At 42.7% G+C, this 57,671-nt stretch carries 47 protein-coding genes (1 of these 47 only partly in view); 20 read left to right on the top strand and 27 right to left on the bottom strand.

Annotation, left to right across the window (positions count from 1 at the left end):
* The 7 genes from Q9G97_RS01995 to Q9G97_RS01965 all read right to left on the bottom strand — a co-directional run.
* On the bottom strand, positions 1 to 1,549 hold the 5' portion of the coding sequence (locus tag Q9G97_RS01995; RefSeq protein WP_305899523.1) for a carboxyl transferase domain-containing protein. It extends 62 nt beyond the left edge of the window; the window shows 1,549 of its 1,611 coding nt (coding positions 1-1,549); it begins with the start codon at positions 1,547 to 1,549; its stop codon lies off the left edge, out of view.
* A gap of 117 nt (positions 1,550 to 1,666) precedes the next feature.
* On the bottom strand, positions 1,667 to 3,448 hold the full coding sequence (locus Q9G97_RS01990; RefSeq protein ID WP_305899522.1) for an AMP-binding protein: 1,782 nt from the start codon (positions 3,446 to 3,448) through the stop codon (positions 1,667 to 1,669).
* Between the two features lie 330 nt (positions 3,449 to 3,778).
* Complete coding sequence (locus tag Q9G97_RS01985) at positions 3,779 to 4,984, bottom strand: FAD-dependent oxidoreductase (protein WP_305899521.1); 1,206 nt, start codon at positions 4,982 to 4,984, stop codon at positions 3,779 to 3,781.
* A 215-nt stretch (positions 4,985 to 5,199) separates the two neighbouring features.
* A complete protein-coding gene (locus Q9G97_RS01980) occupies positions 5,200 to 6,003 on the bottom strand; it encodes an amino acid ABC transporter ATP-binding protein (protein ID WP_227680334.1) in 804 nt (267 codons plus the stop codon).
* A gap of 124 nt (positions 6,004 to 6,127) precedes the next feature.
* Positions 6,128 to 6,799 (bottom strand): ABC transporter permease subunit, encoded by a 672-nt coding sequence (locus tag Q9G97_RS01975; protein ID WP_305899520.1) that lies wholly within the window; start codon positions 6,797 to 6,799, stop codon positions 6,128 to 6,130.
* Complete coding sequence (locus Q9G97_RS01970) at positions 6,796 to 7,542, bottom strand: amino acid ABC transporter permease (RefSeq protein ID WP_305899519.1); 747 nt, start codon at positions 7,540 to 7,542, stop codon at positions 6,796 to 6,798. Before Q9G97_RS01970 ends, Q9G97_RS01975 begins: the two co-directional genes overlap by 4 nt.
* 109 nt (positions 7,543 to 7,651) lie before the next feature.
* Positions 7,652 to 8,629 (bottom strand): glutamate/aspartate ABC transporter substrate-binding protein, encoded by a 978-nt coding sequence (locus Q9G97_RS01965; RefSeq protein ID WP_305899518.1) that lies wholly within the window; start codon positions 8,627 to 8,629, stop codon positions 7,652 to 7,654.
* Between the two features lie 360 nt (positions 8,630 to 8,989).
* On the opposite strand from Q9G97_RS01965, the gene Q9G97_RS01960 reads away from it, so the two are divergent.
* Both Q9G97_RS01960 and Q9G97_RS01955 read left to right on the top strand, forming a co-directional pair.
* A complete protein-coding gene (locus Q9G97_RS01960; protein WP_305899517.1) occupies positions 8,990 to 9,958 on the top strand; it encodes an Hsp33 family molecular chaperone HslO in 969 nt (322 codons plus the stop codon).
* Between the two features lie 165 nt (positions 9,959 to 10,123).
* Complete coding sequence (locus Q9G97_RS01955) at positions 10,124 to 10,699, top strand: hypothetical protein (protein ID WP_305899516.1); 576 nt, start codon at positions 10,124 to 10,126, stop codon at positions 10,697 to 10,699.
* A 78-nt stretch (positions 10,700 to 10,777) separates the two neighbouring features.
* On the opposite strand, the gene Q9G97_RS01950 is transcribed toward Q9G97_RS01955, so the two are convergent.
* The 9 genes from Q9G97_RS01950 to Q9G97_RS01910 form a co-directional block, all read right to left on the bottom strand.
* Positions 10,778 to 12,262 (bottom strand): hypothetical protein, encoded by a 1,485-nt coding sequence (locus tag Q9G97_RS01950; RefSeq protein WP_305899515.1) that lies wholly within the window; start codon positions 12,260 to 12,262, stop codon positions 10,778 to 10,780.
* Between the two features lie 245 nt (positions 12,263 to 12,507).
* On the bottom strand, positions 12,508 to 13,164 hold the full coding sequence (locus tag Q9G97_RS01945) for a fumarylacetoacetate hydrolase family protein (RefSeq protein WP_305899514.1): 657 nt from the start codon (positions 13,162 to 13,164) through the stop codon (positions 12,508 to 12,510).
* 197 nt (positions 13,165 to 13,361) lie between these two features.
* The gene (locus Q9G97_RS01940; protein ID WP_201571441.1) at positions 13,362 to 14,087 is read right to left on the bottom strand and encodes an ABC transporter permease; all 726 of its coding nucleotides are present in this window, start codon (positions 14,085 to 14,087) and stop codon (positions 13,362 to 13,364) included.
* 9 nt (positions 14,088 to 14,096) lie between these two features.
* The gene (locus tag Q9G97_RS01935; protein WP_201571440.1) at positions 14,097 to 14,828 is read right to left on the bottom strand and encodes an ABC transporter permease; all 732 of its coding nucleotides are present in this window, start codon (positions 14,826 to 14,828) and stop codon (positions 14,097 to 14,099) included.
* A gap of 312 nt (positions 14,829 to 15,140) precedes the next feature.
* Positions 15,141 to 16,031: an ABC transporter substrate-binding protein gene (locus tag Q9G97_RS01930; RefSeq protein WP_305899513.1), complete on the bottom strand. Its 891-nt coding sequence runs from the start codon at positions 16,029 to 16,031 to the stop codon at positions 15,141 to 15,143.
* 112 nt (positions 16,032 to 16,143) lie between these two features.
* Entirely contained in the window at positions 16,144 to 17,028 is an 885-nt protein-coding gene (locus Q9G97_RS01925) for a transporter substrate-binding domain-containing protein (protein ID WP_305899512.1), read from the bottom strand.
* 97 nt (positions 17,029 to 17,125) lie between these two features.
* Entirely contained in the window at positions 17,126 to 17,923 is a 798-nt protein-coding gene (locus tag Q9G97_RS01920; RefSeq protein ID WP_371747920.1) for a transporter substrate-binding domain-containing protein, read from the bottom strand.
* Between the two features lie 314 nt (positions 17,924 to 18,237).
* The gene (locus Q9G97_RS01915; RefSeq protein WP_371747899.1) at positions 18,238 to 19,029 is read right to left on the bottom strand and encodes an ABC transporter ATP-binding protein; all 792 of its coding nucleotides are present in this window, start codon (positions 19,027 to 19,029) and stop codon (positions 18,238 to 18,240) included.
* Between the two features lie 293 nt (positions 19,030 to 19,322).
* The gene (locus tag Q9G97_RS01910; RefSeq protein WP_305899510.1) at positions 19,323 to 19,661 is read right to left on the bottom strand and encodes a hypothetical protein; all 339 of its coding nucleotides are present in this window, start codon (positions 19,659 to 19,661) and stop codon (positions 19,323 to 19,325) included.
* A 658-nt stretch (positions 19,662 to 20,319) separates the two neighbouring features.
* On the opposite strand from Q9G97_RS01910, the gene Q9G97_RS01905 reads away from it, so the two are divergent.
* The 3 genes from Q9G97_RS01905 (at position 20,320) to Q9G97_RS01895 (ending at position 22,834) form a co-directional block, all read left to right on the top strand.
* Positions 20,320 to 21,621, top strand: coding sequence for a glutamate-5-semialdehyde dehydrogenase (locus tag Q9G97_RS01905; protein ID WP_305899509.1), 1,302 nt, complete (start codon positions 20,320 to 20,322; stop codon positions 21,619 to 21,621).
* A 150-nt stretch (positions 21,622 to 21,771) separates the two neighbouring features.
* Complete coding sequence (locus tag Q9G97_RS01900; RefSeq protein ID WP_201571424.1) at positions 21,772 to 22,512, top strand: ribonuclease domain-containing protein; 741 nt, start codon at positions 21,772 to 21,774, stop codon at positions 22,510 to 22,512.
* 1 nt (position 22,513) lies between these two features.
* Positions 22,514 to 22,834, top strand: coding sequence for a barstar family protein (locus Q9G97_RS01895; RefSeq protein ID WP_201571422.1), 321 nt, complete (start codon positions 22,514 to 22,516; stop codon positions 22,832 to 22,834).
* A gap of 163 nt (positions 22,835 to 22,997) precedes the next feature.
* Here the strand turns inward: Q9G97_RS01895 and Q9G97_RS01890 are convergent, their stop codons facing one another.
* Positions 22,998 to 24,554, bottom strand: a complete 1,557-nt coding sequence (locus Q9G97_RS01890; protein WP_305899508.1) for a sodium:alanine symporter family protein — start codon at positions 24,552 to 24,554, stop codon at positions 22,998 to 23,000.
* A gap of 385 nt (positions 24,555 to 24,939) precedes the next feature.
* Here Q9G97_RS01890 and leuE point away from each other — a divergent pair, with 385 nt between their 5' ends.
* Positions 24,940 to 25,596, top strand: a complete 657-nt coding sequence (leuE, locus tag Q9G97_RS01885) for a leucine efflux protein LeuE (RefSeq protein ID WP_201571418.1) — start codon at positions 24,940 to 24,942, stop codon at positions 25,594 to 25,596.
* A 104-nt stretch (positions 25,597 to 25,700) separates the two neighbouring features.
* Here leuE and glyA read toward each other — a convergent pair whose 3' ends face one another.
* The 3 genes from glyA to Q9G97_RS01870 all read right to left on the bottom strand — a co-directional run bounded on the left by glyA (position 25,701) and on the right by Q9G97_RS01870 (position 29,236).
* The gene (gene glyA, locus Q9G97_RS01880; RefSeq protein WP_305899507.1) at positions 25,701 to 26,957 is read right to left on the bottom strand and encodes a serine hydroxymethyltransferase; all 1,257 of its coding nucleotides are present in this window, start codon (positions 26,955 to 26,957) and stop codon (positions 25,701 to 25,703) included.
* Positions 26,958 to 27,331: 374 nt separating this feature from the next.
* Positions 27,332 to 27,832, bottom strand: a complete 501-nt coding sequence (locus tag Q9G97_RS01875) for a chorismate lyase (RefSeq protein WP_201571414.1) — start codon at positions 27,830 to 27,832, stop codon at positions 27,332 to 27,334.
* Positions 27,833 to 27,871: 39 nt separating this feature from the next.
* Positions 27,872 to 29,236 carry a GNAT family N-acetyltransferase gene (locus Q9G97_RS01870; protein WP_305900248.1) on the bottom strand — a complete coding sequence of 455 codons (1,365 nt, stop codon included), beginning with the start codon at positions 29,234 to 29,236 and terminating at the stop codon, positions 27,872 to 27,874.
* Positions 29,237 to 29,398: 162 nt separating this feature from the next.
* On the opposite strand from Q9G97_RS01870, the gene Q9G97_RS01865 reads away from it, so the two are divergent.
* From Q9G97_RS01865 to Q9G97_RS01840, 6 genes are all read left to right on the top strand, one after another.
* Positions 29,399 to 29,659 (top strand): hypothetical protein, encoded by a 261-nt coding sequence (locus tag Q9G97_RS01865; protein WP_201571411.1) that lies wholly within the window; start codon positions 29,399 to 29,401, stop codon positions 29,657 to 29,659.
* Between the two features lie 575 nt (positions 29,660 to 30,234).
* Positions 30,235 to 32,451 carry an NADP-dependent isocitrate dehydrogenase gene (locus Q9G97_RS01860; RefSeq protein ID WP_305899506.1) on the top strand — a complete coding sequence of 739 codons (2,217 nt, stop codon included), beginning with the start codon at positions 30,235 to 30,237 and terminating at the stop codon, positions 32,449 to 32,451.
* 306 nt (positions 32,452 to 32,757) lie between these two features.
* Entirely contained in the window at positions 32,758 to 34,977 is a 2,220-nt protein-coding gene (locus Q9G97_RS01855; protein ID WP_201571407.1) for an NADP-dependent isocitrate dehydrogenase, read from the top strand.
* 227 nt (positions 34,978 to 35,204) lie between these two features.
* Positions 35,205 to 35,831, top strand: coding sequence for a pseudouridine synthase (locus Q9G97_RS01850; RefSeq protein WP_305899505.1), 627 nt, complete (start codon positions 35,205 to 35,207; stop codon positions 35,829 to 35,831).
* A 227-nt stretch (positions 35,832 to 36,058) separates the two neighbouring features.
* Positions 36,059 to 36,892 (top strand): DUF305 domain-containing protein, encoded by an 834-nt coding sequence (locus Q9G97_RS01845; protein ID WP_305899504.1) that lies wholly within the window; start codon positions 36,059 to 36,061, stop codon positions 36,890 to 36,892.
* Positions 36,893 to 36,959: 67 nt separating this feature from the next.
* On the top strand, positions 36,960 to 37,337 hold the full coding sequence (locus tag Q9G97_RS01840) for a glutaredoxin domain-containing protein (protein WP_305899503.1): 378 nt from the start codon (positions 36,960 to 36,962) through the stop codon (positions 37,335 to 37,337).
* 105 nt (positions 37,338 to 37,442) lie between these two features.
* Here Q9G97_RS01840 and Q9G97_RS01835 read toward each other — a convergent pair whose 3' ends face one another.
* A complete protein-coding gene (locus Q9G97_RS01835; RefSeq protein WP_305899502.1) occupies positions 37,443 to 39,356 on the bottom strand; it encodes a M61 family metallopeptidase in 1,914 nt (637 codons plus the stop codon).
* Positions 39,357 to 39,665: 309 nt separating this feature from the next.
* On the opposite strand from Q9G97_RS01835, the gene Q9G97_RS01830 reads away from it, so the two are divergent.
* Complete coding sequence (locus Q9G97_RS01830) at positions 39,666 to 40,151, top strand: peptidylprolyl isomerase (RefSeq protein WP_305899501.1); 486 nt, start codon at positions 39,666 to 39,668, stop codon at positions 40,149 to 40,151.
* A 596-nt stretch (positions 40,152 to 40,747) separates the two neighbouring features.
* Here the strand turns inward: Q9G97_RS01830 and Q9G97_RS01825 are convergent.
* Positions 40,748 to 42,958 carry a carboxy terminal-processing peptidase gene (locus tag Q9G97_RS01825; RefSeq protein ID WP_305899500.1) on the bottom strand — a complete coding sequence of 737 codons (2,211 nt, stop codon included), beginning with the start codon at positions 42,956 to 42,958 and terminating at the stop codon, positions 40,748 to 40,750.
* A 439-nt stretch (positions 42,959 to 43,397) separates the two neighbouring features.
* Here Q9G97_RS01825 and nagZ point away from each other — a divergent pair, with 439 nt between their 5' ends.
* Entirely contained in the window at positions 43,398 to 44,498 is a 1,101-nt protein-coding gene (gene nagZ, locus Q9G97_RS01820; RefSeq protein ID WP_305899499.1) for a beta-N-acetylhexosaminidase, read from the top strand.
* Positions 44,499 to 44,593: 95 nt separating this feature from the next.
* On the opposite strand, the gene Q9G97_RS01815 is transcribed toward nagZ, so the two are convergent.
* Positions 44,594 to 46,231 carry an OmpA family protein gene (locus Q9G97_RS01815; protein WP_305899498.1) on the bottom strand — a complete coding sequence of 546 codons (1,638 nt, stop codon included), beginning with the start codon at positions 46,229 to 46,231 and terminating at the stop codon, positions 44,594 to 44,596.
* Positions 46,232 to 46,608: 377 nt separating this feature from the next.
* Positions 46,609 to 48,330 (bottom strand): hypothetical protein, encoded by a 1,722-nt coding sequence (locus Q9G97_RS01810; protein ID WP_305899497.1) that lies wholly within the window; start codon positions 48,328 to 48,330, stop codon positions 46,609 to 46,611.
* Between the two features lie 316 nt (positions 48,331 to 48,646).
* Between Q9G97_RS01810 and Q9G97_RS01805 the strand changes: the two genes are divergently transcribed.
* The 6 genes from Q9G97_RS01805 (at position 48,647) to Q9G97_RS01780 (ending at position 53,704) form a co-directional block, all read left to right on the top strand.
* Entirely contained in the window at positions 48,647 to 49,255 is a 609-nt protein-coding gene (locus tag Q9G97_RS01805; RefSeq protein WP_305899496.1) for a rhomboid family intramembrane serine protease, read from the top strand.
* Between the two features lie 27 nt (positions 49,256 to 49,282).
* Positions 49,283 to 50,245, top strand: coding sequence for a metallophosphoesterase (locus Q9G97_RS01800; RefSeq protein ID WP_305899495.1), 963 nt, complete (start codon positions 49,283 to 49,285; stop codon positions 50,243 to 50,245).
* 103 nt (positions 50,246 to 50,348) lie between these two features.
* The gene (gene purE, locus Q9G97_RS01795; RefSeq protein ID WP_305899494.1) at positions 50,349 to 50,888 is read left to right on the top strand and encodes a 5-(carboxyamino)imidazole ribonucleotide mutase; all 540 of its coding nucleotides are present in this window, start codon (positions 50,349 to 50,351) and stop codon (positions 50,886 to 50,888) included.
* A gap of 143 nt (positions 50,889 to 51,031) precedes the next feature.
* Positions 51,032 to 52,450 carry a 5-(carboxyamino)imidazole ribonucleotide synthase gene (locus Q9G97_RS01790; RefSeq protein ID WP_305899493.1) on the top strand — a complete coding sequence of 473 codons (1,419 nt, stop codon included), beginning with the start codon at positions 51,032 to 51,034 and terminating at the stop codon, positions 52,448 to 52,450.
* Positions 52,450 to 52,899, top strand: coding sequence for a DUF188 domain-containing protein (locus Q9G97_RS01785; protein WP_201571385.1), 450 nt, complete (start codon positions 52,450 to 52,452; stop codon positions 52,897 to 52,899). Before Q9G97_RS01790 ends, Q9G97_RS01785 begins: the two co-directional genes overlap by 1 nt.
* 163 nt (positions 52,900 to 53,062) lie before the next feature.
* Positions 53,063 to 53,704 carry an NAD(P)H-binding protein gene (locus Q9G97_RS01780; protein WP_305899492.1) on the top strand — a complete coding sequence of 214 codons (642 nt, stop codon included), beginning with the start codon at positions 53,063 to 53,065 and terminating at the stop codon, positions 53,702 to 53,704.
* A 136-nt stretch (positions 53,705 to 53,840) separates the two neighbouring features.
* Here Q9G97_RS01780 and epmA read toward each other — a convergent pair whose 3' ends face one another.
* The 3 genes from epmA to Q9G97_RS01765 all read right to left on the bottom strand — a co-directional run bounded on the left by epmA (position 53,841) and on the right by Q9G97_RS01765 (position 57,323).
* The gene (gene epmA, locus Q9G97_RS01775) at positions 53,841 to 54,893 is read right to left on the bottom strand and encodes an EF-P lysine aminoacylase EpmA (RefSeq protein ID WP_305899491.1); all 1,053 of its coding nucleotides are present in this window, start codon (positions 54,891 to 54,893) and stop codon (positions 53,841 to 53,843) included.
* Positions 54,894 to 54,954: 61 nt separating this feature from the next.
* Positions 54,955 to 56,070, bottom strand: coding sequence for a 4-phosphoerythronate dehydrogenase (locus tag Q9G97_RS01770; protein WP_305899490.1), 1,116 nt, complete (start codon positions 56,068 to 56,070; stop codon positions 54,955 to 54,957).
* A 107-nt stretch (positions 56,071 to 56,177) separates the two neighbouring features.
* Positions 56,178 to 57,323: an AI-2E family transporter gene (locus tag Q9G97_RS01765; RefSeq protein ID WP_305899489.1), complete on the bottom strand. Its 1,146-nt coding sequence runs from the start codon at positions 57,321 to 57,323 to the stop codon at positions 56,178 to 56,180.
* Between the last annotated feature and the right edge of the window lie 348 nt (positions 57,324 to 57,671).

The raw sequence follows: 57,671 nt of genomic DNA, 5'->3' as shown, positions 1-57,671 counted from the left end.
CTAATGCTAATACCTGACGCGTATCGGCTGGATCGATAACGCCATCATCCCATAAACGAGCAGTAGCATAATAAGGATGACCTTGCTCTTCATACATCTCCCGAATTGGCGCTTTAAACGCCTCCTCATCCTCAGCGCTCCACAACTCTCCTTTACGGTCAAAGTTATCACGCTTAACGGTTGCCAATACTGAAGCCGCCTGCTCACCACCCATTACCGAAATACGTGCGTTCGGCCACATCCATAAAAATCTTGGATCGTAAGCGCGACCACACATCCCATAGTTACCTGCGCCGAATGATCCACCGACAATAACGGTAAATTTGGGCACTTTCGCATTGGCAACCGCCATCACCATTTTGGCACCATGACGAGCGATACCTTCGTTCTCATATTTGCGCCCGACCATAAACCCAGTGATATTTTGCAAAAATACTAATGGAATTTTGCGTTTGCAGCATAGTTCAATGAAGTGGGTGCCTTTTTGCGCTGACTCACTAAATAAGATGCCGTTATTCGCGATAATGCCAACAGGCATCCCTTCGATATGCGCAAAACCACAAATCAAAGTCGTGGCAAAGCGCGCTTTAAACTCATCAAAAGCGCTATCATCGACGATGCGAGCGATGATTTCTTTGATATCAAATGGCTTGCGTTTATCGGTTGGGATAATGCCATATAGCTCTTTGGCATCATAACGCGGTGGACGCGGGGTAATTTGATTAGGAATTACTTTTGTATCGCGATTTAAATGCCCGACGATATCGCGGGCAATGGATAACGCATGGGTGTCGTTTTGTGCCAAATAATCAACCACGCCAGACAAGCGCGTATGCACATCACCGCCGCCTAAATCTTCCGCACTGACTTCTTCACCTGTTGCTGCTTTGACCAGTGGCGGGCCACCTAAAAAGATAGTGCCTTGGTCTTTGACAATAATAGACTCATCACTCATGGCAGGAACGTAAGCCCCGCCTGCGGTACAGCTGCCCATAACCACCGCAATTTGTGGAATACCTGCCGCACTTAGATTAGCTTGATTAAAGAAAATTCGCCCAAAGTCGTCTTTATCAGGAAATACTTCATCTTGATTGGGCAAATTAGCGCCACCTGAGTCAACGAGATATACACACGGCAAATGGTTTTGCTGAGCAATCTCTTGCGCGCGTAGATGTTTTTTGACCGTCATCGGATAATAAGTGCCGCCTTTCACTGTGGCGTCATTACAGACAATCATACAATCAACACCCTTGATACGGCCAATACCTGCAATCACTCCAGCCGCTGGAATATCAGCATCGTACATATCGAAAGCGGCCATAGGTGCAACTTCTAAAAATGGCGTACCCACATCTAGCAGGCGCTCTACGCGCTCGCGAGGCAATAGCTTACCACGCGCTAGATGCTTGGCTCTCGCCCGCTCTGATCCGCCTTGTGCAATTTTATTAAGATGCTGATATAAGTCATCGACGATAGCTTGCATCGCGGCACTGTTTTGTTGAAATTCGCTTGAGTTGGGGCTTAATTCACTAGTAATAACGGCGCTCATGATATTCCTTTTACTTCGAATTCAACTATTGATATAGTTTGACGTAGATACAGCACGCAAGGAAAATTTATATCCATTGCACTTTGATATTAGCTTATCGATCTTATTTTGAATTCACTATAAGCCTAGCTCTGCCTTCATAAGTTCTACAATTTTATACTTTTGAATTTTACCTGTGATGGTCATGGGATATTCGCTTACGAAACGATAATAAGTTGGCACTTTATAATGAGCGATATGCTCCTGACAGAAGTGACGCACTTCCTCTTCGGTCAAGCTATCAGGATTTTTGGGAATAATCCACGCCGCTAGCACCTCACCATAACGCTCATCTGGTACACCAATAATTTGTACATCGCGAATCTTCGGATGGCGGTAAAGATAATTTTCAATCTCTACGGGATAGATATTTTCGCCACCGCGAATGACCATATCTTTGCTACGTCCGACGATTTTGACATAGCCCTCTTCATCCATGGTTGCCAGATCGCCCGTATGCATCCAGCCATCTTGAATGGCTTCGCGGGTTTTAAAGCGACTACCCCAATAGCCTTTCATCACTGAATAGCCACGCGTTAATAGCTCACCTGTCTTGCCAATCGGTAAGGTTTCGCCCGTCTTAGTATCGATGACTTTTACCTCAAGCGCTGGCTGCACAAGACCGACAGTGGCGACTTGCTTTTCAAGTGGGGTATGCTTATTGGTTTGGCAGGATACAGGACTGGTCTCCGTCATACCATAAGCGATAGTCACCTCACTCATGTGCATCTCATCGATGACGCGGCGCATCACTTCAATCGGACAGCTAGAACCTGCCATAATACCTGTACGCAGACTGGATAAATCAAAGCGCTTAAACTCAGGATGATCAAGCTCTGCGATAAACATCGTCGGTACGCCATGCAGGCCAGTACACTGCTCTTTTTCTACCGCTTGTAATACTAATAAGGGATCAAAACCATCACTGGGATAAACGATACAGCCACCATGAGTTAAGATCGCTAAATTACCGAGCACCATACCGAAGCAATGATACAAAGGTACGGGAATACATAGCTTATCTTCTTCGGTTAAGTTCATCGCCTCACCGATAAAGTAGCCATTATTCAAAATATTGCGATGGGTCAAGGTCGCGCCTTTGGGCGTACCTGTAGTGCCACTAGTAAACTGTACGTTAATTGAGTCAGTATTTTTTAACTGAGCTTGCCGCTCGGCAATACGAGGATCGTTAGCGTCACCTTCGCTTATCCACTCTGAAAACTTTTGCATATAATCAAAGTCTTCATCATTGCCTGGCTCATCGATCCAAATGATGCGCTCAATCGTTGGAATTTCGACCAAATCGAGCTGATTATAGGTTTTATGATAAATCTCAGGGCACAGCTCACGCACCATCTGAGCATAATCGCTGCTCTTGAAATGGCGCATGAGCACTAGTGCTGAGCAGCCAAGCTTATTCAGAGAGTATTGCAGCTCAAAGGTACGATAGGCTGGATTAATATTGACTAAAATAACACCAACTTTAGCGGTTGCTAGTTGCATTAATAGCCATTCTGCATTGTTATGCGACCAGATGCCGATACGATCGCCACTCTCAAGACCCATCTCAATAATAGCGCTAGCCAATTGATTGACGCGTTGTTGTAATTCGCGGTAATTCCAACGTATGTTTTGATGACAAGATATTAGCGCCATACGCTCAGGGTACTTATCGACAATGGCATCAAAAAAGTCACCGATAGTCGCCTCGATAAGTGCCACATCATGTCCTTTATCATAGCTTTGAATCAGCGGTGCATTACTGGATTGTGCACCCATATTGATTTGTGGAACATTGGCTAAAATATCATTATAGTCTGTATCATTATCAACAGTAGAGAATTGAGAAGAGTGTATCATGACGAGTCCTTTCATTTTTACTCGATTTATTATTCTATATCAAAGCCTTACAGGCTATTTATTTACACCATTCTTCCTTGAAGAAACTGTTTTATATTACTATAGCGCTGTTAACAAAAGACTGTCAATAATACCGATACAACATTTATCAATTAAAATTGAGTATCAGATGAAAAGTATGCTTAAAACCTTTTGACACTTATTTTGAGAGGTATAGGTATCAATTAATACAGTCAAAAATGTGCATCCACAAAAATCAGCACTGCGCGAATAACGCAATGCTGGCTATCATTCTAAAATTTCATTAGCACTATGTGGCTAAGTAAGTAATTATACCGTAGCAGGCGCTTTAACAGTGACTACTGAGCTGACGTCATTGTTGTCGTTAAGCAATTCCATTACCAGCTCGTCATCCGTTTCGGTTTTGACCTGCCAGTTGCCATCCGCTTTTGGTACGCCTGTTACCATCACTGAGATAGCTTTATTTTTTAAGCGGATCATGGGTGGCTTATGCTCATAGCCTGTGTGCTCAAGACCTAAAATACCATCAGCAATCGTTGCCGCTTGCGCGCGTAGCGGTGCGACGTAACGACAAGCAACCCCATCAATTGACATACAATCGCCAATCGCATAAATATTTGCCGCAGCCGTTTGTAGCGTTTGGCTATCGACCACAATGCCAGTGCGACGGTTAAACTCAATACCTGCTGCTGTAGGCAAAGTCTCATTAATCAACAGACCTGTGCTGGCTATGACATGATCTACGATTAAGGGTTCAGATAATGTTTTATCGTCTGAGCTAGACGCTAATAGCTCATAATCAACCTGCAAAGCACCATCACTGTTGCGAGTCACTGCTGATACCTGACAGCCGCCTAAGAACTCAATACCTTGTGATTCAACTGCCTTTGCAATACGGGCAGTAGCCTGTGCGGGTAGCATCTGGGCTAGTGGCGCGTCATTTAGATCAATCAAAGTGATAGTATGACCCGCTTTTAGCAGATCCTCAGCGATTTCAGTACCTACCATACCAGCACCAACGATAGCAATACGCTGACTACCTGTTGCTAGCTTTTCTTGCAATTGTCCAAAACGCTCAATATGATTGACATGCCAAACCAAGTCTTGCGGTAGACTTTTTGGGAAGATAGGATGCGCGCCCATCGCTAACACCAGCTTGTCGTAGCTGATAGTGGCATAGTTAGTATTAGCAGGATCAGAGCGGTTGGCTGAGATCAACTGCAACTGCTGCTTATCAGCGTCAATATCGCTAACACTAGTATCAGCCAGTAGCGTTATTCCTGCGGTTGTCGCCCCTTCAGCGCCAGTCGCCCGCACTAAATCTGTAGCGCTTTTATTTTGACTAATCGCCATCGTTAGCATCGGCTTATGATAGCGATCACCATTGTCAGCCGTGATCAAAGTAATGGGAATATCCTGATCCTTACTACGTATCGCATCAATGACATGCCAGCCTGCTAGACCTGCGCCAATAATGACGATACCTAATGGTGTATTAGAATGCTCTGCGCTCATAAAAGCTCCAAGATGTCTGGTTAGTTATAATTTTTTAGCGTTCAGTTCTATATTTTACAAAGAAATTATTGAGCCTATTGTAGCAGTAAACTAGGAACACTTGTAAGCTGAGCTATTTAGAACAACTAACAGACACAAAAAAAGCGCCTTTATTAAAGACGCTTGATACGATTAAGATTAAAACATTAATGATTAAAACATTAGTGATTAAAACATTAGTGATTAAGGATCTTGGATAAGAACTGCTGCGCCCGCTCACTTTTTGCATTTTCGAAGAACTCATCTTTACTACAGTTCTCAACGATATGCCCTTCATCCATAAAGATAATGCGATTGGCAACTTGACTGGCAAAACCCATTTCATGGGTCACACACATCATCGTCATACCCTCGCGGGTCAGCTCGACCATGACATCAAGTACTTCTTGGATCATCTCAGGATCAAGCGCAGAGGTCGGCTCATCGAACAGCATAGCGATAGGATCCATCGCCAGTGCGCGCGCAATTGCCACTCGCTGCTGCTGTCCACCTGATAGCTCTGCTGGATATTTAGCCGCTTGTAGCACTAAGCCTACCCGATCTAGATAAGCCATGGCTTTTTTCTTAGCTTCGTCCTCTTTACGACCCAAAACTTTTATTTGAGCAACCATTAGGTTATCGATAATGGTTAAGTGCGGAAACAATTCAAAATGTTGAAACACCATACCTACTCGGCTGCGTAGCTTTGGCAAATTCGTTTTTGAGTCGCCAACAGATATTCCATTAACTAGAATATTACCTTTTTGAAACGGCTCAAGACCATTAACTGTCTTGATCAACGTTGACTTACCACTCCCTGAGGGGCCACAGACGACAACCACATCACCTTTATGTACGTGTGCTGTGCAATCAGTGAGTACTTGAAAATCGCCGTACCATTTGCTAACGCTGTCTATATCAACAACTATCTCATCGCTGGCATGACCATTATCTGTGACCAGTCCGCCAAACTCATTTATAAACGTTTTAGCATCATTCATCGTTGGCTCCTAACCTATTCTTACTCTTGCCAAATTGTATTGATAAAACCCTAGTCGAGCTTTGATAGAGTAAAGCTGCGCAAATAGCGCAGTCTTGATCTACTCTAATTTTTAAGCGCTCGCGTTAAAATCTTAACCTTTTCTGTACTTGTTGTACCCCTATCGAGGCCGCTAAGCTAAGAATAAAGTACACCGCTCCCGCTCCTAAGATATAAGGGGTTAATAATCCCATCAGCTCACCGCGTACATAGGCGGCACGGAAGAAATCAGTCAGACCAATAGCAAAGACCAAAGTAGTATCTTGGAATAAAATAATACACTGCTGTAGTATCAGCGGCAACATCTTACGAAAGGCTTGCGGTAGAATAACTAAGCGCATGGTCTGACCATAAGTCATACCCAAAGCCTTAGCAGCATTGACCTGTCCACTACCAATAGACTGAATGCCTGCACGTACGACTTCAGAGAAGTAAGCCGCCTCAAACATCATAAAAGCGACCACACATGAGGCAAAAGCAGCATCTAGTTGCAGATACTTACCGGCTACCCAAAAGTAGATCATCGGTACTGCAAAGTAGAACCATAACAGTACTAACAGTAACGGGACTGATCGAAAGTAGTTGACATATAGTTTAGCGGGTATCTCTAATGCCTTAATACCAGATAAGCGCATCAGCGCTAATACTGTTCCTAAGCTGATGCCGCCGATAATAGCTAAAAACAGTACCTTTAAGGTGGTCATCATACCACCCATCAAACCTGGGTAGGCGGTGGCAAGTTCGGTCATCATATTCATTTTTGACCTCCTGCAATGAGCCCAGGCACGCGTAGTTTGCGCTCAATCAAGCCCATAATGGCAATGAGTGTCAAGTTAAAGACCAAGTAGATAATCGTCGCATAAGTATAAATCTCAAGGCTGTTTTGAGTATACTCACTGATAGTTTTGGTTTGACTGATCAGCTCCATAACACCTACGAGCGAGGCTACAGAAGCGTTTTTGAAGCAGTTAGTCAGCTCAGAGCTTAGCGGTGGCAGGATGATACGGAAGGCTTGGGGCAATAATACTTGTTTATAAGCTTGCGGAATCGTAAAGCCAAGTGCATAGGCGGCATTGATCTGCCCTTGAGGCAAGGATTCAATACCCGTACGTACTTGCTCAACGATACGTGCTGCGGTAAATAGACCTAAGCCGATACTCGCTGAGAGCATCGCTGAGGTATTGGGTGATAACTCTCTAAACCACCATTCTTGAAGCGAGGGTGTGAGCCACCCAGGCGCTACGTAGAACCAAAAAAACAGCTGTACAAGTAGCGGAATATTACGGAAAAAGGTTACATAAGCGGTGCCAATACTACGGGCAGTTTTGTTCGGCAGGGTGCGCATAATACCAAAGATAGTACCGATGACCATCGCGATGGTCCAAGCAATACTACCGATTAATAATAGCCAGCCTAAACCTGTAATAATCCAGTTTAGATATAGCTCACTACCGATGCCTGTAGACTCGAACAGTACGCCCCAGTTCCAGCTATAATTCATAGTTGTCTCTCCAGCTGCAATCCATTAACACTCAGATTAGAGTAAGGTCTGTTAAACATTTAACCCTAATCTAACCCGAGTACTAGCTATGTTGAGGGACAAAGGCTCGTTACTGCGCTGTCGCCATTTTTGGCTGATCGCTATCATGCGGATTGGCTATAAGTGCTTTTAAGTTATCCGACATCTCAAAGCTCAAGTTGACATTTTTTGGTGGAATTGGGTTTAAGAACCACTTGTCATAAATGCTATTGATTTCACCTGAGCTAAAGGTTTGATTTAGCGCGTCGTTCACTACTGTCTTGAATTCAGGATCGTCTTTGCGCATCATGCAACCATAGATCTCAAATGACTGTGGCTCTCCAACGATAACCCATTCAGCAGGATTCTTCGCTTTGGCTTTTTCGCCTGCGAGCAATACGTCATCCATCATAAAGGCATCGGCACGGCCGTTCTCTAACATCAAGAAGCCTTCGCCATGATCTTTGGCTGAAATAATATCCGTATCTAAAGAGTTTTCATCTACAAACTGGCGGATGTAACGCTCAGAGGTTGTACCGGCGGTCGTTACTAATCTTTTGCCCGCTAAATCATCAAAACCTGTGACACCTCCATCGGCTTTGGTTAATAGGCGCGTGCCAATCTCAAAGAAGCCATTAGAGAAGGCCACTTGCTCTTGACGCTCGACATTATTAGTGGTTGAGCCACATTCAAAATCAACCGTACCATTTTGTACTAAAGGAATACGGGTTTGGGAAGTAATAAGGTTATAGCGAACTTCTAGATCTGGCATGTTTAGGTTTTCTTTAACTGCCTCGACGATTTTCATTTCAAGATCATGCGCATAACCCATCGGCTGATTAGGATCATCGGCAACATAAGAAAATGGAATAGAAGAGTCACGATAACCGACAACGATAGTGCCTGAATCTTTAATTTTTTGCAGCGTGCCATTGGGGTTAGCAGCAGCTTCTGTCGTTGCGCCATCTGCTGGTGCTTCAACAGCTGTTTCACTACTGTTATTACAGCCAGCCAACCCTAACGCTACAAAAGCAGCAAAAGTTAAAGGTTTTGCGAATGAGTAAGCCATGAGATATATCCTTTTATCACATCATTAAAGTAAAATTAATTGAAGCTAATAGTTATTAGAGCAGTACCAAACTCAGTAAACACTATTACTTTGGAGCTGTTACTGCTAATTATCATAATGCAACTTCATGTTACTGTACATCACTTTTATAGCAGTTAGTAATGTTTTTGTATAATTACGTTAATAAAGTTACGTTAATAAAGTTATATAGCAAATTGATTTTACCTTGGCTGATTATGGTCAATTTGATAGTGAAAATATATATAAAAGTGATGCCTTGTAAGATAAGAGAGTGTCATTATTGATAAATAATGGATAATCCCCATAAAGAGCACAACTTCTCAATATAATAAATGACCTATGACTCAAGATATGCAAACCTCAAACAACCCTGCTGTTAGTACCGATATCGACGTACGTCAGCGCTTTTTTATCCAAGACTCCCCTGTACGTGGTGACGTGGTACGCCTATCACGCAGCTACGCTAATACTATCACGCAAAAGCCTTATCCTGAGGCCATTAAGCGTTTGTTAGGAGAGATGCTGACCGCAGCCAGCCTATTGATAGGAACGGTCAAAATTGATGGTCGCCTGTCTATTCAATTGCAGTCTTCAGATAGCAATAGTCTGCTGAACTGGGCGATGGCTGAGTGTGACCAAAACGGTATCATTCGCGCGCTTGCCAGCTGGAAGAGCGATAATGATGAACAGTCTCAAGCATGGAATAGCATGACGACTGCAAATGAAGCTTTTTCAGAGCTTGGTGCTACAGGCGCAGGGGTATTATTTATCAATATCCAGCCCGAGCAAGGCGAACCGTATCAAGGTATCGTTGAGCGTAGCCATGATAATCTAGCCGACTGCCTAGCGCATTATCAAAAACAATCGGCGCAGATTCCAACGCTCATCAACTTGGCCTCGGATGCCTTGCAGGCAGGCGGCATACTAGTGCAAATGTTGCCGCGTACGGTAGAGGAGACGGTTGAGGTCGAGCAAAATCAAGATGCGGGCATCGATGATGATCTATGGACGCGCCTAAAAATGCTAACGAGCACTGTAAAAGCAGAAGAGCTAACCACATTGACGGCTAGCGAAATTATCTATCGCTTGTACAATCAAGAAAACGTCGTCGCTCCTGAGCCTACTGCTTTAGAATTTGGTTGTACCTGCTCGCGCGAAAAGTGTGAGACTGCGATATTACAAATTGGACAGGATGAGATGCTTGATATCTGTGAGGAGCAAGGCGGTCAGTTTGAGATGGATTGCGGCTTCTGCGGTGAGATTTATCGCTTTGATAAAGACAATATCGCTGAGATATTTGCGCATTAATTTTAATATAAATGATTCTTTAGTTATTAAAAAACCCCTCAAGTGTGATGATTGAGGGGTTTTTGTTTGTTTCAAATTAATAGTCTTAAAGCACCTACTTTATGATTTAATATAATAATATTTAAGATGTAGCTCTAAAATTTATAATCATAAAAGTAGAAATATATGAGAAAAAATAGATTAAATAAAGTAATAAATTTACTTGAAGAAAAGGATATTGTTTTTAATACGGGTTTATCAGATAAAGAGGTAGAGATAGCAGAAAGCACATTTTCTATTACATTCCCTCCGGATTTAAGGCTGTTTTTGCAAACAGCATTGCCTGTATCTCTGGGTTTTGTTCATTGGCGTTATGCGATAAATAGTGAGGAAGGTAAGAAAGAGGTAGAAAGTAGATTTAACTGGCCTTTAAAAGGAATGCTATCTGATGTTAAGTTCAGTACATTTTGGTTAGACGAGTGGGGTCAAAAACCTACAAGTTATGAAGATCAAAAGAAAATTGTACAGGCTGCATTAGCTGATCAACCTAAACTGATCCCCCTTTACTCTCACAGATATATTCCTGATGAACCTAATTTAGAAGGAAACCCTATTTTTTCAGTTTATCAAACAGATATTATTCATTACGGCTATGACTTATTAGACTATTTTATAAAAGAATTTAGGCTTGAGCTACCGAGACTATATGAAGAAGATATAGATCCGAGAAAAATAAAGTTTTGGAGTAAACTAATTGTTTAAGTAATGGAATATAAGTAGTGATAACTTAGTTTTGACGATATTATTTTTGTGATATAGACTAATCAAATAAACATACCCTCAAACCACGACATCCAAATCATTAGGATAAGAATAAATTCGCGTTCTAAGTACGTGGAACATCTGATTGGTATCACTACGGCCATTATCTAACAGCCACGCTTTTACTTGCGCATGCACCCGCTCGTTGTAGATCAAATCATAATGATTGACCCCATAAAACACCGCTTTATGACCCTCAGGTACAAACAAAGTATGCTCAGCTGAGTCCTCTCCAAGTGCTGAATTGACGGTGACTAAGCCATCACCCAATAGACTTGCCGCCTTAGAATCATAGTGCGCCTCAACGATAGTGCCCGCTACAAAGTAGCTGCGTACATGCAGTGGCAGACGCGCAGGATGGCGAAACTCTTGCGGCAATACACTACGACCCTCTAAAGTATTCCAGTCGGCATCACGAACGCTACCATAGCGCAGATCAATGATACCTGCACTACGCAAGTCACCGAGCTTAGCGAGAGACCCTGCAAAAGGGAGCTTGCCAATCATCTCTTGCACAAAAACCCCAATGCGCTCTAGACTCGCACCATTATGCGGTGACCCTAGTGTGACAAGATTGCCGACGCGCTGCACCCAATGATAGCCCTGCTCCTTTCCATAAAACAGCGCACTACGAGAGACGAGCCCGCCCATACTATGACCGACCAAATCTATTTGCGCGATATCAGGATTATTATCGACTAAGCTCTGTAAAAGCTTAGAGAAGCTACGACCGTTACTAGAAATACGGCGTCCTGTATTATAATTGAGGTATAAAATGGTAGAGGTTGGCTGACTGCGGATAAGCGTCTCACCCAAGCTATCATGTTCAGGAATATTCCAGCTCAGATGACTCATACATAGCCCATGGCATAGAATAATAATGCGCCCTGATAGTTCACCGCTTTGTAGATAATTATATTTATCATACAGCACCATAGGAATGGCAAGTGCGTTTTTATGAGTGACTAAATGATCGCCCATGACCCCGTTTAAGATATTGATCAGCCGTCTTAAGCTTCTAGGAAGGCGCTGGACATTTTTGTGTTTGGTCATATTATTATATAACCATAAGCCTGTGGTCAGATTATTACCGACAAAAGTAGCAATGTGGCGCACCGTACCATAGATACGTCCCGTGATACCGCGCGGCCATTTTTTTAGACTGCGCTCATTAAGACGACCTATTGGCCGCAGAATAATCTCGCGATGAATGGCCTCTACAATATCAGTGACTTCGACCACACCCATCGTTGCCAGCTGCGCGAGCCCCTCAAACACATCCGCCAGTGATGTCGGCCCTTGACTAAGCGCAAAGTTGCTACTGTCTACAGTTGGACGATCGACATAGATATAATCAAGCTCAGCTAACTGCTCATAGACATTATCTTGCAGGTGCTCGCTCGTTGGCTCATCAATAGCCGCATCAGGATCAATCTTATGCCCAACAATAATTTCAGTGCTGGAGAGGTCGTGATAAGTAACAAACGGTTTATAGTTGGACATAGATTTAGGTTTTTGATAATAAGGTTAGTGTCATACTAGCTGGAAACGGTGCTAAAAAGAAGAACCGCATTTGACTTATAGGTGTTTTTTGCAATTAGAGGATGTTTTCAAGTAGATTATGAACATCAATAAACAACAATACACCAATAAAGGTAAGTTTTATAGAGAATATAGACTGATCATCTATAAGCTTTGAGTAGTCCATAAGATTTAAATAGTCTATATTCTCTTGATACCTTAAATTTTTATTGTACTCGTGCTTGCCATTTATGAGTCCCTAACACTAGTTTTAGCTTGTCGCCTGCTTGTAATATACCAACGCCACTCGGCGTGCCTGTCATAATAACATCGCCTGCCTGCAAGCTAAACGCGTGACTAATCTCAGCCAATAGCTCATAGATAGGAAATAGCATCAAAGCACTATCGCCATCTTGCTTGAGCTCGTCATTAATATAGAGCTGATACGCTACTTGGGTAAAGTCGTCAAATGCTTGTACCTCTAGCCAATCCGCTAATACACAGGCCCCATCAAAGCACTTCGCGCGCTCCCATGGTTGACCTTTATCCTTAAGCTGGCTTTGCAGATCACGCAAGGTTAAATCCAAGCCTAGAGTCACGCCGCCAATGGCTTGCTTAGCTTGCTGGATGGTGGCAGCACTCAGATCAGCCGAGAGCTGAATGCATAGCTCTGCCTCGTAATGAGTATCACCATAACGGGCTACCTCTGGACGAACTATTTTATTATCAGACTCACTATTTATCCAGACAATAGAGGAGGCAGGTTTCATAAATAGTAGCGGCGAGCTGGGTACTTCGTTACCGAGCTCACGAGCATGGGCAGCATAGTTGCGACCGACACAAACGACTTTACCAACAGCTTGAGATTTAGCAGAGAGAGTCATAATTAAGGCTTATTTTAGTTATTTATATTATTGGATAAACTATCTAAACTTTACTTCATCAATAAAGCGATACTTAGCAGGTTTTTGTTTTTTCATTATCTTCATCAGCGGTAAATAATTTGGCTAATATATTACTGCTGATAGTAGCCACTAAACAAAACTCATTATTCAATTAAATAATGAGTTTTTAGGGCAAACTAAGGAATAGTACGAGTGACCACATCAGGCGGTACATAGGTCATATAGCGATTCATACGCTTTTCAAACAGTCTGAAACTAAATAGTATCACCCACGACAGAAGTAAATAGACAATACCTGCCGCAAAGAATAATTCCATTAAAGTATAAGTACGAGCACTGATAGTTCGGGCAACGCCAGTGATATCCATCAATGCAATGGTCGAAGCCAAGGCACTGCCTTTTAGCATAAAGATAACTTCATTACTATAAGCAGGAATAACAATACCAAAAGCGCGTGGTAGCGTGATACGAGTGAGCTTTTGCCATTTGGACATACCAACGGCATCAGCCGCTTCCAGCTCACCGACTGGAATAGTCTGAATAGCGCCACGAATGATCTCTGCCAAATAAGCACTGGTATTCATAGTAAAAGCGATGATCGCGCACCAGTATGCTTGACTGAGTACAGGCTCCCATAGCCAAGAGTCACGTACTGCTTCAAACTGACCAAGACCATAGTAAATCAAAAATATCTGTACTAGTAATGGCGTACCACGAAAAAAGAAGATATAGCAAAAAGGCAGTATTTGTACCGCCCAGCTTTTAGATAAGCGTAGTAGTGCCAGTACTATGCCGAAGAGCAATCCAATCACACCTGATACAACGACTAGCTGCACAGTTACTACTGCACCGCCAAGCAAATCTGGAATATGCTCAAAGATAACCTGCCAGTTCCAATCCATAACGCTCCCCTATCCTTTTATCGATTGAGTGGTGGATTGACGACTTAGCTTTTTGGCATAGCGCGCCGCAGGATTAGCGCGCCACTCAAGCCACATCATAAAGCCAGTAATAAGCATGGTCAGCCCTAAGTAAATAATCGCCGCTGCCATATAAAAAGTAAAAGGCTGCTGGGTAGACTGCGCAGCACGCGACGACTGATACATGATATCTTTGAGACCAATAACTGACACTAGCGCTGTGTCTTTTAGGAGTACTAGAAACAAGTTGCCAAGCCCAGGCAAAGCAATCTGCCAAACTTGCGGCAGAGTGATACGATAAAAGGTTTGTAGAGGACGCATACCAATGGCTTTGGCTGCCTCAGACTGACCGACTGGAATCTCTTGAATAGACATGCGAAAGATTTCGGTAGCATAAGCGCCAAAAGCAATCGACAGTGCCATTACCCCGCCCCAAAAAGCGCTGATTTCAACGTAATTATTATAGCCGAACTTTTTGAGGATGCTCATCAGTAAGATAGAGCCGCCATAGTAGATAAACAGCACTAACAGTAGCTCAGGGATACCGCGCATCGTCGCCGTATAGAGGGTGGCAAGCTTACGTAATAGCCAAACATTAGATAGCTTAGCAGTAGCACCTAGCAGCCCTAAGGCCATACCTATCACTAGGCTGGTTACGGCAAGCTTGATGGTGACGGTTGCGCCGCTTAATAATAGCGCGCCAAATCCTTGTAAATCAAACACTAGGGCTCACTCAGTCTCTCTCGATAAGGGCGCGCTGAACGCCCTAATAAATTGATAATTCAGTTAATAATATAGTAATCAAGAGAATCAGTGATTGATTCGCTGATGGTATATACAGAAAATGAGCGCTGATTTTATCATATTCAGCACCTAGCAGGGTACTGCTTGACTCAAAAGTAATCATTATAAAAAACTTACTCAATAAAAAGTATTGTATCTATGATAAATTTTAATAAAAACTAGCTCGCCCACAAAGCAAAAAGGATATCACTGATCTAGTGATATCCCTTTTAAGTTTAAGCGGTTTAGCTACTATTGCACTGTGTCGGCTGATACGGCAAAGTATCTATGATTGAGCTCATCATAAGTGCCGTTGGACTTTATATTAGCCAACGCTTGATTAAACTTGCCTTGTAGCTCATCACCTGATCGCACTGCGATAGCAAAGTTATCATCGATATCGATTTCATTGCCCTTGAGCACATAATCACTACCAGATGCAGAGTTCAGCCATTGTAGCGCAGGCACTTTGTCAGAGATCATCGCATCAACACGACCTGAGCCTAAATCCAAAAACGCATTACTTAAAGTATCATAAAGTTTCATTTTGGCCTTTGGATAAGCACTCTCAAGCCACTGTGATGAAATCGTTGAGCGCTGAGCAGCGATCAAATTATCATCGATATCATTACTATTATCAGGATCAAAACCACTTTCTTGCTTGGCCAAAAACACTAAGGTGTTGCTAAAATAAGGATCGGTAAAGCTGACCTGCTCGGCGCGTTCAGGCGTAATTGACATCGCCGCTACGATAGCATCATACTTACCAGCCTTTAGACCTGGGATAATACCATCCCAATCTTGGGCGACAATCTCACAAGTCACTTGCATATCCGCGCATAACGCTTGAGCCAGCTCGACATCAAAGCCGCCAAGCGTACCATCAGCATTGGTGTAGTTAAAAGGGGCATAAGCGCCTTCGGTACCAATACGCAGCACACCACTATCATCAGCGCTGAGCGTTTCAGCGGTGCTAGCATCAGCACCACTCGCCACCTCTTCGCCAGCTTGTTGACTATTGCTACAACCTGCTAGCACCACCACGGCGGCAAGCGTTGAAGCTGACAAACAGCATTTAGCTACCCGACTGATAAACACATTATGAGACTTTAAGCTTGGAGTAAAGTGGCTACGGGTGATCATCCATGACTTCCTTATGACGATTATTTGACAATACGAGCCATTGAACCAGTTAGCAACAGCAGCTAATCTTAAATCAACCCGTATATTTATTATTATGAATATTTGGCAGGTCCTAATTAGCCATCTCAGCGGGCTCACCTTCGACCACTTCTGCATCATTAACTACTGTATTTTGCGCAGCAGCCGTAGTGCTAGTACCAAAGTAGCTACCCGTGATTTGATCATAAGACCCATTAGATTTTAGCTCAGCTAAAGCGGTATTGAACTTGGCGACTAAAGGATCCCCTTTGCGAAAGGCGATACCCATCGCATCATCGTCGGTGCTGATCTCTTCGCCTTTGACTTCGTATTCTTTACCTGCTGCTGTTTTTAACCAGTCAATACCTGTGACTTTATCAGACATCATCGCCCGTACGCGTCCTGAGGTTAAATCTAAATAAGCGTTATCTTGGGTATCATAAAGCTTAATATCAGCGTCGCTATGCTCATCTTGTAAATACTGCGCAGAAACTGTTGCACGCTGGGAGGCGATCGGCTGAGATTTTAGATCATCAACGCTGACGTTATCGCCTTTTTTGCCGATCAAGATAATACCGCTATAAAAGTAGGGATCGCTAAACTCTACGACCTCTTTACGCTCAGGGGTAATCGACATCCCAGCAATAGCCGCATCGAATTTTTGCGCATTAAGACCTGGAATCAAGCCATCCCAATCTTGCGAGATGACTTCACATTCCGCATTCATTTGCGCGCACAAGGCATCAATCAGCTCAATCTCATAACCGATAAGCTTGCCATCAGCATCAGTATAGCTAAAAGGCTTGTAGCTAGACTCGGTCGCAATCTTGATATTCATAGGCGTAGCATCTGCTGAATCGACTGCTACGTTTTCAGTGGTCGTTGTACTATTATTACAGCCTGCTAGCATAAGCATTGCAGCGCTAAGTGGAGCCAGCCAAAGGGCTTTATTTACGGTAGCTGATATTGAAAAAGACATAAAGAGTATTCCTACATTGATCTAATAAAGGCTTAAACCTTGAATAATGGGGCGAATCAATAGTGCTTGAAGCTTACTTTGGCAACTAAACTATAGCTTACTCGCCAAAGTTGGCTTGTTCAAGACGTGCCAGCTCACCATTACTACGAATCTCGCTCAAAGCTTTGTTGAAATCGTCACGTAAGCCGTCCCCTTTACGCACTGCAATAGCAATATTGTCATCGTTGTCGATCTCATCGCCGACAATACCAAAGCCCTCAGGGTTGTCTTTTAACCATGACTTTGCAGAGACTTTTTCAGCCAATACCGCATCGCTACGACCTGACTTTAGATCTAAATAAGCATTATCATAATTGTCATATAACTGCACGGTATTGCCGTCTTTGCCTTCATAATTATCTTGTAGATACGCACCAGGTGTCGTTGAACGTTGACCACCTAAGTTTAAGCTCTTAATCGCTAAAGGATCAAAGCCGCCATTGATGTCAGTCAGCCAAACCATAGTATTAGCAAAGTACGGCTCAGTAAAATCAACTTTTTCTTGGCGCTCAGGTGTAATAGACATCCCCGCTACAACGGCATCGTACTTTTGTGCTAATAGCCCTGGAATAATACCGTCCCAATCTTGAGCGACGATTTCACATTTGGCTTGCATCTGCGCGCATAGGGCGTTGGCAACATCCACATCATAGCCACCAATACTACCATCGGCATTGGTAAAGTTAAACGGAGGATAAGCCCCCTCGGTAGCAATACGAATAGTCTTACCAGCAGTATCAGCAGCAGGAGCGTCGGCATCGGCACTAGCAGTGTCTTGGGCGGGTTGACTACAAGCCGCTAAGCTCATAGCGGTAGCAATAGTAACAGATGGCCATAAAAGACGGAGATCAAACATCATACGTTCCTCAAATTTTTAATGAATTTTATCAAGCTTTTAATAGGGTTGTTACCGATATTGCTATCCTTTTTAACGCTGATATCCCTGCCAGCTTAGCAAAATAGTTATATATATCGATAAGTTATAAACTCATCGATAATACCTTACTAAAATATCAAAAACAAACGTTTTAGGTATTGACTGTCATTATTGGGTAATAAACGGCACCCTCAAAAAATAATAGCGCTAATCGATAATTCGATAGCGCTATTGACTGAGTCATATAGATTAATTATTGTTCAATCAATTTTATAACTCTTCATTGTGTCTTTCTAGGTATTTTGACGATGCGAAGCCATAAAGTCTCGAACTCGCTCTGACTTAGGGTTGTCAAAGACTTGTTCAGGCGTTCCGATCTCCTCTACTACCCCTTGATGCAAAAACACTACTTGGCTTGAGACTTCGCGGGCAAAACGCATCTCATGCGTGACGATAAGCATAGTACGACCTTCTTCTGCCAGCTCACGCATAACGACCAGTACTTCATTGACTAGCTCAGGATCTAGCGCTGAGGTCGGCTCATCAAATAATAGCACACGAGGCTGCATCGCCAAGGCGCGAGCGATAGCAACGCGCTGACGTTGACCACCTGATAAGTTAGCGGGATAAGCGTCTTTCTTATCGAGCAGACCGACTTTATCAAGTAGCGCTTCCGCATCTTTGATCGCTTGGTCTTTTTTGATCTTGAGTACTTGAGTTGGGCCTTCAATAATATTCTGTAAAATGGTTTTGTGCGGCCATAAGTTAAAATTCTGAAACACAAAACCCACGCTCGCCCGCAGGCTCTCTAATTGCTTGACATCAGTCGCTTGCAACTCACCTGCTTTATTCGGCTTCAACCTCAGCTCTTCATCGCCTACAATAATACGACCCTGTGTTGGCTTCTCTAATAGATTGACGCAACGCAACAAGGTAGATTTGCCAGAGCCTGACGAGCCTAAGATAGAAATGACGTCGCCATCATAAGCTGTGAGAGAGACACCCTTGAGCACTTCCAAAGAGCCGTAGCTCTTATGCAAATCCTGTATATCCAAGGCGATAGGGCGAGTTGAGTCTTTAGTCATATCAAGCATGGTTTACCGTATTTCCAATTGATGAGTGTAGCGTTATAAAATAGAGCTCAAAGCCACGAATTAGGCTGATAAAATTTGCAGTAGCCTATTTTAGAATAAATCATATAGCGAGGCATTGTGCGTAAAACTGTTTAATAAGGCAACCTTTGTCTTTATTTAAGCGCTCATAAAAAAGCCCAAGCTACTATTGTCAGCTTGAGCTTTATTTTATCATCTTAAGATGAACCCTGGTATTTTTTATACTGCTAATCATAGTTCAGCTGAGACTTACAAAGTGACGCCTATTAATATGTCGATACATGCTCTTCAGACTCTGTACCGTCTAGCATATCAGCGTCAGCGACTTCATCTGCAGTAACTATAGTAGCATCACCCTCTGCAACAACAGGGTCAACCGCCATAGGATCTTCATCCGTTTCAACGCTATTAATATCTTCTTCAACTTGTACAACATCATCAACGCTAGTCGCTTCTTGCTCAATTTGGGTTTGTGGATCAGCAACGGCATCGACATCATCTTGAGTAGTTGCTGAGTCTGGATCAGCACAAGCGCTAAGCGTTAATGCTGCCGCTGCTACTGAGGCCAATAATAATTTTTTAATCAGTGACACTTGAGCTACCATAATGATTACCTATTAGTTGATGTATAAGTTAGTAATAAAAAAGTGGTTATGTATTTGTTTTATAAACCCTAGTAAATGCCATCTATCACTGCTTTCTCAACCGAATTAGCATTAGAATTTAGGTCAGATGCAATAGCATCACTAGCCAAAATCAAAAAAAAGACCGATGAGTAACGCTGCAATTGCTAGAGAACCATACAACCACTTTTTAGAAATTGTAGGTTGTTTAACATCATCTTTATCAATCATTTCAATGCCTATTATAAAAGTAAATAGCAAAAGCAAAATCAACGGTAGCTAAGAAGTGATGAGCTTATTTATCAATTGACTATAACTATACTGGTATCTGATAGTTACGGCTTTAGTAATTACAGGCTAATTGTGTTAAAAATGCGTAACAAGCGCATAGAACCTGTAAAAATGACTCAAAATAGCCCTCTCGCTACTTATTAACTATAAATCTACCTTTACTATCGTCTTTATCTACTCTATGTTAAGTAGCATAATGCTACGAAGTGCTTAAAACCTCTATTTATACCAGTTTTTACCTCTATTTAGTACAACTAATACTCAGTAAATTTAGTTTTTCTACTCTTTAAGCTCGTTTCAACTTTTATAACAACTGCTAAAATTAATTTATATATAAGGAAAATAATATATGACTCAATCGAATACTAAAGATATTAAAGCTTATATGCAAACCGTAGGACAACAAGCTCGGGCAGCCTCGCGCGCACTAGCGGCTGCTAATACAGGAGTCAAGAACTCAGCGCTGATCGCTATTCATGATCAGCTAGTCACCTCGAAGGCTGACATTCTAGCGGCCAATAAGATCGATATGGACAATGGTAAAAACAACGATCTCGATGCAGCTCTTCTTGATCGACTAGAGCTCAATGACGCGCGTTTTGACGGTATGCTGCAAGGTCTCAAAGACGTCTCTACCCTGCCTGATCCTATTGGCGAAGTCACCGATATGACCTTTCAGCCATCAGGTATTCATTTAGGTAAGATGCGCGTACCACTTGGCGTTGTCGGTATGATTTATGAATCACGCCCTAATGTGACCTTAGAGGCGGCATCACTTGCGCTAAAATCAGGCAACGCTATTATCTTACGAGGTGGCTCTGAGGCTTTTGAGTCTAATCAAGCGATTGCTAAATGTATCCATCAGGGTCTAAAAGATGTCAATCTGTCTGAGCACAGCGTGCAAGTATTACAGACGACTGATCGCGCAGCAGTCGGCGAGCTGATTACGATGACCGAATATGTCGATGTTATCGTACCTCGTGGCGGTAAAGGCTTGATCGCTCGTATTAGTGAAGATGCTAAAGTGCCCGTTATTAAGCATCTAGATGGTAACTGTCACACTTATATCGACAGCGATGCTGAGCTTGATACTGCGGTAAAGGTTAGCGTCAATGCCAAAACCCATCGCTATGGTACTTGTAATACCATGGAGACTTTATTAGTCGATAAAGCGGTCGCTGATACTATGCTACCGAAGATTGCTGAAGCAATTATTGCAGCGGACGACGCTATGCAGCTACGCCTTGATGAGCTATCACAAGCTATTTTGAAGGATAATGCCAAGCTCAAAGGTCATCTATCCGCTGCGACCGCTGAGGATTGGGATACTGAATATCTAGCGCCAATATTAGCGATCAAAGTCATTAATGGACTTGACGCGGCGATTGAGCATATCAACACTCACGGTAGCCATCACACTGACGTGATTATCACCGAGAATTATAGTAAGTCACAGCGTTTCATCCGTGAGGTCGACTCAGCCAGTGTAATGATTAACGCCTCTAGCCGCTTCGCTGACGGCTTTGAATATGGACTCGGTGCAGAAATCGGTATTTCAACAGATAAAATTCATGCGCGTGGCCCTGTGGGACTTGAAGGTCTAACCTCTCAAAAATGGATCGTCTATGGTCATGGCGAAACCCGTGCTTAGCCTATAAAACCATTGTCAAATAACAAACGTCAGCTAAATGCTGGCGTTTTTTATGCTGGCGAAAAACGCTTACTACAGACCTTGGTTTTGTTAATAAGCAGATATTATATATACTGTTTCAAAATAGACCGTTGTTAAGGCAGTGTCGTTATGCAAAGTGGCAAAATAAAAAAATGGAATAAAGATAAAGGCTATGGCTTTATCGATGTCGACGATCAAAGTGAGGATGTGTTTTTTCATATTACGTCAGTGCGCTTGTCTCAGCCAGTCAGCGAAGGTCAGCGCGTCTACTTCACTAGTGAGCGCAATGACAAAAACCAGTTGCGTGCCGTTGAGGTGACCTCTACATCACTGAGTTTGCAAGAGGCACCATCATCTCACTCAACAAAAAAATCGACCACGCTCGCCGCGAACGCCAATCTTCAAGACAACTCCAAAAACCATAAAAGTAATCAGCGCCGCATCGGTCAAAAAAACCGAAGCCCTATCTCACGCCTATTTAGTATCATCGCTATCATCGCCTTAGCGGCTTATTTCTTTGGTGATCTACAATCGATCTTTGATAATAGTCCTGGGTCAACTACTATTGCTCAATCAGCAGAAACTACCAATCAAAACGCTATCACGGGTGATGCGCAAATTGACAATACTATTGCGCTCATTGGGCAGGGCGGGCCTTTCCCTTATCCTGCTAAAGACGGTACGACCTTTTATAATCGTGAAGGTCGCCTGCCTAAAGAGTCCAGTGGCTACTACCGAGAGTATACTGTACCTACCCCTGGCGTCTCTCATCGCGGCGCGCGCCGTATCGTCACAGGTGGCAATCCGCCGGCAGTCTATTATTTAACTGTTGATCACTACGACAGCTTTAGCCAACTTGAGGTAAATTAATATGACCCAAGCTATTTATTATAGTAATAAAGACGATGAAGCGACTGCAATACCTGAGCAAGCTATCGCTATTGTTATCGACCATGAGCTAAATAAAGCCACGCTATTGACAGCGTTGGATAAGGCGCTGAGCTTCCCCGATTACTTTGCCCATAATTGGGATAGCGCATGGGACTGCTTGACTGATAGCGATGCTGAGCATTTACGTTTAGATTTGACAGATGTAAAGCAAATTAATACTGAGGACTTTAACGTGTTTAAAAGTATGATTGAGGACGCTTATCGAGATTTCGGTCAGCCGCAGTTGTGGGTAGTGGTATAAAAAGCGATCAGTTTAAGTCACGTTATATTGAATGACGCTTCTACCTAAAAATTTATAAACATCTAGCTAATAATAAATAGCAGATATCAAAAAGCCCGCCAATACTAATCTTGGCGGGCTTTTATAAATTGTAAGCTTGTGACAGTTTGTTTAAGCAAACTCGTTATTTAAACTTCTTAATCTCACCACTCTTCACACGAGCGACATAAGATTTAACCTCTTTTTTCACCACTGGCATCAAGAAGTATAGACCGATGATGTTAAAGATAGCCATCGCGAATAGGGCGGCATCTGCGAAGTCGATAACAAAACCAAACTGTATGACAGTACCGATAACGACGAAGACTAAAAAGATAAGTTTGTATATTATTTCTTTAGTTCTACCTTCACCGAATAGGTAAGTCCAAGCTTTTAGACCGTAATACGACCATGAAATCATCGTTGAAAAGGCGAACATGATTACCGCTAAAGCTAAGAAGTACTGGAAAATTGGTGCTGTTTGCATAAAGGCGGCACGGGTTAGCTCTACACCAGTAATCGCTTGATCTTGCAAGTTTGCTGCTGTGTTCACACCAGATATAGTGATAACTAACGCGGTCATAGTACAGATGATAACCGTATCAATGAAAGGCTCTAGTAAAGCGACCAAACCTTCAGTTGCAGGCTCATTTGTTTTTACCGCGGAGTGAGCAATAGCGGCTGAACCGACACCTGCTTCATTAGAGAAAGTGGCACGTTTTAAACCTTGGATTAATGCACCAATGAAACCACCAGCAACACCAGCACCAGTGAAGGCACCAACGAAGATCTGCTCAAACGCTGTGCCAATTTGGTTAAAGTTAGCAACCAGTACAATCACTGCCATTGTGATGTATAACAAAGCCATAAAAGGTACAATTTTTTCGGTAACCGTTGCTATGCGAGGCATACCACCGAGGATGACCGAACCGACTAAAACCGCTAAGACAACACCAAAGATTATACTGTACTCAGTAGGAATAGAAAAAGTAGAGCTTACCATTGCAAAGGCTTGGTTGCCTTGAAACATATTACCAGCGCCAAAAGTGGCTAGTATCGTCATAAGGGCAAAACCAACGGCTAAGACCTTACCAAATCCGCCCATACCACGTTCAGCCATACCGCGACTTAAGTAGTACATAGGTCCACCTGATACGGCACCAGAGGGCAGTATCGTACGGTATTTTACCCCTAACGTACACTCTACAAACTTGGATGCCATACCGAACAGGCCAACCACGATCATCCAAAACGTGGCACCAGGTCCACCGATAGCAAGTGCTGCACCGACACCAGCAATATTACCCAGACCGACTGTGCCTGATAGAGCAGTAGCTAAGGCTTGGAAATGGCTAACCTCGCCTTCTTCTTTGACAGCGGGGTTGGGATCGGTATATTTACCTCTGACAATATCGAGAGACAACCCTATAAGACGAAACTGAATAAAGCTAAAATAGAGCGTAAATACTATTGCGGCAACTAATAACCAACCTACGATTAATGGAAAGCTTACATCACCGAGCGGCACTGAGAAGAAGATCATATCTACAAACCAGCCAAAGGTATTGGCCATGAAGCCATCAAGACCTGTACCAAATGCTTCTAAACCTGTTTGTTCTGCTGCTAAAGCCGATTCTTCAGCGGCTTGCACGATACTGGCGCTGAAGAGTAGCAGCATGGCGACTAACGATTGTTTTTTCATAAAAATCCCTTTAATTAGAATCACTTCCTAGTGAATATCTTGATAATTATAGTAATATCGATACTAAGTGAGTGGTTATGTATTACACTTTGTACTGCTATTACTACTAAATAATCAATACTGACTATATACTAATAAAATTAAATAAACAAAAACATTGATATATTTTTATTTATTTAATCATCGACTTAGCTTTCAAAAGTTGGTAATTAATTGATAGATCTAGTGGGTTACGCTTGAGCTAAGCTACACCCCAAATCAACACTTTATCTTAATAGGCAAATTAGAATAGACATTATCGGTTTAAAGTATATAGCTTAGGCATAGAGTGTTGACCCGCGCACCGATATAATTAGACCTTTACTTTGGATGATGAAAATTATTTATGTTCGGTATCACTGATCTTACTGCCTATATTATTGGCTCAATCATCATTATCTTGCTGCCAGGTCCTAACAGTTTATACTGCCTATCAGTGTCAGCCGCACACGGCACTAGAAAAGGCTATCGCACGGTAGCGGGTATATTTTTGGGTGATAGTATCTTGATACTAGTGACCGTCTTAGGAATGGGCAGCCTGCTAAAGCTCTACCCTGTTCTTTTCACCGCTATCAAATTATTGGGCGGATTATATTTATCTTACTTGGGGACAAAACTGCTCATAAGTGGCTATCAAACCTTCCGTCATAGAGCTCAAATCGCTGATGCTAAACCAAAGCTGATAACAGCGCCCATAAGTCAAAACTTCTTTTATCGTGCGCTATTACTTAGTTTGACCAACCCTAAAGCCATATTATTTTTCTTATCGTTTTTCGTGCAGTTCGTTGAGCCTACTTATCCTTATCCTTTTTTGTCTTTTTTAGTATTAGCCATTATTTTACAGCTCATTAGTTTTAGCTATCTAAGCGTCATGGTATTTTCAGGTAAAAACCTCTCTCGAAAATTCAGCCAATCACCGACACTAATCGTAGCTAGCACCACTTTTACAGGCTTACTATTTATTGGCTTTGCCATGAATTTATGGTTAGCGCAGTTAAGTTAAATCATTTGCCTACAACAAATTCACAACTCTTAATTGAAAACCTTAACCACAAAAAAACCGCCAAGCAAAAGCTAAGCGGTTTATTTTTTATACGATTCTAAATATTACTGATTCTTAGCATACACTGGTTTTTTCGCACAGATAGCTTCAACCTTTTCGCATACTTCAGCTAATACTTTTTCATCACCGCGCGAGTCTAGTACATCACACATCCAACCCGCCAACTCTTTGACATCTGCTTCATCAAAGCCGCGAGTGGTCACAGCACCAGTACCGATACGGATACCAGAAGTCACAAACGGAGACTTTGGATCGTTAGGTACAGCGTTTTTATTAACCGTAATGTGCGCTTCACCCAACCATTTGTCGGCTTCTTTACCGGTCATTTCTTGCTTAACCAAACTGATCAGCATGAGATGGTTTTCTGTACCACCAGAGATGATTTCATAGCCACGCTCTTGGATGACCGCTGCCATCGCTTTAGCGTTTTTGATGACTTGCTCTTGATACGTCTTGAAGTTATCTTCTAGCGCTTCTTTAAAGCAAATCGCTTTGGCCGCGATAACGTGCATCAACGGGCCACCTTGGTTGCCTGGGAAAACGGCAGAGTTCAGCTTTTTAGCAAGTTTATCATCACGTGACATGATGACCCCTGAGCGTGGGCCACGTAACGTTTTATGCGTAGTACTAGTGACGACATCAGCGAATGGTACTGGGTTAGGATAAGCACCTGTAGCAGCCAAACCAGCAATGTGCGCCATATCAACTAAGAAGTAAGCGCCGATCTCGTCCGCGATATCACGGAAACGCTGCCAATCAACTACTTGCGAGTAGGCTGAAAAACCAGCGATAATCATTTTAGGCTTGTGCTCACGGGCTAAGCTATCGACTTGATCATAATCGATAAGACCCGTCTCTTCAACTAGACCATACTGCACCGCATTGTAGTTGATACCTGAGAAGTTAATATGAGCGCCATGGGTCAAGTGACCACCAGCATCAAGACTCATACCAAGAATAGTATCGTTGGCATCGAGCAGTGCTAAAAATACCGCTGAGTTGGCCTGAGAACCTGAATGCGGTTGTACGTTGACATATTCAGCACCGAACAGCTCTTTTGCACGGTCGATGGCTAGTTGTTCAACGACATCGACATGCTCACAGCCACCGTAATAGCGCTTACCTGGATAGCCTTCTGCGTATTTATTAGTTAGATCTGAGCCTTGCGCTTCCATCACTGCTTGTGAGCAGTAGTTCTCTGAAGCAATAAGCTCGATATGGTTTTCTTGACGAACGCTCTCAGCTTCCATAGCTGCTGATAATGCTGGATCATATTCTTTTATAGAGATATCTTTAAACATAGTTATGTCCTATAGAGTGACTTTTATTAGAAAATGTATATCAGAGAAAGTCTATTAATAAAGACGCTAGTAATCTAAAATCTAGCCTAGCGTTGGTTTACTTTATTTAGCAATAATTTTGAGGCTTCTTTACATCATATTGCGCCATACGTTTTGCTGTGAAGCAAGTGTAACATGAAACTTTACGGTATGAGAGCAAAAACTCTCAGCTATAGCTGAGAGTTTTTTATGACATCATCACTGAATTAAATAGTTAGCAATATCATAGGGTTGATACTAGACTAACTTAGCGTTACGTCTTATTAGCTACCTATTCAGTTATTAGTTTTAAATAATAATGGCTGATTATCTATGTCGATCTTGTTTTTCAAAATCTACACTGTGACCAAAAAATCAGACAAAAAGGTCTCGCTAATAAGCACTTTGCGCCCATACCAATCGTAATACGTCTGTCGTTGCCAGCCTTTAGCCGTGTTCTTAATAATCCGCTGATTGGGCAAAGTACGGTTGCGCTTAAATAACACGTAACCGATAGGCGTGCCCTTTAGCTGTTGCAAGCGACGGGCTTGACCTTGCAGGCTGGTTAGAGGAAAGATACTTTGCGCCCACACCCAAGGCTGATCGCTATCACCATATAGCTGCACCTCACGTACCCAAGCCATCAGAGGACGATTGAGCGCTGAGCCTTGCAAGCCCAATTGCCGCTTTTGGCTTAACGATAGCCGCTTATAGCCCTCGAACTGGCGCTCAACTCGCAGTGGCTGCCCTGCTTTTGCCTCAAATAATGCCGTCAAAGAGCCTTTGGCCTCAAGCCAAGGTAGTAACGCTATCGGTGGTGACGTTTTGGCAATGATAGTTTTACTTATATCAGACATAATCCACCGCCACTACATTGGTACATTGCTATCAAACCTTTATACATCGCTATCGAACGTAGGCATGTTATCTTGATTAAAAGGTAGCGCCTCATGAGCCTGTGCGCGATACTGCGCCATCCGTCCTCTATCCTCAATACAGAAATTCGCTATCGCAGGAATAAAACGCGCATCATAGATACGATGCAAGGAGTGCGTAGTCGTCGGGATAAAGCCACGGACCAGTTTATGCTCGCCTTGAGTACCAGGATCAAAGTAAGTTAAGCCTTGCTCAATAGCAAATTCGATACCTTGGTAGTAACACAGCTCAAAGTGCAAACTATCGTACTCGCCAAGCGCGCCCCAATAGCGACCGTACAAGGTGGCTTTATTATTTTCATCGCTATCAACCTTGTCGTAGAGAAATAAACTACTCGCAATAATCTCACCATCACTATCGAGCGCTTGCGCAAGCATTATGTGCTCAGGCATGCTAACTGCAAGAGAATCAAAGAATTCAGCGGTCAAATAAGGCTGCTGACCACGTACCGCATAAGTCATCACGTAACAATGATAAAACGCTGACCAATCAGCGTCAGTGATAGCATTGCCACACTTACGCACACACTCAATACCTTGCTCAGCGACCTTTCGACGTTCAGCGCGGATGGTCTTGCGCTTTTTGGCTTTTAAAGTAGCCAAGAAATCATCAAAGCCGGTAAATGGCTTATTGTTGCTAGTTAAGTTTTTATTCTGCCATAAAAACTGACAACCTTGCCGCTCTAATATAGGTGTTGTAAAAGCACTATCGTCATCACCAATAGTCTCTTTATCTTGACTGATACTGTGATTATTGGCTAAAGCTTTGGCTACTTCAGTCTGTGTAGAGGCCGCAAGTCTTGCTAATTCTGGTGTGACAAATAAGCCATGCCAGCTTGATGCACCAACTTGCTGGGCGATATCATCAACCCCTGCCATTATGGCTTGTATAATCTCACGGTCTAAAGCTTGACCTACCGTCAGCCATATACGCTGACCTGTGATCGGCGTATATGGCGAGCTGGTCACCAAACGCGGATAATAGTCAATGCCATAGCGCGCATAAGCCTCTGCCCACGCATAATCAAAAACAAACTCGCCACGATGATGACCTTTGACGAACACTGGCATCACCGCCACAGGCTGCATTACATCTAAATTTATCTCATTTTTATGAACATCTATATCGGCATCGGTATTATTATCGTTATTACTATGACGATAAACCAATATAAAAATAGGTAGCCAACCAGCAGCCTCACCGATAGCGCCAGTATCAGTCAATGCTTGCCAAAAAGCAAAGCTCATAAAAGGGGTATCAGGAGCTTGCCACTGGGCGCGATTCTGCCAGCTCATGTCGCCGACGAGTGCATACTGTAGACTCATGCTCATATTATTTATTATCACTGTTTATTAGTTTTTATGAGTTCTAGACTAGCAAACTTTTACTCAATTGCTGTCACAATTTGCAAAAATCAGCTAGATTTTTGCAAATGATATAGGCAATTCTAGGATAGATAGAAGTTTATTACTTATCTGGAGAATACTATGATTAACTCTCGACCATATTGCTCACCTAGTTTTACCAAAGTCATCAAAACACCATTGGTCATACTTGTCATAGGTTGCACATTGCTTTTAGGAGCCTGCAATAACGCTCAAGAGATCACTGATGAGTCAACCCTTGGTAGCAATAATGCAGCGCAAACTAATGAAGATAAGATGGAACGCAACAGCATAGACGATGTTGCTGAGGCAAAAGCTGAGCAGCGCGATGATCGAGTTGTGATTGTCGAAGCTGAAAAATAAGTACTTTTAATACCCTTGTCATTCATTCAACTTATAATGACACACCCTAGTTCGGCCTAAAAAAGGCATTTATAACGTTACCGATAGCTTTTTTTAACGTTAACTTTATTATAATAGTGAGCTAAGGTATCGGTAAAAGATGTTATTTTTGCCGATGACTGCTAGAATAAGGCTTCTGACAGTCTAGTACAATTAAGATACGTGTGGTAAGAGCAAAAACAGTATCTTAAGTTCATTATGTAATATTGACATTGTAGTAAATCTATAGTGAGCTTATCAGCCGCCATGTTCTCTTATTCATAAGTAAGGCTACCCTTAGCTGTTTTGAACGATATGAATTACCTAAGTTACTGGTACAAATGGAATGTTATTTGGTAGAGATGGACTTAGCTAAATAGTGTAAATAAAAAATATCTAAATAAAAGTCACGAAACATTCTACGTCGGCCTAAAACTCTTCGAAAAACCACCTATCTTGTAACGCAATTGCTTTCAGCCTTTAGCCTTATTATGGCTAGGTATACTGTTAAATTTCAGCTTTATGATCAAACACAACCTAAAGGAATAAATACTAAAATGTCAAAACTCATTTATACGAAAACTGACGAAGCCCCAGCGCTTGCTACCCTATCTTTTTTACCTATCGTAGAAGCTTTTGCCAAAACAGCTGATATCGAAGTAGAAACGGCTGATATCTCTTTAGCAGGACGTATCATTGCTTTATTTCCAGATTTTATTACTAAAGAGCAGCGTATTCCTAGTGCTTTTAGAGAACTACGCGAACTGGTTAAAACCCCTGGTGCTAACGTTATCAAACTGCCTAATATTAGTGCCTCAGTACCGCAGCTAAAAGCGGCGATCAAAGAGTTACAAGATAAAGGTTACGGCTTACCTGATTATCCAGATCATCCAGAGACCGACGAAGAAAAAGATGTGCGAGATCGTTATGACAAAATAAAAGGTAGTGCAGTTAATCCGATTTTACGTGAAGGTAACTCAGATCGCCGTGCACCAAAAGCGGTAAAAGCTTATGCTCGTAGCCATCCTCATTCTATGGGGGCATGGAGTGCAGACTCTAAAACTCATGTGGCGACTATGGATCATGGCGACTTTGCCGATACGGAGACTTCAGTCACTGTAGACGAGCCAACTGATTACCGTATTGAGTTCACTGCTAACGACGGTAGTGTCACTGAATTAAAAGCACCTGCACCATTACTAGCGGGTGAAGTTATCGATGCGGCTATTTTGAGCCACAAAGCCTTGGTTGAGTTTTTAGAAGAGCAAGTCGAAGACGCCAAAGCTGAAGATGTATTATTCTCATTACATCTAAAAGCGACGATGATGAAAGTCTCTGATCCTATTATCTTTGGTGAAGCAGTAAAAGTATTCTTCAAAGAGTTGTTTGACAAGCACGGTGATACGTTCAAAGAGATCGACGTTAACGTCAATAACGGCTTTAGCAACTTGCTCGCTAAATTAAAAGAGCTGCCTGATGACAAACGTCAAGAAATCGAAGCGGATATCCAAAGCATCTATAAGAGCAATCCAGATCTAGCAATGGTCAACTCTGACAAAGGCATCACTAACCTACATGTACCGAGTGATGTGATCGTTGATGCGTCAATGCCAGCTATGATTCGTAGCTCAGGTAAGATGTGGGGCGCGGATAACGAGCTACACGACACCAAAGCGATTATCCCTGATAGCAGCTATGCTTGCATCTATGATGAAACCATCAAATTCTGTAAAGAAAACGGTGCCTTTGATCCAACGACTATGGGTTCAGTACCGAACGTCGGTCTTATGGCACAAAAAGCAGAAGAGTATGGCTCACATGATAAGACTTTCTTGATCCCATCTGCGGGTATTGTGCAAGTACTGGATAGCAATGATAAGGTATTGACTGAGCATCAAGTGGAAACTGACGATATCTGGCGTATGAATCAGGTCAAAGACGCGCCGATTCAAGACTGGGTCAAGCTTGCGGTAACGCGCGCTCGTGCTAGCAAAGTGCCTACTATCTTCTGGTTGGATCATAAGCGTCCGCATCATGCTGCATTGATCAAAAAAGTAGAACGCTATCTAAAAGATTACGATACGACTGGTTTAGATATTCGCATCATGCCCGTTCGCGAGGCGACTCGCTTTACTTTAGAGCGTCTAAAAGAAGGCAAAGATACGATTTCAGTTACCGGTAACGTCTTACGTGATTACTTAACCGATCTATTCCCAATCTTAGAGCTGGGTACTAGCGCGAAGATGCTCTCTATCGTACCGCTTATGAATGGTGGTGGTCTATTTGAGACTGGTGCTGGTGGTTCTGCGCCGAAGCATGTCGAGCAGCTGGTTGAAGAAAATCATCTGCGCTGGGATTCATTAGGTGAGTTCTTAGCGTTAGCCGAGTCTTTAGAGCATTTAGCTATTCACGAAAATAATCCTAAAGCGCAAATATTATCAGATACCTTAGATACTGCGACTGAGACTCTGCTGATGAATAACAAGTCGCCATCACGTAAGACTGGTGAGCTTGATAACCGTGGTAGTCACTTCTATCTAGCTATGTACTGGGCCGAGGAGCTGGCGAATCAAAACCAAGACAGCGAGCTAAAAGAGACCTTTACTCCAATAGCTAAGAAGCTGAAGGATAATGAAGATGCTATCGTCAAAGAGCTCAATGATGCTCAAGGTAGCCCTGCCAACATCAATGGCTATTACTTCTTTGATGAAAAGCTGGCAACAGATATTATGCGCCCAAGTAAAACCTTAAATGAAATTATAGCTTCGATTTAATAGAAACACGGTCAAAGGCAAGCGTTGTGATAAACGACAATACTTGCTCTAGGCCTAGCTTTTAAACTTAGCTTTTAAACTTAGCTTTTAGCTGAGCCTACAATATAAAACCTTAATGATCTAAGAGTGTTGGGGTTTTTGTTGAACCTGATAATATGAGTCATTTTTATTATTTATAGAGACTATTAGCAATTACCTTATACTTTAATCTTATTGCCTTAGAAACAAGAGCGTTCCTGTTATATACTATTGATGGCGATATCAAAGAGCACTAAATAAAAACATTCAAGAGGAAATTTTACTGTCATGTCAAAAATTATTTATACCAAAACCGATGAAGCCCCAGCACTGGCAACCCTATCCTTTTTACCTATCGTAAAAGCTTTTACCGACAAGGCAGGCGTCGTCGTTGAGACCAGTGACATCTCAGTTGCTGCGCGTGTATTGGCTGAGTTCTCTGACTATTTAACAGATGAGCAGCGTGTTCCTGACAATCTAGCTGAGCTCGGACGCTTAACTCAAGATCCCAACACTAATATTATCAAACTGCCTAATATTAGCGCTTCTGTACAACAGCTCAAAGCTTGTATCAAAGAGCTGCAAGGCAAAGGCTATGCGCTACCTGAATTCCCAGACGATCCAAAAACTGAGGAAGAGATTGAGCTACGCAGACGCTATGGTAAGAGTCTAGGCAGTTCAGTGAATCCAGTACTCCGTGAGGGTAACTCAGACCGCCGTGCTCCTAAAGCAGTCAAAAACTATGCCCGTAAGCATCCGCACTCTATGGGCGAGTGGAAACAATGGTCACGTACTCATGTCTCGCACATGCACAGTGGCGACTTTTATGAAGGTGAGCAGTCTATTACTTTGGATAAAGCACGTAGCGTACGTATGGAGCGCGTGGCTGAAGATGGTACTATCGGCGTCTTCAAAACAGGCATTGCGCTGCTAGACAAAGAAGTCATCGATTTGATGTTCATGAGTAAAAAAGCGCTGATTGAATTTTATGAGCGTGAAATGGAAGACTGCCGTGAAGCGGGCATTTTATTTTCCTTGCACGTAAAAGCGACGATGATGAAAGTGTCGCACCCTATTGTCTTTGGACATGCGGTCAAGACCTATTACAAAGACGCTTTTGACAAGCATGGTGCCTACTTTGATGAGCTAGGTATCAACGTCAACAACGGCATGGCCTCGCTATATGAAAAAATAGCAGAGCTACCCGCCAGTAAGCGTGAAGAGATTGAACGTGATCTGCATGCTTGTCAGGTACATCGTCCGCGTCTAGCGATGGTCGACTCAGCCAAAGGTATCACCAACTTCCATTCGCCAAGTGATGTCATCGTCGATGCTTCTATGCCTGCTATGATTCGCTCAGGCGGTAAAATGTGGGGCGCTGATGGCAAAATGTACGAATGTAAAGCGGTCATGCCTGAGTCCACTTTTGCACGTATTTATCAAGAGATGATTAACTTTTGCAAATGGCATGGTAACTTTGACCCAACGACTATGGGTACGGTGCCAAACGTTGGTTTGATGGCGCAAAAAGCTGAAGAGTATGGCTCGCATGATAAGACGTTTGAAGCCAGCGATGCAGGGATAGCGCGTATTGTCGACGAAGCTACAGATGAAGTATTACTTGAACAGCGCGTTGAAAAAGGTGATATCTGGCGCATGTGTCAAGTCAAAGATGAGCCTATTCAAGATTGGGTCAAGCTTGCGGTACGCCGTGCGCGCGAATCAGATACACCGGTTATCTTTTGGTTAGACCCTTATCGTCCACATGAGAATGAGCTGATCAAAAAGGTACAAACTTACCTAAAAGATCATGATACTACAGGGCTACATATCGAAATTATGTCACAGGTTCGCGCCATGCGCTATACCTTGGAGCGCGTCGCTCGTGGTCTCGATACCATCTCTGCTACTGGTAATATTTTACGTGACTACCTGACTGACTTGTTCCCTATTCTAGAATTGGGTACTAGCGCCAAGATGCTATCAGTCGTGCCATTAATGAAAGGCGGCGGTTTATTTGAAACCGGTGCTGGTGGTTCTGCACCGAAGCACGTTCAACAACTGATCGAGGAAAACCACCTACGTTGGGATTCGTTGGGTGAGTTCTTGGCTTTGACAGAGTCTTTAGAGCATTTAGCTAAGAATGATGATAATGCTAAAGCACAAATACTGGCCGACACTTTAGATAGAGCGACTGAAAAGCTATTATTAAATGATAAGTCGCCCTCGCGTAAAACGGGCGAGCTTGACAACCGCGGCAGCCATTTCTACCTAGCCATGTACTGGGCCGAAGAACTCGCTGCGCAAGATAAAGACGCTGATCTAAAAGCACAGTTTGCCCCGCTAGCCGAAAAGCTTGCGAGCAATGAGCGAGCTATCGTCGAGGAGATGAATAGTGCCCAAGGCAAAGCTGTCGATATTAAAGGCTATTATCTCGCTGATGAAGCCTTGGCTGAGCAAGCCATGCGCCCAAGCAAACTATTCAATGAAGCTTTGGCTTCGTTGTAACTCAGCTTCTTTATAACCTGAACCAAAACACGCTTGAATGATTTAATATTTGAGCGGGTTTGGCTAGTATTGCAAACACCTTAATGGTCTCAGACTGTTAAGGTGTTTTTTATGCAAAACCTTGTTAACATGACTAAGGTTTGTTGTATTTACTGTACCTGACACAAAACTATCTCATTTTTATCTCTATTTTCAAAATGAGGAAACACCCTAGGAATCTTTGCTTTATGTCGATCTCAAATCTTGTGCTATTTAACAAACCTTTTGGCGTGCAAAGTCAGTTTCGAGAGGATAGCAATAATAAGCATACGACGTTATCAGAGTACTTTAGCGATAAGTCACTGCGCATAGCAGGTAGGCTGGATGCGACCTCAGAGGGATTATTAATATTAACCAACGATGGACGCGTGAATAAAGCCATTACTCAACCGCCAAAGACTGAAAAATTTGATCATACTACTCATAAGCAAGGCAAAACTTATCTAGTACAAGTTGAAGGAATAGCGACAGCTATCCAATTGGCCGAGTTAAGCCGTGGCGTTATACTAAAAGACGGCAAAACCCTACCTGCTACCGCTGTCATCGTTGATGAGTCTGAGCTGCCAATCGAGCTATGGCCACGTGACCCGCCTATTCGCGAGCGCAAAAACATTCCAACGTCGTGGCTGATGCTAACGATTTATGAAGGTAAAAACCGTCAAGTTCGGCGAATGACTGCGCACGTTGGTCTGCCCTGTTTGCGTTTGATTCGCTGGTCTGTAGCAGGATTTGAGCTAGGGAGTTTAGCCGTCGGAGACTCTATAACTTTGGTCTTAAACAAAGCACACTATCGACAGTTAGGTATTAAATATTAGACGTTAAATATTAGCCAGTATTAGTTATCCATTACCGACATAACCATAAGACCTAGCTAAAAACATAAAGTAGCAGTCTATTATCGCCTACGGACTTTAAGTAATTAGCATATTTATAACGCTACGTCTTAAACTAGTAAGACTTATCTGTTAATATTCATAGCTTTATGTGCTTTTATACCTTAGTCGCCTGCCTTGCCATACAACCATCCAGTTAAGGGTATTTTATGACTCCTGTTTATCATCTCGCTATTGCTACTTGCATGACGCTTATGCTCAGCGCCTGTCAGCCCAAGGCTGACTCTGTAGAGCCCACTCAGCCTGCACCAGCTGATGATGTGATAAATAACTCTACTACCCCTGAAGCAGGCACGGATGACGAGGGCTATGTCGATAATAATCTCTCAGCTAATGATATGATCGCTGATATAGCACCAATGACGGCGATGCAGGCGGACTATGATAAGTCGATAACTCGAATGCATGATGAGATGCTGATCGGTATGGGCTATAATGATCCTGATACGACATTTGCCAAGAGTATGCTCGGGCACAGTCGTGGCGCTTTGGATATGGCTAGTCTACAACTTAAGTACGGCAGTGATCCTGTCATGCGTCAATTGGCTCAGCAGGTCATTAACTCACAACAGGGCGAGATTAACATTATTAATAAGTGGCTTGCCAGCCATCTTGATAGCGCTAGAGCTAAGCTTGAGACTCCTTTTGTACAACAAGAATATACCGATACTACGCAGATTATGCTAGATGAGATGTCATTAAGTATTGCTGATCCAGTAGCGGATGTAGCTTTTGCTCGTACTATGCTCGCGCACTATATCAGCGCTGGTAAGATGGCAAAAATTGAGCTTAAATATGGTACTAATGAGGAGATGTTAGTGCTGGCACGACAGATTATCAATGCTCAACAGCCTATCATTGTAGACTTGCAGAACTGGCTGGCGGCAAATAGCACTTCTTTAGATAGTGATAATATTACTGACGACGATATCGCAGACGATGCTGATGACAATTTAACCAAAGAAGCAATAGAAACTAATTAACATCTTATTCTTTGAGTGTTTAAAGCACTCACCCAACACCCACACAACAAAATTTATAGAGGCAAAAATGCTAGTAAAATTTATGCGCGAAGGGCTAGGACGACTCATAGCAGGCGGCAGTGTCATGACTCAGGGCAAAGCTGTGACACGCACTGCCGAGGAGCAAGCCCGCGTAGACGAAGCTTGTGAAGATTTGGCTTTATATCAATTTCAATCTTGCCCTTTTTGCGTCAAAGTACGCCGTCAAATTCATAAGCTAAACTTGCCTATTGAGTTGCGTGACGCCAAAAATAATGAGCAGTTTCGTAGTGAGCTTGCTGAAAATGGTGGACGTGTCAAAGTACCTTGCTTGCGTATTGAAGATAACACTACAGAAAATAACGACGTCCAATGGATGTATGAATCAGACGATATCAACGCCTATTTACATCAGCGTTTTGGCTAGGCGCAACTGATGACTTAACATGGCTTAAAGAAACCGCCAAGCTTCTAAATAAAAGCTTGGCGGTTTTTATTTATATTGTCAAAAACCCTATCTTATTAAGAGTTATTAAGATTCGATAAAATCAGGGTTTAGCCATTGCTCAAACTCTGATTCCTTGCGTCTTAGATTGACTTTATACGCATCGGTAATATCTACCTCAGCTTGCGCAGTAGGCTCAGCTTTTATAGTAATAGTCATCAGCTCATCACGGCGAAACAAGTGACAAGTGGTATCTTGTAATAATGGGCTTAAAGTCGCTAAATGCTTATTATCCGCCTTGATCCTATCAATAGCGATGATGATATCGTGCGCTGAGATACCAGCTCTGGCGGCGATACTACCACGTTGTACCCGATTGACCTTCAGACCTGCTGGCGTCTCTGTACAGCGCATGCCCCAAGGCACTTTTTTATCAGCATTATCTTTAGCATCCTTATAAATAATCGTGCCGTGAGCATTTAGTAATGCCTCAATAGGCAGCTCCTCTACCCCATTAACATAGCGCTGCTCAAAATCTTCCCAATCTGCTCTTGGCATAAACTGACTGATAACTTCACCCATATCAGCACTACTAATACCAATACGCTGAGTACCGCTTTGTTTAGCTTGACTATAAAAGGATCTGACGACATCGAATAGTCGATGCTTACCAGCACTTTTCTCAAATAGAGTTAAATCTAAGCATAAGGCTACTAATGCACCTTTATTGTAATAGCTAATGCCCGCATTGCCTGTATTTTCATCACTACGATACAGCTTAATCCAAGCATCAAAGCTGGACTCAGCCACGCTCTGCTGGCTACGCCCGTGCGTCTGATAATAACGGCTTATTTGTTCAGCCAATAAGGTCAAATAGCCATCTTGATCGATGACACCAGATGCTTGCAACATAAAGTCGTCAATATAAGAGGTAAAGCCTTCAAATACCCAAAGTAGTGGCGTATAGGCTTCTCGGCGCAAATCCACATCGATCATCACATCGGGACTGACGGTCTTAACCCACCATGCATGAAAATACTCATGACTGCATAACCCCAAAAAGCGCTTGTAGTCAGTGCTGGGCAACTCAGGCTCATCGATAGACGGTAAATCCCGTCGCGGAGTGATAAGGCTGGTTGAATTAATATGCTCAAGGCCACCGTAATCTTGACCGCTAGCAAAGGTCATAAAGGTATAATTACTAAAGGGTGCATCCCCCAACCAGTTCAAATAAGTTTGACAGATTTGGGTAATATCTTGCTGTAAGCGGCCCATGTTGGCGCTATGCTTGCCTGATAAATAAAAGCGATGGCTTAGCGTTTGATTATCGCTATCTTGAATAATAAAATCGAAAAACTGCTGCTCGGCTATTTCAAACGGATAATCAATCAGCTGATGATAGCTATCGGCCTGCAGACCATAGCCATGCTGAGTGCTGCTGTTTTTATTATCATCTTCTTGATTGAGGCTCTTTAGATAGGTCGCATCAAGCCCACAAGCCAATACCACATTATTTTCACATTTGTCACTCAAAAACGCGGCTGGCACCAGTAGGCTAACTTGTACAGGCAGTTGCTCTTGCCCCTCAACTGCTAAGGCCAGTGAGGTAAAGTTGCCGTATAGACGCTGCTGATCGACATAAGCAGTCCGTACTGACAGATCATAGCAATAGACTTCATAATCTACGCTCACAATCTGCCCTGCTTTGACTGCTGGCAGCGCCCAAGTATGCTTATCTACCTTTTGCGCGCGCCCTACCTTTGATGACTCATCACTCCCTTTATAATGCAGCGCCGTGATATTTCGAGCAAACTCACGCAGCAAATAGCTTCCTGGAATCCAGACTGGTAACCACAGCCGCGGAGAATCAACAGAGGCTGTAAAAGTTAAGGTAACATCGATCAGATGCTCATTAAAGCGTGCAAAGTTAAGGCAATAGCTTATAGCAGCTACACTAGCTGTCTGTGATAAATCATCGTTATCTTGGATAGTTTTAGTCATAGTAGGAACTTGGCGAGTATTTAGTGTTATGTTAGAAGTGATTAGTCAAAAACGCAACGATAAAACCGTCAGTGACTACAATTGTAAGAAACATTCACTCAAAAGTTGTCAATATCTTAATAATTGGCTTTTTTTGAGGTATTTGCCTTGAAAGTTATTATAACCATCTCAATTAAAGAGGCTAACTGTTTCAGTTACTCTAATAAACTATAAGTCATTGACTGATAATATGGCTGTTTAGCGCATTGATTGGCTTTTTTAGGTTTATTACAACCGAATTTAATCTTTATAATCTATTTAGGATAATTTATGACTACTATTGCAAAAGATACCTCTGTCAAATTTAACTACACTCTAAAAGACGATGAAGGGAATGTTCTTGACCAGTCACCAGAAGGTCAACCTTTAGCTTACTTGCATGGCCATAGCAACATTATTCCAGGTCTTGAGAAACAGCTAGAAGGCAAGTCTGCTGGCGAAAGCGTTAATGCCGTTGTTGAGCCTGTAGATGGCTACGGCGAATACCAAGAGCAAGCCGTACAAAAGGTACCTCGTGATAACTTCCAAGGTGTTGAAGACATTCAGCCTGGTATGCAGTTTCAGTCTGAAGCGGGCGGTCAAGTCATGCTAGTGACAGTCACTGATGTTAATGACGAAGAAGTTACTGTAGATGCTAACCACCCATTAGCAGGTAAGCGTTTGACTTTTGATGTAGAAATCCAAGAAGTACGTGCTGCTACCGAAGACGAATTGAACCATGGCCATGTCCATGGTGCTGGTGGTGTTGAGCACTAATTCTTTATCATTATCGATAAAGTATCTAGATGACATTTTGATAGTGGTATAAAGATTAATATGTCGTCTAAAGCATAAAAGCCAGTAGTGTGCATAGTCATGCTACTGGCTTTTTTGTGTCTGAGTCAATTGATGACTTTTAAAGTTACGATTAGTAGTTGTGATCAATAATTAGGATAAATTTTAGTAATTTCTTGCTCTCTAAACGTAATAAAACCGCATAACGACGAGCGCTATACGGTTCTTATCACAGTCTTACATCAGCTAATAGCACCTTCGACATCCTTGCCTATGTCACTATTAATACTGTTTTGCATCTAATCCCGAGATACAAAATCATGATTAAGCTATTAACTTTATCACTTACAACCAGCTATCCATCCCTAGATCAATTTATTAGCTGCTTGTAAATATCAATCCTAAATACCAATCCCTAGTATTTAAAATAGTATTCAAAACAGTATAGATAAATATTATCACTAAATTGTGCTGCGAGGTAATGATCGCAAATTTTATAGATCAACGTAAGACGCTATAGCGTCGTTACTTGTAAGCATATACTTACAAGCCACGACGCTGTTAGACTGAAACTACTATTACAGCTTTTCTTCAGGGCTAATGGAAACTATTGGATCAGCACTTAGCATCAAATAAGCAGCTTCTGTTATATAGGTCTCGTTTTCAGGCAGCTGGGGACGCTCACTTTCTTTCATTTGACTACGCTCTTCAAACTTAGAGTCCATTGCGGCTTGATAAGTACTCCAATTAGCATAAGGACGCTCACCTGTCGCTTTAAGTCGCTTGTTTTCAGCCGCTAGCGTACGATCTTCGATAAGCTGCATTTTGGCACGGCGCTTATTGATATCTAGATCTACTGGCTTCTTCTCGTCGTCCATATCTCGTATATCATTCAGCGTCGATAAATAGACGAATTGTGGGTCTTGTTGCTGACGGATCTTCGACTGCTGATTCAGCGTCGCTAGAGTACTGGCGCTAAACTTTCCTTCAGGTTTGAAAGGGGCGGTCTTAATAGTATCCCAAGGCAGTGCTTTTTTCTGCGCACGCTCACCAAAAGTGGCGTCATCGTAGATATTTACCAGCTCAACATCAGGTACTACACCTTTGTTTTGGGTACTACCACCAGTGACTCGATAGAATTTGCGCTGAGTTAGCGTCGCTGAACCCAAAGCTAAACTATCTAATTGAATCTGCGCAGATCCTTTGCCCGTCGTAGTGCTACCGACGACTAGTCCACGACCATAATCCTGAATCGCCGCTGCAAATATCTCACTAGCAGAGGCCGAAGCTAGATTGGTTAAGACGACCATCTTGCCATCATACAACTGCTTGCCACCGTCATCATCACGATAGACCTGAATATTACCGCGGTTGTCACGGATCTGTACTAGAGGTCCTTGCTTTATAAACAGCCCTAACATTTTTGCGACTTCATCTAATGAGCCACCTGGATCATTACGCAGATCAACCACTAAGCCGTCTATATTTTGTTTATTAAGCGCTTTGATCGCATTTTCAGTATCTATACTGACGCTGCGATAGTCTTCACCATTACGGCGCGCACGATAGTTTAAATAAAAGCTAGGTATCTCAAGTACGCCAATACGTTTAGGCGTGGCGTCAATATTAGGACGCTGCACCTCGATCACTCGCTGCGTCACGCCCGACTCTTCTTGCTGAATCACATCACGGACGATAGAGACGGTACGGGCACCCGCTTCAGGGGTATTAGGCTGACGCACCTTAAGCACTACCGTAGTACCACGTTTGCCACGGATCAGCGCCACAATCTCACGCGTTGACCACCCTACTACATCGGTCATAGTCTTGCCGTCTTGGGCCACACCGACGATTAGATCATTAGGCTTAATCTGACCGCCTTTAGCAGCAGGGCCGCCATCAACTAAGGTGACAATGCGTGTATAGTCAGGGTTTTTACGATCAGGACGGATAGAGACCCCAATACCCTCTAACTGTAAACTCGACTGAATCTGCAACTCATTGGCTTGGATAGGCGCGTAATAATTACTGTGCGGATCATAGGTCAGCATTGCAGTATTTAGTACTGTTTCCATAATCTCATCGTCTTTAAGACGCTTCATCTGACCCTGTTGACGCGAGAAACGATTGAGTAAAATCTCACTTGGTGTACGCTGATCATCGCGTATCAAGTCTTGTCCACGCGTGATATCTGGATTGTCTAAGAATATTTTTTCTTTACTTTTCTCATCCTCTTGACCCAAAGTAATGCTCATCAGCTGAAACTTTAGCTGGCGCGCCCAATAATCGCGTTGCTCTTTTTTAGTCTTAAAATGCGCTAATTTTTCACGATCTAACACTATGGTCTCTTTGCTGGTCAGATCTATTTTAGTTTTAAGCATTTTGGTAGCCATCTCAAAATACTCATTTGAGCGTTTACGATAGCGCTCAAACACATCAACGCCTGCTGATAAGTCACCGCGCTTGAGACGATTGCCAAAATCACCGCCGTACTTTTGGGTAAACTCATCAACATCAGATTGCAGAAATAGCGTATGGTTAGGATCTAAGCTATCGATATACATAGCTAGTATCTCATTACCCATTTTAGTATCTAAGGGCTGATTGAGATAATGACTGCGATCCAGCAAGGCGGCAACCTGACGAGTGGTAATCTTTTGCTCAGGTGTTGGCACAAAACCTTCAGTGTTAGTCTCTGCTAATGCAGTACCATAGCTTTGCGTCAATATTAGACCTGCGATACCAACAGATGCAGCGCTAAGTAACCATTGTGCGGGTTGTTTCTTCATTATATCTACCTAGTTATTTCAAATGAGGTATTGAGTTGAAAATAAATGGATCTATTTTTATAAAACTTTATAAAACAAAAACATATTCTAATATTTCGATGAGATAAGCATACACTAATCACAACCGTTTATTTATGATTACTATAGGGTTATTTATGATTACCTTAAGGTCTCTTTTATTGATTATACAAAACCTTTAGACTATTAAATTAGACCGCTAAATTAAAAAGCTGTGTACGATAATCAAGCATTTAATTTGGAGAAACTTTATTCAATATGGCTCAGTTAAAGGTGATGTTAGCATGTGTTTTAATTTGAAATTGTCTCAAAATGTATAATCAATCTTACACGCAATCCCTTTATACACCAAACTTTTTGTTATTATTTTAAACCCTTATAAACCAAATGAAATGGTGCTTAGCACTTTAAGGACAAAGCCATGTACGGCATATTAATGATAGATATCGATAGCACAGGTTTGACAGCTGAAGATGTTAGTCTTATCAAACAAGCTCAGGTCGGTGGCGTTATTTTGTTTGCACGTAATATCGACAATGCTAAGCAAGTACGTTATCTTTGTGATGATATACGTTACCATAATCCCGATATCTTGATAGGCATTGATCAAGAAGGTGGTCGGGTTGCTCGCCTACGTGAGGGGTTTAGTAAACTACCTGCTATGGGACAGTTGGGTAAACTCTTCGATCAACAGCCGAGTGATGCGCTAAGCTTGGCATATGACTGTGGCTACTTAATGGCGGCTGAAGTACTAGCCGTAGGCATCGATATCAGTTTTGCACCTGTGCTTGATCGCGATGGTATCAGTCAAGTGATCGGTGATCGCAGCTTTCATCAAGATCCGCAAGTTATAATAGCTTTGGCCACACAGTTGATGCGCGGCATAAAGGATGCAGGCATGGCAACGACAGGTAAGCATTTCCCAGGTCATGGCGCTATTGCCCCTGATTCGCATGTGGCAGAGGCTATCGATGAGCGTAGCCTACATGACATTATGGCGACTGATATTCAGCCCTTTGTGCAGACACTACCTTGGCTTGATGCCGTTATGCCAGCTCATGTTATTTTCTCACAAGTCGATGATAAGTCTGCTGGATTCTCTAAAATTTGGCTACAAGATATTTTGCGTGATCAGCTAAAGTTTGATGGGGTGATTTTCTCTGATGACCTATCTATGCAAGGCGCTCAGGCAGCTGGCGATATTAGCGCTCGTGTACAAGCGGCTATTGAAGCAGGCTGTGATATTGCATTGGTCTGTAATGATAGAGTTTCTGCTCACGAAGCTGCTGAGGCCGCCCAAGAGCTACCCTATCCCAATCAAAGACGTATCAAAACCATGTGTGGGAGAATACCTGTATGGCAAGGTAGTCTTGACGATACTTGCTTGCAGTTTGAGCATTGGCATCAAGCAAAGCTTGCAGTCACTGAAGCTTTTTTTAGTAAAAGTAGCGGTAAAAACGAATCAGCCGATTCAAAGCTTTTAGATAATAACGATGAGCAACGTGACCCCACTTGTTATTGATAAATACTAGGGCGTATTATACAAAAAGACCGCATCTATAACAGATGCGGTCTTTTTAAATTGAAAATACTTTTAGATATTTATCTAAATATAGATTACTGAGGATCTAATACAGTACCTTGCGTAGGATCATCACCATCTGGTAACACATCATCATTGTTATCATCTAGCGGGTTTAGATCAGGATCTGGCATATTGACATCCATCCCTGTGTTACCAGTCGTAGTAGTTCCCATATCACTGCTATTACCAGCTGTTACAGCAGCTCCATTACCATCTACAGATTCATCATATACAGTAAAGCCAATACGACGGTTACGGAAACGACCTTGCTCGGTTGAGTTATCCGCAATTGGATTGGACTCACCAGCACCTTTGGTAACTAGCTTGCTAGCATCGACGCCTTGTGATACCAAGTACTCTTTAACTGCTTGGGCACGTTGACGTGATAAGTCTAGATTGTAAGCATCTGATGCTAAGCTATCGGTATTACCTGTAATAGTCAATTGCACATCAGGCGTTTCAGTAATTAGCTTGGCAGCACGATCAAGGAACGGCTTATTGATATCTGGAATCATAGCTGCATCCAGCTCAAAATTGATAACTTGTATGCTAAGCGCTCGTGCTACATCACGGGGATCTGGATTTTCACCAAGACGACCAATAGCAACATCTGCAGCGGCTAAACTATTATCGATCTCACCCTGTAGATCTAGTGGACCTTCTGCACTTACCATCATGTTTGGCGCAGCTGCTTGCAAATCAGCAACCAATTGCTCAAGCGCTGCTGCATCTGGTGAGTTAACAATAATCTCATTACCTTTGACAATCATGCTAGCGTTTGGTGAGCTTTGGATAATGGGTAAAATATCCGCTAGTACTGCTGCTGCAGGCATATCTGCTGCAAAGCTATCATCAACATCGGCAACACATTTATCTGCTTCAGCGCCAAACGTCGTGCTCATAGCGCCCATAACTGTATTTTGTAGCGCTTCGTCGCCAACATTCATATTACAAGCGTACAAAGTATTGCCTTCACCCGTAGCGACACGTAATGATGCCAATTCGATATCACTAGCAACTGCTGCGACAGGCTCTTCGCTCACTTGCTCTTCAGTTACGATAGGCGTCGCGACAGGCTCTGGATTATCTTGGCAGCCACGCAGTAATGCCCAAGCTAATGCACCTAAGATAATTAGACCTATAATCGGCAATAGTGCCTTCATAAAGCTGCCAGACTTTTCTTCTTCGTGTACCAATGGTGCCATGCTAGTGGTATCTGAGATACGCTCACCAGCAGGCGCTGCCATTAGCATACCAGCGGGAACGACACCTGCAGCCCAAGCGGGAATATGATGTTGATAGCTGGATAGATTGTCATTTAAGAACTGTGGTACAGGTGTAGTACCTGCCAAGCTTTTGATTTCATGATAGGCCAATGGAGCCGCCATAGCGATAAGGCCACGAGCCGCTGTAGGATCTACGTTATGACCACTTGAGAGCTCGTTAGAGATTTGATCTCGATGGCTACCATCTGTCCAAACACGATCATAAAATCCTTGATCGTCACGGGCAATATTCTCATTAGCAAAACGACCATAAGTCTCTTTGTCCGCTAAACGTGCAGTAAACACTGCGTAAAACTGCTCAAGTAAGCTTTTTTTGGCAGGGTCGTTATCACTGCCTAGTACCGCTGGTGTCACCGTACGGGTTAAATGACCAATAATATCCATAATATGTTTCCTCCAATTATAATTATCTTTCTAGAAATCTAAAACGATGTGCTACTTACTGCAAATAAATAAGAAGCTTAGCAAGTGTTTATCTTATTCTTTATTCAAAGTAAAATTATTCAAAATACAATAATGCAAAGATTCAACACTTTATTTAACTTTTCTATTATAAATTCAATACTTCGAATATCACAATCAACTCGCTGTTGTGTAATTGCTACGATAAGTAATGTTTCAGTTGTTGCACGTAACTGTAGCGCTTATATTAAGCTAATGGATAACACAATGTAGACATAAGCTAATTATTCCAATGGTAAAAATAACGATTTCTATTATTTTTGACCTATAATTTTTGGCAGATAATCTTTGTTCTATAGTTAGTTATTAAGATTTAAATTGTTATCGACAGGTCGTGCATTACGTAATGGCTCTGCTACGATTGAAGTATTGGCAAGATTATCAACCTCTGATTCTGATATAGGTCCTGATTGCTGACTTCGTTCACTAAAAGCGTTGTTTCTGATATTGGCATTGCTATTATTATTGCTATTAGCATAGTTAGGATTATTGACGTTGTTAGTATTGTTGAAATTGTCATTATTACTTGATGGCGCGGGCATTACCCTGTCATTGGTATCATCATCTGAGGATTGATAATTTGAATTGGGATCATTAGTATTGAATCCAGCGCCGTTATCAAAATTGCCATTAGAATTATTTAGATTATTAGCGCCGTTAGGGTTGTTAACATCATTTGTCAATGGTGTAGGATCGGTAGTAGTGATAGAAGTCGTTGGCAATAGACTACGCATATTGATTGCCAGTTGCTGCAATAGATTACTATCAGGTGCTTCCAGACGAATGCTGCTATCTAGTAGCTCTAGACGGGCAAAAGGAGTGGCGCGTACTAAGGTTAGAATCTCTGGTAAGCTATTGATATTTATATTTGCCAAATCTGTGGCAATGTCCTGCTCTATGATGAATTCACAGATACTCGCCTGCTCGCCAAAGCTAGTAGTTAAAGCTTGGCGCAAACTATTTTGCAAATTGACATCGCCAATAGTTGCTGTACAAGTATATAAGCTGCCACTATTATCGACGGTTATGATCAGTTGAGCGGGCTTTAGTACAGCTGCGATAGGCGCTTTATCCTCAATCACTATTGGCTCTATTATCACTGATTCGGCAGGCTGCATAAGCTTAGGCTGGATGACTAAAGACCATAACAAAGCTAAAGCCGCTAAAGCGATAATCAATAACAAGATAGGGATAAGCCAGTTATTAGGCGGTTTATTAGCGTGAGTGCTAGACAGGTTTTTAGAACTGGCATAGGCCGGAGAGCTATCAGCTGACGCATTGGTTGGTATAGCTTTATCATGGCTCTCATTACTGATACCGTCATCTTTATCAATCGTTATGACTGGCATAGCCATAGTATTTTCTGTATCTGTGTCTGTATCTGTGTCGTTGAGGATGCTTACGTCATCGAGAGCCTTTATATCGTTGATGCCATTTATGTCATTGAGACCATCGACCACTAGGGTTTCTTCTACAATAGCGACGACTGGCTCGTTGTTCTCTTGCGGATCGAGAGTTAAGGGGTTATTTCTGCCTAACTGTTTATCGTTATTTAACTTTTTATCATTATCTAATAAGGCTATTTGCTCAATTGGTGTGATAGGATTTGCTATAATCTCTGATGCCCATACAGGTAAATAGTGACGTATATCTGCTTGTTTGGACTGCAAAAACGCGGGTAAAAACTGGTCGTTGGCAAGCTCTTTGAGCTGTCCAAAACCTAAGTGGGCAGCATTCGTAATTAAGTGCTCAGTTTCAAGCTCGTCAAGATGATGGGTTTGCGCCAGCTCGCTGATGATAAGCTCACGCTCACTAGGCTCAGTCCAAAACTGCTCAAACATATTATTATGCGTGGCAATCGATGCCTGATTGCGTTGCAATTGATTATAGACATCTGCTATCGCTAGACGACTGACTAAGATCGCATAGAACTGCTCAAGTAAGCTGATAGAGGCAACGCTTGGATCGTCCCCTACGATAGCAGGCGTAATCAAGGATTCTAGCTGGTCGATAATGGTCATAAATCTTGCCTTTTGCGATAACATTTTGAGAATGAAAATTATCAATATTTGATGAGTACGTAGGATATATTTGAGTATATAATTTATACTGCTGCCACTATCAAAATATCTTACAGTAAATAGTTAGGTTTGATAACTTATTGACTATAATTTGTATGGGTATGTAAGTTATATAGAGCTATAACGATGATTTAGCGTTAGACTTAGCGCTATCAAATTTGCTTATTGTTCTAAAATTCTATGCCAGCTACTGGGCTTTTGACAACTATAGGTTTTTGACAATATTACTGATTAGGCTTGGCCTAAGGATTACCCTTTGTTTGACCATACTACTCTTATCATTATTATTACGGTTATTGTGAGCTTGTTGGCTTGGCAAAACAAGACACTGTTTAACCGTTTGATTTTTTATCCACCTGCAGTCAGTAAAGGTCAATGGGATCGTTTTGTTACCCATGGCTTTATTCATGCCGACAGTATGCACTTACTGTTTAATATGTTTACGTTATATTTCTTCGGTCGCGCTATCGAAGGATTATACAAGCCATTTTTAGCGGGTTATGGTTTTGTGGTTTTTTATGTACTGGCTATTATCGTAGCGATGATACCTAGCTATATTAAGCATAAAAACAGTGCCAGCTATCTCAGTCTTGGAGCTTCAGGCGGCGTATCAGCAGTATTATTCGCGTTTATTTTGATTGCGCCATGGGATATGATTTATCTGTTTGCCGTGATTCCTATCCCTGCCATTTTATTTGCCGTGGCTTATGTGGCTTACAGCATCTACGCCGACAGGCGCGGCGGTTCTAATATTAACCACATGGCACATTTATGGGGCGGCGCGTTTGGGGTTGTTGCTACTATCGCGCTGCAACCACAGATTCTGCCTTATTTCATCAATGCGCTACTCTCACCCAGCTTTTAAATTGCGCTTAGCTTTAGACTTCAAATTATGATTATAGATGTTATCGGTGATATCCATGGCTATGCAGATAAGCTCACAGGCTTGCTGATCCAATTGGGTTATGTGCACAATGGTGATTTTTATGAGCCGCCTGCTAATCATCGGGCGTTATTTATTGGCGATCTTATTGACCGCGGCTCGCAGCAGCTAGCAGCACTTGAGATCGTATTTGCTATGCTTGATGCTAATGTAGCTGATGCGGTGATGGGCAATCATGAGTACAACGCGCTGGCTTTTGCTACCCTTGATCCTAATTCTAACTTTAGTTCTGACCATCCTAAGCAATATTTACGCAAACACAATCAGACTCATACCACGCAACACGAAGCTTTTTTGGCTGAAATACCTTTTGGCTCAGCGCTGCATAAGCATTGGCTGGCGCGTTTGTATGAGATTCCGTTATGGCTTGAGAATGACTATGCTTGCTTTGTACACGCCTGCTGGGATGTCGATAGTATGGCGATACTTCAGCCGATGTTGACGGCTGATAACTGCTTGACCGAGCAAGCATTAATTTTGACCTCACAAAAGCACAGCGAGCCGTTTGAGGCGCTAGAGCGAGTATTAAAAGGCGTCGAGACACCACTACCAGCAGGACTATCGATGATCGATAAAGAAGGCACAAAACGCACGCGCGTTCGAGTGCGCTGGTGGCTTGATGATCTTAATAAACAAACCATCCATCAAATTGCGCGCGCTCCTAATTCGGGACTGGCGCAAATCCCTAAAGATGCTCTAAGTGAGAATATTGATTTTGTATTAAGAACTTATAAGCCCGTATTTGTCGGTCACTACTGGATGACAGGCGAGCCTGCACCGCTGAGCGCGCAAGTTATCTGTACTGACTATTCGGCTGCCGTCGATAGTGGTTATTTGACTTGCTATCAGCTAGATACAGATCAGCCGCTACCTTTAACCGCTGACAACTTTGTCCAATATATTCATGATTAATTTTGTATGGCTAAAATAGTCAAAAATCGAACTGATTGTTAAAACTTGTCTTTACGCTACTAGCTAAATTTTTGTATGATGACCCTTTTGAGGATATTGCGTTATGAGCACTACTACATCACTTGGCCCTATTGAATCTCCTACTGGCGCAGCAAAAGTAGGCATTATCATGGGCTCACAGTCTGATTGGGCAACAATGAGCGCGGCCGCCCAGCTGTTAGCAGATTTTGATATTGCCTTTGAATGTGAAGTGGTGTCAGCGCATCGCACCCCTGATAGACTATTCGATTATGCCAAAGGCGCCAAAGATAATGGCCTACAAGTTATCATCGCAGGTGCAGGTGGCGCCGCGCATCTTCCAGGAATGTGCGCCAGTCAAACGCCATTACCTGTGCTTGGTGTACCCGTAAAGTCCTCTATGCTGAGCGGTTGGGATAGCTTACTCTCGATCGTACAGATGCCAAAAGGCGTCGCGGTTGGTACTCTAGCGATCGGTAGCGCTGGCGCTTATAATGCCGCGCTGCTTGCTATTCAGATACTAGCACTGCACGACAACTTGATTGCGACCAAGCTGCATAATCTACGTAAAGACCAAACCGAGACTATTTTGGCCAGTCCAACACCTGGTATCATCAATAACTAATATTTACCTTAAAAAGCACAATTGAAAGGTGCCAATCGTGCACCTTTTGTTATTTTATCAAACTGATTTATACTAGGTTTTCACACTATTCCTGTTTTGCTAATTTCAGTATTCCAAACTCATTACTATTTTAAAGGCCTGATATGACTATAGCCAATGCTTATCCTACTACTCAAACGATTCACACTATCGGTATTTTAGGAGGTGGTCAGCTAGGAATGATGTTAGCCGAGGCGGCAATGCCTTTGGGCTATAAATGTGTGTTCTTAGAAGACAGTGCGGACTGCCCTGCCAGCCTATATGGTCGGGTTTATACCAGCGAGCAGTTAGAGGCGTTTATCGCTGCCGCTGATGTATTTACTTTAGAGTTTGAGAATACGCCAACAGCGACGGTTGAGCGCTTAACCAAGTTATCCAAAGATAAGCATAAGCAAGGCATGTTTCCATCACTGATTGCCCTGGACGTTGCCCAAGACCGCCTAAAAGAAAAGCAGTTATTTAATGAGCTAGATATCGCCACAGTGCCTTTTGTGAGCGTAAGTTCGCTTGTAGATTTGCAACAAGCCAGTCAGACTTTGGGTCTGCCTATAGTGCTAAAAACCAGCCGTGGCGGTTACGATGGTAAGGGTCAATATGTCATCAAAGAGACCAGCGATATAAAGCTGGCTTGGCAAGCATTAGAAGACGCGGTCAGTGGTAAAGGTAGCCTGACATCGACACCTGCGCCACTAATTGCCGAGGGCTTTATTAATTTTAGCCGCGAGGTGTCTATCATAGCGGCACGCGCCCAAGACGGTAGCGTACGCTGCTATGATCTAGTCGAAAACTACCATCATCAGGGGGTCCTAGCCAAGACGCAAGCGCCTGCCGTCGGTACTAGCCATCTGTTTATCAAAGCCCAAAAAACCATGACGATCTTGATGAATCATCTCGATTACGTTGGGGTTATGGCATTGGAGTTATTCGTTAGTAAAGACGAGCAAGGCTATGACCATCTGCTCGCTAATGAGATCGCTCCGCGCGTACATAACTCGGGTCACTGGAGTATTGAGGGCGCTATTACCAGTCAGTTTGAGAACCATATTCGCGCGGTAGTGGGCTTACCACTTGGCGATACCGACAATATCCATCCATCGATTATGGTTAATGTACTCGGCCGCTACCCTGACATTACAGCGGTAATGGCGATCGATGGGGCGCATTATCACAGCTATCACAAGGCTGAACGCCCTGATCGCAAGATTGCCCATATCACCTTGATGCCAAACGACGTGGCAGACTTAGAACCTGCTTTAGCTAAGCTAGTGACGAGCCTACCGAACAAAGTAGGACTAGATAAAAATACAACCGTATTGATGACTACCGATTCGGCAATGACAGCTGACGTGCAAGATGATATGTCTACCATCCGTATCTCTGAGAACAACACCTCTGATGACGCTAAAGCTACTGAAGAAGTTGCCGCTGAAACCGAAGTGTTAGCAGTTGCAGCCAAAATAGTAGCAGGCACTACCAAAAAGACTAGCGCTAATAAATCGGCAAATAATAAGGCGAAGAAATAATGCAGATTTGGGTGGATGCCGATTCAGTACCATTAATCGCTAAAGAGCTCATTATAAAAACCGCTGAGCGCACCCAAACGACTGCGATCTTCGTTGCCAATCAGCCTATCAAACTGCGTAAATCGCCACTACTAATCATGACCGTAGTGCCGTCGGGTTTTGATAAAGCTGATGACTATATCGCTGATAATATTCAAAGCGGTGATTTGGCTATTACCAGTGATATTCCACTAGCCAACGATATCTTAGATAAAGGCGGTAAAGTGCTGACCTCACGCGGCGTCATTTACGATCACAACAACATCAAGCAAAAGCTTAATATGCGCGACTTTATGGACACCATGCGCGGCACTGGCGTGTTAGAGCTACAAGAGATGAGCGGACAAAAGCCCTATGGCGACCGCGACAAAAAGGCTTTTGCGGATGGTCTGAATAAATTAGTCCGTTAACGCCTTTTAAGCAAATTTAAAATCAAGTTTCACCTTGCAAAGAGTATACAGTCTGCAACCAAACCGCTGCTAATATCCACTTATCATAACTTACTATTGCTAGGTTTTTTGTTATCGTATGCCTAACTTTTAATAACCATTGATAAAAACAATAGGAGAAATTATGAAAATTTTAGTCATAGGCGCAAGTGGTCGTGTTGGTAAAGATCTAGTCAGTAAACTGCTAGCAGATAACCATCAAGTTATCGGTACGACTCGTCAAGAGCAGCAGTTATTCGATGCCGATAACTATAGTCAGCTAGATTTAGATATTACCGCTAGCAAAGATGAGATTCAGCAGCAAATGCCTAATGATATCGATGCCGTGTATTTTGTGGCAGGTTCTGGCGGCAAAAAAGTGCTAGAAGTTGACTTACATGGTACGATCAAAACCATTCAAGCCGCGCAAGATAAAGGTATCAAGCGCTATATTATGCTCAGCACTGTATTTTCACTAGATACGAGCAAATGGGATAGTCCTGCGATTGCTGATCTAAAAGACTACTATATCGGTAAGCATTATGCCGATGCTTGGCTAGTCAACGATAGCACTTTAAACTACACCATTGTGCAAGCAGGTGCGTTAAAAGAGCGCGCGGGTACTGGCAAAATCACGGTCAATAGTGATAAAGCAGGTGAAAATGCGATTGAAGATGTGGCAGCGACACTAAAAGCAGTGTTAGAGGCTAATAGCGCTAGTAAAAAAGTATTCAATATGAAAAACGGCGACACCTCTATCGATGAGGCCATTGCTAATTTAGCGTAGCACTTGGTAACAGTGCATGGTTGCTTTTCTATAGCGTTATTTTACTAAGTCGAATAATATAAAACTTAAAGCGGATAAGCCCCTAAGCTTATCCGCTTTTTAATGACAATTATAAAATAGGCTAAGTGACTAGCTTTTAAGCTCGCCCACTGGAGAAAGCAATGACCTCTTGTAGTGATTTTGTGCCCGTAATCACCATCAGCAGTCTATCGATACCCACCGCAATACCGCTACAAGGCGGTAGATCATCGCAAGCGGCTAGCAAATGCTCATCTATCGGCATGACTGGCAGATCATGCTGCTGACGCAACGCATTATCCTGCTCGAAACGCTCGCGTAGTGCTGACCCATCTGCCAGCTCATCATAAGCATTAGCAATCTCAATACCGTCGATATAGAGCTCAAAACGCTTAGCCACCAAATTGCCGTCTTTATCAATCGCGGTCTTGGCTAAAGCGGCGGTAGCAGGTGGATATTCAGTGATAAGCGTCGGTAAATCAAACCCAAGATTCGGCTCGACGCTATGACTGAACAATAAGTCTAACCAATCTTGGCGGCTATTCTCACTATCTATTTTCTCATTTGATGGTTGCTCATCCAACCTGCCACTAGTATTGAAAACCGGCAAACCTTTATCCTCAGCTACCGCTTGCAATGCGTCAATGCTAGCAGTCAAAGGATGAATACCAACAAAATCCATAAACGCATCAACATAACGATAGTGATTCATAATCACAGGATAGCCGTAGAGCGCCTCTAGCAGTTGAGCCAACTCATCCGCTATATCAGACAACTCATAGTGTGGCTGATACCACTCGAGCATAGTAAATTCAATATTATGCCGCGAGCCTATTTCATTATCACGAAATACAGGGCAAATCTGATACATAGCCACCTGCCAGCTGGCAAGTAAGCGCTTCATCGCAAATTCAGGTGAGGTGTGCAGATAATAGCGACAGGGTTTATCCTGGTAAGTGACATTGGCTGATACCGATTGTAAAAAAGTATCGGTATTGCCTGCTTGCGATAGCAGTGGCGTCTGTACTTCTAACACCTCACGCTGCGCAAAAAACTGCCGAATACTAGCCAGCATTTGCGCACGTTGGCGCGCCATGGCTAAGCTCATCGTTGGCGCGTAAGGGGATTTATCAAAAGTTGGTGAAGTAGAAAGATTAGGATCTTGGCTCATTTTTTATCGCTCAATATGGTGTTGATTAAGACTCAATGGCTTTTTGAGACTCAATGGCTCATCAGGACTGCCACTCGCGGCGTAGATGATAATCACGGCGCAACTGATCAAAGTCAGCTCCAGCGACTTGTCCATCACAAATCTGCGAGCGTAGCGACTTGTCATCCGCCATAATGTCATAAAATTTTGCGAGTCGATCAGGGTGTGCTTTGAGCTCAGACCACAGATACATATTGACAGGTATTAGCTGGTGCATAGACTGTACTGGCTCTACCTCAAACTGCTCGCATAGCGCATCATAAATCATTTGCGTACCGCGCAGTTTACCCTCTAACGTATAGCCTGCAATATGCGGCGTTGCTATCGTTAGCTGAGCTAGTAATGATTCAGCAATTTGTGGCTCATGCTCAAATACATCGAGCACAACTTGACGTTTAGTGCTCTTAATATCTTGCTCTAAGTCATCAGCGGCAATAACAGGCCCGCGCGCACTGTTAATCAACATAGTATCAGGCGACATTAATGCTAAAGCACTAGCGTCAATTAAATGCTGTGTTGGATAGTCAGCACCCTGATCTTTAGTCGTTCCCTTAAAGGTTAAGGGCACGTGTAAGCTGATAGCATTGCTTTGACTTATTACCTGCTCAAAGCTGGCATTATTATAATTCGATGGGGGTAGCAGTGGGTCATAGCCCAATACTTGCCAGCCCAAATCAGTGGCATATTTAGCCAAAGTACTACCGATATTGCCCAGCCCGACAATACCTAAAGTTAAAGGCTGCTGCCAATACTGAGGGCGCAAAGTTAAAATCGCCGTAAGCACATATTGCGCCACTGAGTGCTTGCTACAGCCTGCCGCATTAGCAAAAGTGATATTACGTGCAGCCAGATAAGCTTGATCGACATGGTCAGTGCCAATAGTGGCAGAACCTACAAACTTGACGCTGGTATTATCAGCTAGTAGAGACTCATCTACAGGCGTCACTGAACGAATGAGCAACACATCTGGCTGCAAATCATGTAACAGCTGCGCATCGATATCACGCCCTACAGCCCTGATGATAGTTATCGTTTGTGTTAGATCTTGGGATAACGTGTGAGGATTAAAAAAAGCATCAAGGCTGGCAATATTGCTGTCAGCAATAATAGTAAAGCTAGCTGAGTTTTTAGTAGGCATAATCGTCTCAGAATTATAGTCGTTTCAGAATTACAGTCGTCTTAGAATTACAATTAAAATACTTAAGAATAAGTGCTGCAAAAATTGTATTTTAAGGCTTTTTATTATTATTGGCTCACATCGTCTTCAACGGATTTATCAAAATTTAATAGCATCTGATTATCAATGACTGGCGGTTGCTTAGACTCAAAAATATCGCCTTTATGCTGAGTGATCCATTCACGCCAAACCGCCAGACCGATTGCCAATACGACAGGGCCAATAAATAAGCCCACAAACCCAAAGGCAGTTAATCCGCCTAATACGCCAATAAAAATAATAATAAATGGGATTTTGGTGGCGCCGCTAATAACGATAGGACGGATCAAATTATCGACCCAGCTAATGACCAAGATACCCCATAATGCTAGACCAACTCCTTCTACAGTCTGACCTTGGCTCAATAACCAAATCGATACTGCACCCCATGCGAACGGAGTACCAAAGGGGATCAGCGCTACCACAAAAGTTATGAGCGTCATTAAGATAGGACTAGGTGCTCCAGAGAAATAGTATCCGATGCCAGCTAATATGGCCTGCGCCAATGCCGTCAGTCCAATGCCGTAGACCACAGCGCGCGTCGTCGTTCCTACTGAATCGATATAACCATCGATACGATTACCGATAATATTGCGTAGCGCTTGACGAATCTGTTTGATTAAGCTGATGCCATCGCGATAGAAAAAATATAGCGTCATCAAGGCCATGCCGAGTTTAGCCAAGCTGCTTAGCACTACATCAAGCGCGACTTTACCATAGTAAAGATGCGACTGGATCCAAGCGCGAAAAGCATCTAATGTACCCTCAGGATTCTTATTTATTCTCCATAAGGCATCCTGAATCTGCTGGCCTATAATTGGCAAGCCTTTTATCGATTCAGGCACATCTAGATAGCCAACCTTTACGCGATAGATAAGATTGCTATAAAGACTCAGTGCTTCTTGCTGCAAGATAAACACGCCGACCACTAAGGGAACACCGATCATAAGGCTGATACTAACGGTCATAATCCCCGCACTAAAGCTGGGACTTAGCTCTACTTTTTCATGGAAAAAATTATAAATAGGAAAAGTAACATAAGCTAAAATCGCCGCCCAAAGTGCAGGTACAATAAAAAACTGTACCACTTGAAAGCAGAGTATAAACAACATCACTAACAAAGTAATCGCTAGCAGTCGCTGAATGACGACCTCTTTTGTCCAGTTTTCAATCATAGTTTATGAGCCAATAACGTACAATGAGAGCCAAATAAGATGCTACCACTTTAGATATAAATAGGAATATAGAATAATCTTATAAATCATACCTTGTTAACACCCCAAAAGCTTGTGTTTTCAAGCGCTCATTATGCAACAGCCTAGTATAAAGATATAACACTATGTTGTAATTTTTACTTACAATTTTATGTGTGAGACTTAGTTTGCGCTTGTGAAGTGCTATCAAAACAGGCGGGCATTTTCTTGTGCTATATTAGCAATAATACCCGCTCATTTAATCGGCTAAAATACCATAGCGTTCTCTTAGCCTAGATAATTGGTGTTATACTAAAGGTATTATTTTCT

Source organism: Psychrobacter sp. M13, assembly GCF_030718935.1.
GTDB lineage: Bacteria > Pseudomonadota > Gammaproteobacteria > Pseudomonadales > Moraxellaceae > Psychrobacter > Psychrobacter immobilis_G.
Note: the sequence above shows the minus strand (reverse complement) of the source record. Positions and strands in the feature narration are given on the sequence as shown.

What these genes read in the sequence shown, in the direction of transcription:
- Q9G97_RS01895 (WP_201571422.1), top strand. Translation starts at nt 22,514, where the DNA reads ATGACCCAAGCTATTTATTATAGTAATAAAGACGATGAAGCGACTGCA.
- Q9G97_RS01810 (WP_305899497.1), bottom strand. Translation starts at nt 48,330, where the DNA reads ATGACCATTATCGACCAGCTAGAATCCTTGATTACGCCTGCTATCGTA.
- Q9G97_RS01910 (WP_305899510.1), bottom strand. Translation starts at nt 19,661, where the DNA reads ATGGTAGCTCAAGTGTCACTGATTAAAAAATTATTATTGGCCTCAGTA.
- Q9G97_RS01840 (WP_305899503.1), top strand. Translation starts at nt 36,960, where the DNA reads ATGCTAGTAAAATTTATGCGCGAAGGGCTAGGACGACTCATAGCAGGC.
- Q9G97_RS01905 (WP_305899509.1), top strand. Translation starts at nt 20,320, where the DNA reads ATGACTCAATCGAATACTAAAGATATTAAAGCTTATATGCAAACCGTA.
- Q9G97_RS01860 (WP_305899506.1), top strand. Translation starts at nt 30,235, where the DNA reads ATGTCAAAACTCATTTATACGAAAACTGACGAAGCCCCAGCGCTTGCT.
- Q9G97_RS01970 (WP_305899519.1), bottom strand. Translation starts at nt 7,542, where the DNA reads ATGAATTATAGCTGGAACTGGGGCGTACTGTTCGAGTCTACAGGCATC.
- Q9G97_RS01930 (WP_305899513.1), bottom strand. Translation starts at nt 16,031, where the DNA reads ATGATCACCCGTAGCCACTTTACTCCAAGCTTAAAGTCTCATAATGTG.
- Q9G97_RS01975 (WP_305899520.1), bottom strand. Translation starts at nt 6,799, where the DNA reads ATGAATATGATGACCGAACTTGCCACCGCCTACCCAGGTTTGATGGGT.
- glyA (WP_305899507.1), bottom strand. Translation starts at nt 26,957, where the DNA reads ATGTTTAAAGATATCTCTATAAAAGAATATGATCCAGCATTATCAGCA.
- Q9G97_RS01850 (WP_305899505.1), top strand. Translation starts at nt 35,205, where the DNA reads ATGTCGATCTCAAATCTTGTGCTATTTAACAAACCTTTTGGCGTGCAA.
- Q9G97_RS01855 (WP_201571407.1), top strand. Translation starts at nt 32,758, where the DNA reads ATGTCAAAAATTATTTATACCAAAACCGATGAAGCCCCAGCACTGGCA.
- Q9G97_RS01925 (WP_305899512.1), bottom strand. Translation starts at nt 17,028, where the DNA reads ATGTCTTTTTCAATATCAGCTACCGTAAATAAAGCCCTTTGGCTGGCT.
- Q9G97_RS01815 (WP_305899498.1), bottom strand. Translation starts at nt 46,231, where the DNA reads ATGGATATTATTGGTCATTTAACCCGTACGGTGACACCAGCGGTACTA.
- Q9G97_RS01845 (WP_305899504.1), top strand. Translation starts at nt 36,059, where the DNA reads ATGACTCCTGTTTATCATCTCGCTATTGCTACTTGCATGACGCTTATG.
- Q9G97_RS01955 (WP_305899516.1), top strand. Translation starts at nt 10,124, where the DNA reads ATGAGAAAAAATAGATTAAATAAAGTAATAAATTTACTTGAAGAAAAG.
- purE (WP_305899494.1), top strand. Translation starts at nt 50,349, where the DNA reads ATGAGCACTACTACATCACTTGGCCCTATTGAATCTCCTACTGGCGCA.
- Q9G97_RS01915 (WP_371747899.1), bottom strand. Translation starts at nt 19,029, where the DNA reads ATGACTAAAGACTCAACTCGCCCTATCGCCTTGGATATACAGGATTTG.
- Q9G97_RS01825 (WP_305899500.1), bottom strand. Translation starts at nt 42,958, where the DNA reads ATGAAGAAACAACCCGCACAATGGTTACTTAGCGCTGCATCTGTTGGT.
- Q9G97_RS01785 (WP_201571385.1), top strand. Translation starts at nt 52,450, where the DNA reads ATGCAGATTTGGGTGGATGCCGATTCAGTACCATTAATCGCTAAAGAG.
- Q9G97_RS01900 (WP_201571424.1), top strand. Translation starts at nt 21,772, where the DNA reads ATGCAAAGTGGCAAAATAAAAAAATGGAATAAAGATAAAGGCTATGGC.
- Q9G97_RS01990 (WP_305899522.1), bottom strand. Translation starts at nt 3,448, where the DNA reads ATGATACACTCTTCTCAATTCTCTACTGTTGATAATGATACAGACTAT.
- Q9G97_RS01830 (WP_305899501.1), top strand. Translation starts at nt 39,666, where the DNA reads ATGACTACTATTGCAAAAGATACCTCTGTCAAATTTAACTACACTCTA.
- Q9G97_RS01920 (WP_371747920.1), bottom strand. Translation starts at nt 17,923, where the DNA reads ATGTTTGATCTCCGTCTTTTATGGCCATCTGTTACTATTGCTACCGCT.
- Q9G97_RS01940 (WP_201571441.1), bottom strand. Translation starts at nt 14,087, where the DNA reads ATGGATTGGAACTGGCAGGTTATCTTTGAGCATATTCCAGATTTGCTT.
- leuE (WP_201571418.1), top strand. Translation starts at nt 24,940, where the DNA reads ATGTTCGGTATCACTGATCTTACTGCCTATATTATTGGCTCAATCATC.
- Q9G97_RS01770 (WP_305899490.1), bottom strand. Translation starts at nt 56,070, where the DNA reads ATGCCTACTAAAAACTCAGCTAGCTTTACTATTATTGCTGACAGCAAT.
- Q9G97_RS01875 (WP_201571414.1), bottom strand. Translation starts at nt 27,832, where the DNA reads ATGTCTGATATAAGTAAAACTATCATTGCCAAAACGTCACCACCGATA.
- Q9G97_RS01945 (WP_305899514.1), bottom strand. Translation starts at nt 13,164, where the DNA reads ATGACTCTCTCTGCTAAATCTCAAGCTGTTGGTAAAGTCGTTTGTGTC.
- Q9G97_RS01835 (WP_305899502.1), bottom strand. Translation starts at nt 39,356, where the DNA reads ATGACTAAAACTATCCAAGATAACGATGATTTATCACAGACAGCTAGT.
- Q9G97_RS01865 (WP_201571411.1), top strand. Translation starts at nt 29,399, where the DNA reads ATGATTAACTCTCGACCATATTGCTCACCTAGTTTTACCAAAGTCATC.
- Q9G97_RS01985 (WP_305899521.1), bottom strand. Translation starts at nt 4,984, where the DNA reads ATGAGCGCAGAGCATTCTAATACACCATTAGGTATCGTCATTATTGGC.
- Q9G97_RS01965 (WP_305899518.1), bottom strand. Translation starts at nt 8,629, where the DNA reads ATGGCTTACTCATTCGCAAAACCTTTAACTTTTGCTGCTTTTGTAGCG.
- nagZ (WP_305899499.1), top strand. Translation starts at nt 43,398, where the DNA reads ATGTACGGCATATTAATGATAGATATCGATAGCACAGGTTTGACAGCT.
- Q9G97_RS01780 (WP_305899492.1), top strand. Translation starts at nt 53,063, where the DNA reads ATGAAAATTTTAGTCATAGGCGCAAGTGGTCGTGTTGGTAAAGATCTA.
- Q9G97_RS01765 (WP_305899489.1), bottom strand. Translation starts at nt 57,323, where the DNA reads ATGATTGAAAACTGGACAAAAGAGGTCGTCATTCAGCGACTGCTAGCG.
- Q9G97_RS01800 (WP_305899495.1), top strand. Translation starts at nt 49,283, where the DNA reads ATGATTATAGATGTTATCGGTGATATCCATGGCTATGCAGATAAGCTC.
- epmA (WP_305899491.1), bottom strand. Translation starts at nt 54,893, where the DNA reads ATGAGCCAAGATCCTAATCTTTCTACTTCACCAACTTTTGATAAATCC.
- Q9G97_RS01870 (WP_305900248.1), bottom strand. Translation starts at nt 29,236, where the DNA reads ATGAGTCTACAGTATGCACTCGTCGGCGACATGAGCTGGCAGAATCGC.
- Q9G97_RS01790 (WP_305899493.1), top strand. Translation starts at nt 51,032, where the DNA reads ATGACTATAGCCAATGCTTATCCTACTACTCAAACGATTCACACTATC.
- Q9G97_RS01950 (WP_305899515.1), bottom strand. Translation starts at nt 12,262, where the DNA reads ATGTCCAACTATAAACCGTTTGTTACTTATCACGACCTCTCCAGCACT.
- Q9G97_RS01960 (WP_305899517.1), top strand. Translation starts at nt 8,990, where the DNA reads ATGACTCAAGATATGCAAACCTCAAACAACCCTGCTGTTAGTACCGAT.
- Q9G97_RS01980 (WP_227680334.1), bottom strand. Translation starts at nt 6,003, where the DNA reads ATGAATGATGCTAAAACGTTTATAAATGAGTTTGGCGGACTGGTCACA.
- Q9G97_RS01890 (WP_305899508.1), bottom strand. Translation starts at nt 24,554, where the DNA reads ATGAAAAAACAATCGTTAGTCGCCATGCTGCTACTCTTCAGCGCCAGT.